Raw genomic sequence first — 41,785 nt, 5'->3', positions numbered from 1 at the left:
GCCGGTTACCGGGTGTTTGTGTTTGATGTGCGGCCCGGGGTGGCGCAGGCTTTTGCCGAGGGCGGCGGTGTCGCCTGCGCCTCGCTGGCCGAGCTGGCGGCGGCTTGCGACGTGGTCGTGTCGGTGGTGGTCAATGCGGCGCAGACCGAGTCGGTGTTGTATGGCCCCGATGGTTGTGCGGCGGCCATGAAGCCCGGCAGCGTGTTTGTGATGTGCTCCACGGTGGACGCGAACTGGTCCATGGCCCAGGAAAAACGCCTGGCCGAACTCGGCCTGCTGTACATCGACGCCCCGATTTCCGGCGGCGCCGCCAAGGCCGCCAGCGGCGAGATGACCATCATGAGCGCCGGTGTGCCGGCCGCGTATGCCAGGGCCGAACCCGTGCTCAACGCGATGGCCGCCAAGGTCTACAAGCTCGGTGACGCGGCCGGTGCCGGCAGCAAGGTCAAGATCATCAACCAGTTGCTGGCGGGTGTGCACATCGCCGCGGCTGCCGAAGCGATGGCGCTGGGTCTGCGCGAAGGGGTGGATCCGGCCGCGCTCTACGAGGTGATCACGCACAGCGCGGGCAACAGCTGGATGTTCGAGAACCGCATGGCCCACGTGTTGGCGGCCGACTACACGCCGCTGTCGGCGGTGGACATCTTCGTGAAAGACCTCGGCATCGTGCTCGACATGGCGCGCGCCAGCAAATTCCCGCTGCCGCTGTCCTCCACCGCGCACCAGATGTTCATGCAGGCCTCGACGGCCGGTTTTGCGAAAGAGGACGACAGCGCGGTGATCAAGATTTTTCCGGGCATTGAACTGCCGAAAAAGCCATGAACAAGATCAGCCTCGGATGTATTGCTGACGATTTCACCGGCGCGACGGATCTGGCCAACAATCTGGTGCGTGCCGGCATGCGGGTGGTCCAAACCATAGGTGTGCCATCCGGACCACTGGGCGCCGAAGTCGATGCCGTGGTGGTCGCACTCAAATCACGCACCGTGCCGCCTGACCAGGCCGTGGCCGAATCGCTGGCTGCCCTGGCCTGGCTGCAGGCCCAGGGCGCGCAGCAGATCTATTTCAAGTACTGCTCGACCTTCGACAGCACGGCCCGCGGCAACATCGGCCCGGTGACCGAGGCGCTGATGGACGCGCTGCAGACGGACTTCACGATCGCCACGCCGGCCTTCCCCGACAACCAGCGCACGGTGTTCAAGGGTTACCTGTTTGTCGGCGATGTGCTGCTTTCCGAAAGCGGCATGCAGAACCACCCGCTGACGCCGATGACGGACGCGAACCTGGTGCGGGTGCTGCAGTCGCAGACGAAGCGGCGTGTCGGCCTGATAGCCCACACGGTGGTGGCGCGCGGCGCGGCGGCGGTGCGCGAGCGCATGGCGCAACTGCAGGCAGAAGGTGTGGGCGTGGCCATCGTGGACGCGGTCTCCAACGAGGACCTGCTGCGCCTGGGCCCGGCACTCCAGGACATGCCCCTGGTCACGGCCGGTTCCGGCGTGGCCATCGGCCTGCCGGCCAACTTCGGCATCACGCCTTCGGATCAGGCCAGCCGCTTGCCGGCCGCCCGCGGCCTGCAGGCAGTGGTGTCGGGCAGCTGCTCGCTGGCAACCAACCGGCAGGTGCTGGACTTCATGAAGCAGGGCCATCCGGCGCTGGCGATCGACCCACTGCGCATCGCCTCGGGTGCGGATGTGGCGGCCGAGGTGCTGGCCTGGGCCCAGCCTTTGCTGGCGCAGGGGCCCGTGCTGGTGTATTCCACCGCCGACAGCGGCGACGTGAAGGCGGTGCAGGGCCGGCTCGGGGTGGCAGAAGCCGGCGCGATGGTCGAAGACACGCTGGCCGCGGTGGCGCGCGGCCTGGTTCAGCTGGGCGTGCGGCAACTGGTGGTGGCCGGCGGCGAAACCTCGGGTGCCTGCGTGCAGGCGCTGGGCATCACGCAGATGCAGATCGGCCCGCAGATCGACCCGGGTGTGCCCTGGTGTCATGCCCTGTGCGACCTTGCTCCTCTGGAAGGCCTGCACCTGACGCTGAAGTCGGGCAACTTCGGCACCGACGATTTCTTTACCAAAGCCTTTACGATGCTCGCATGACCGCACTCACCGAAAACCAGGCCCGGGAAGAGATCTGCCGCGTTGGCAAAAGCCTGTTCGACCGCGGTTATGTGCATGCGACCGCCGGCAACATCAGCGTTCGGCTCGACGCCTCGGTGGGCGGTGGTTTCCTGATCACGCCGACCGATGCCTGCCTGGGTTTTCTGGACCCGGCGCGGCTGGCCCGGCTCGACGCTTATGCGAAGCAGCTCAGCGGCGACACGGCGAGCAAGACCATCGCGCTGCACGCCGGCATTTACGCGGCAGCCTCCGAATTTGACCCGGCGACGCGGTGCGTGATCCACACCCACAGCACCCACTGCGTGGCGCTGAGCCTGCGTGCCACCGGCGAGGAGTTGCTGCCGGCGCTCACGCCTTATTTCGTCATGAAGGTTGGCCATGTGCCGGTCATCAACTACCACCGCCCGGGCGACCCGGCGGCGGCGGCGCTGGTGGCGCAGGCCATCACGCGTTACGGCCGGCAGGGCACGCCGCTACGCGCGGTGATGCTGGCGCGGCTGGGGCCCAATGTCTGGCACCAGAGTCCGGCCGCGGCCATGGCTGTGCTGGAAGAGCTTGAGGAAACCGCCCGGCTGCTGTGCCTGGAAGGCGCCCCGGTCCAGCCTTTGACCACTGCGCAGATCGACGAGCTGCGCCAGACCTTCGGCGCCCGCTGGTAAGCTTTTTTAGAGTCGAATCGGCCTGCAGCCATTTGTTTACAAGCGCTAGCAGCTATCTATTTCATAGTATTTCAAAAACACCACCATGCCTAAATTCGCCGCCAACCTGTCCATGATGTACCCCGAGTTGCCGTTTCTGGACCGCTTCGAGGCGGCCGCGAAAGACGGTTTCAAGGCGGTGGAGTTTCTTTTTCCTTATGCCTTCAGCAAGGATGAACTGGCCGCGCGCCTGAAGGGCAACGGCCTGCAGCAGGTGCTGTTCAACGCGCCGCCGGGCGGAACCGATGCGGCGTCCATTGCCCGGGCCTGGGACCAGGCCGGTGACAAGGGCACGGCCGCCGTGCCGGGCCGCGAGGCGGAGTTCCGCGCCGGTGTGCTGCTGGCCCTGGCCTATGCCGAGGCGCTGGATTGCCCGCGTATTCACCTCATGGCCGGTCTGGTTGACGCGGGGCAGGAGCGCGAGGACGTGCGGCCGGTCTATGTGGCCAACCTGCGCTGGGCGGCGGCCGAGGCGGCGAAACACGGGCGGGATGTCCTGATCGAGCCGATCAACACGCGCGATGTGCCGCGTTTTTTTCTGAACCGGCAGGACCATGCGCACGAGATCGTGACCGAGGTCGGCGCGTCCAACCTCAAGGTGCAGATGGACCTGTACCACTGCCAGATCGTCGAGGGGGATGTGGCGACCAAGATTCGCCACTACCTGCCGACCGGAGCCGTCGGCCATTTTCAGATTGCCGGTGTGCCCGAGCGGCACGAGCCCGACATCGGGGAGCTCAACTACCCGTACCTGTTCAGTGTGATCGACGAGGTGTCCGCGGCCTGCGGCTGGGATGGCTGGATCGGCTGCGAATACAGGCCGAAAAAGGGCGGGCAGCCCGGCGGCACGTCGGCAGGCCTCGGCTGGCTGCCACGCTGACCGTCACCTGCACCCGCTGATTCGTTAAAAACGGATGCCGGCAGGATTGCTCGGCGCGGGTGTCACCGGGGTGGAGGGCGCGGCCGGCGTGCCGGGCCGCGCTGCCGCGGTGGTGGCCGGTGCGGGGGTCGGCGCCACCGTCACCAGGGGGGTGGCCGGGGGCTGGCGGTAGCTGGCCGGCAGCACCGACGATTTCGGGTAACCCGCTGCGTCGAGGAACTGTGTCCATTCCGCATCCGAGAAACCCTTGAGTTGCTGGCTGCCTATGGTCAGAAAAGGCAGGGAGTTGTCGCCGCTCAGGCGCTGCAACGCCTGCGCGTCTTCGTTGGTCGAGACGGTTTTTTCGGTGAAGGGAACACCGCGCGTGGTCAGCAGGGAACGGGCCGAGGCGCAGGGACCGCAGTTCTCGCCCGAATACAGCGTGACCGGGTACTGGCCAGCGACCTTGCGCAGCTCAAAGGGCAGCGAGGCCGTGGCGATGCCGCGGGCACCATCGGCGCCGGCCGCCGTCACTTTGGCATTGCTTGCGGCTGGGGGCGGCTTGTCGGAAAAGGTGACCTTGCCGTCCGGGCCGACGATGCGGTAGACGGGCTGGGCCTGGGTAAGAGAAGAAAATGTGCCCGCAGCCAGCGTCAATACTGCGCTAAATGCTGCAAATTTGATAGCGTTCGAGGTCATGCATCACTCCGTTTGAGGTCACTCACGCCATGCCCTGGTGCCGCAACAACGCGTCGATGGAAGGCTCGCGGCCACGGAAGGCCTTGAACGATTCCATCGCCGGGCGGCTGCCACCGGCCTCCAGAATGGCCTGGCGGTATTTTCTGCCAGTTTCCAGATTAACGGGGCTGGACCCGGCATCGGCGTCAGTGTTTCTACCTGCAGGTGTGGCGCTTTGTGCACTTTCCTCAAAGGCCGCATAGGCGTCTGCCGAGAGGACTTCAGCCCATTTGTAGCTGTAATAGCCAGCCGCATACCCACCGGAAAAAATGTGACTGAATGTATGCGCGGTGCGGCTGTAGGGCGGCGGGGTGATCACCGCGAATTCGTCGCGCACGCCGGCCAGCAGCGCCATCACGTCGCCGCCAGGTTGCCACTCGGTGTGCAGCAACATGTCGAACAGCGAAAACTCGATCTGGCGCAGGGTCTGCATGCCGCTCTGGAAGTTCTTGGCGGCCAGCATCCGGTCGAACAGGGCGCGCGGCAGCGGCTCGCCGGTGTCCACATGGGCGGTCATGTGTTTGAGCACCTCCCACTCCCAGCAGAAGTTTTCCATGAACTGGCTGGGCAGCTCGACCGCGTCCCATTCGACACCGCTGATGCCGGAGACATCGTGCTCGTTGACCTGGGTCAGCATGTGGTGCAGGCCGTGCCCGAACTCGTGGAACAGCGTGGTCACGTCGTCATGCGTCAGCAGGGCCGGCTTGCCGCCCACGCCATCGGCAAAGTTGCAGACCAGGTGCGCCACCGGCGTTTGCAGGGTGCCGGTGTCGGGGCGCAGCCAGCGCGCGCGCACATCGTCCATCCAGGCGCCGCCGCGTTTGCCGGTGCGCGCCGGGCGGTCCAGGTAGAACTGTCCCACCAGTTCGCCGTTGCGCTCGATGCGGTAGAACTCGACGCCGGGCTTCCAGACCGGCGCCGTGTCCGGGCGAATCGCCACTTCAAACAGGGTCTCAACAATCCGGAACAGGCCGGCCAGCACCTTGGGTGCGGTGAAGTACTGCTTGACTTCCTGCTCGCTGAAGGCATAACGCGCCTCCTTGAGCTTTTCGGCGATCCAGGTGAAGTCCCAGGGCTGCGGGTCGTCCAGGCCCAGCTTTTCCGCGGCAAAGGTGCGCAGGTCGGACACGTCCTTGAGGCCATAGGGTTTGGCGCGCTGACCCAGATCGCGCAGGAAGTCGATCACCTGTGCGGGCGAGTCGGCCATCTTGGGAACCACCGACACCTCGCCGAAATTGCGGTAACCGAGCAATTGCGCCTCCTCGAGTCGCAAGGCGAGGATTTCCTGCATCACGGCGCTGTTGTCGAAGCGGCTGAATTCCGCCGGCGACTGGTCGCTGGCGCGGGTGCTGTAGGCCTTGTACAGCGTTTCGCGCAGGGCGGAGCTGTCGGCAAACTGCATGACGGGCAGGTAGCAGGGCATCTTCAGCGTGAGCTTGTAGCCTTCCTTGCCCTCGGCTTCGGCCTGCGCGCGGGCCGTCTGGACCACGTCGGCCGGCACACCGGCGAGTTCGTCTTCGCGTGCGTAGTAGGCATAAGCCTCTGTGGCGTCGAGCGCGTTTTCGCTGAATTTCTGGCTCAGTTCGGCCTGGCGCTCCTGGATGGCGGCAAACCGGTCCTTGGCTGCTCCCAGCAGTTCGGCGCCCGACAGCACGAAGTTGCGCACGGCATTCTTGTGCGCCTGGCGCTGTTCGGGGTTCAGCGACGCCACATCGATGGCCTTGTATTTGGCGTACAGCCGTTCGTCGGCGCCCAGGCGGGTCCAGAACTCGGTGACACGCGGCAGGGCGGCGTTGTAGGCGGCGCGCAGTTCGGGCGTGTCCGCCACGCTGTTGAGGTGGCTGACCGCACCCCAGGCACGGCCCAGGTTTTCGGTGGCCACGTCCAGCACGCTGGCAATGTCACTCCAGCGCGCCGGAAACTCGGGTGCGGTGACGCGTTCGAGCGCGGTTTCGGCCTGTGCCAGCAACACGTCAACCGCCGGGCCCACATGCTCGGGCGCGATGCGGTCAAACAGGGGAAGGCCGGAAAAATCGAGGAGGGGGTTGGAGGCGGTCAATGTGGTCATGTCCATCAGTTGTGGGCGCAGGCACCCGATCTAAAGGGGAAGTGCGGGACAAAAAAGGAAAATGCCGCGCTGGCCAGCCAACTGGCCGACAGCTCACGCCGCCGCCTGCTCAGCCTATTAGCCCTGGGCGCGTTTTTTGGCGCTTTGCTGCTTTTTCGGCTTGGCACGTTTGACGGTGCCGCCCGGCGTCAGGCGCTGGTTGCCCAGCACGCGCAGGGTCTTGACTTCGGGGCGCTGGCCGTAACGCGCGCTGTTCTTCAGCACCTTGACGTCGCGCGGGCCCGGCATGCGGTCCTCGTTGACCTTTTTTTCCTTTTCGGGCATCGGGCGCCACAGCACCAGCAGCTTGCCGATGTGCTGGATGGGGGCCGCGCCGAGTTCGTCGGCCAGGGCCTGGAACATGGCTTCGCGCGCGGGGCGGTCGTCCGACTGCACACGGACCTTGATCAGTCCGTGGGCCTTCAGGGCCAGGTCGATTTCCCTTTTGACAGCGGCTGTCAGGCCGTCCGAGCCGACCATCACGACGGGGTCCAGGTGGTGCGCATCGGCGCGGTGGTCTTTGCGCTGGGCAGGGGTAAGTAGTATTTGAGCCATGCCCCGATTATCCTAGAAGCCGCCGCTGCCGCTGATTTATCGTTGGGGAAACCGCGGCGCCGGAAGGCGGTAAGAGGACAATACGGCCATGAAAGTAAAAACCCAAAGCAAAAAGGTCAACAAAGCGTGGCTGAATGACCACGTCAACGATACCTACGTCAAGCTGGCCAAAAGAGAGGGTTACCGGGCCCGGGCGGCCTACAAGCTCAAGGAAATCGATGACATGCTGGGCCTGATCAAGCCCGGCTACTGTGTGGTGGACCTGGGCAGCGTGCCCGGCGCCTGGAGCCAGTATGCGCGCCGCAAGCTCTCGCCATCGGGCGCGGCGGCCGGGGAACTCAACGGGCGCATCATCGCGCTGGACATCCTGCCGATGGATCCGGTCGAGGGGGTGGTGTTCATCCAGGGGGACTTCCGGGAGCCGGAGGTGCTACAGATTCTGGAGCAGACTTTGGCCGCCGACAAAGGCTTTACCAAGGTGGATGTGGTGATTTCCGACATGGCGCCGAATCTGTCGGGCATTGAATCAGCCGACGCCGCCCGCATCGCCCACTTGGTGGAGCTGGCGGTGGATTTTTCCGTGCAACACCTCAAACCCGAGGGTGCGCTGGTCGTCAAGCTGTTCCATGGCGGGGCCTACAGCCCGCTGGTCAAGCTGTTCAAGGAGACCTTCAAGGTGGTCAAGCCGATCAAGCCCAAGGCCTCGCGCTCGGAGTCGTCGGAAACCTTTCTGGTTGGCATGGGTCTGAAAAACAAGCCGCTTCAGACGGCCTGAGCTTGCTGAAACGCAATAAATACCGCAATCCCGCTTCAAACCAAGGGATGTCCCGGCCTTGTTATGAGGCTTTTGCCCTTGAAACGCCTAAAATCAGGCGCATGTGCCTTGTGTTCCTCTATCGGAGACATCCTTGAACAATCAGTGGTTTTCAAAAATTGCAATCTGGCTGGTGATCGCCATGGTGCTGTTCACCGTTTTCAAGCAATTTGATACACGCGGTGGCGCCGGTACGAATTACCTTGGCTATTCGGAGTTCCTTGACGAGGTCAAGGGCAAACGCATCAAGTCCGCGACCATCGCGGAAGGTCAGGGCGGCACGGAGATCTCGGCCGTCACGACCGATGACCGCCGCATCCGCACCACGGCCACCTACCTGGACCGCGGTCTGGTCGGCGACCTGATCGCCAATGACGTCAAGTTCGACGTCAAGCCGCGTGAGGAAGGTTCGCTCCTGATGACCCTGCTGGTCAGCTGGGGTCCGATGCTGCTGCTGATCGGCGTCTGGATCTATTTCATGCGGCAAATGCAGGGCGGCGGCAAGGGCGGGGCGTTCAGCTTCGGCAAATCCAAGGCCCGCATGCTCGACGAGTCCACCAACACCGTGACCTTTGCCGACGTGGCGGGCTGCGACGAGGCCAAGGAAGAGGTCAAGGAAGTCGTCGACTTTCTGAAAGACCCGCAGAAATTCCAGAAGCTGGGCGGACGCATTCCGCGCGGCCTGTTGCTGGTCGGCCCTCCGGGCACCGGCAAGACCCTGCTCGCCAAAGGCATTGCCGGCGAAGCCAAGGTCCCGTTCTTCTCGATTTCCGGTTCTGACTTCGTCGAGATGTTTGTCGGTGTGGGCGCGGCCCGTGTGCGCGACATGTTCGACAACGCCAAGAAAAACGCACCCTGCATCATCTTCATCGACGAGATCGACGCCGTGGGCCGCCAGCGTGGCGCAGGCCTGGGCGGTGGCAACGACGAGCGTGAACAGACCCTGAACCAGATGCTGGTCGAGATGGACGGCTTTGAGACCAATGTCGGCGTGATTGTGGTGGCTGCGACCAACCGCCCCGACATCCTGGATGCCGCCTTGCTGCGTCCCGGCCGTTTTGACCGCCAGGTCTATGTGACGCTGCCCGACATCCGTGGCCGCGAGCAGATCCTCAATGTGCACATGCGCAAGGTCCCGCTCGGCCAGGACGTCAACGCCAGCGTGATCGCCCGCGGCACTCCCGGCATGTCCGGCGCCGACCTGGCCAACCTCTGCAACGAAGCCGCCCTGATGGCCGCACGCCGCAATGCGCGCACCGTCGAAATGCAGGACTTCGAAAAAGCCAAGGACAAGATCCTGATGGGCCCCGAGCGCAAGAGCATGGTCATGCCCGAGTCGGAGCGCCGCAACACGGCCTACCACGAGTCCGGCCACGCCTTGCTTGGCAAGATGCTGCCCAAGTGCGACCCGGTGCACAAGGTCACCATCATTCCGCGTGGCCGCGCGCTGGGCGTCACCATGAGCCTGCCGGCCCAGGACCGCTACAGCTACGATCGCGAGTACATGCTCAGCCAGATCAGCATGTTGTTCGGCGGGCGTATCGCCGAAGAAGTCTTCATGAACCAGATGACGACCGGCGCCAGCAACGACTTCGAACGCGCCACGGCGCTGGCCAGGGACATGGTCACGCGTTACGGCATGAGCGAGGCGCTGGGCCCCATGGTCTACGCCGAGAACGAGGGCGAAGTGTTCCTCGGACGTTCGGTCACCAAGACCAACAACATGAGCGAATCGACCCTGAAAAAGGTCGACGACGAGGTGCGCCGCATCATCGACCAGCAGTACGCCCAGGCACGCAAGCTGATCGAGGACAACCAGGACAAGATTCACGCGATGGCCAAGGCCCTGCTGGAGTGGGAAACCATCGACGTCGAGCAGCTCGACGACATCATGGCCGGCAAGGAGCCGCGTCCTCCGAAAGACTGGACACCGCGCAACCCGTCGGTGGGCGGCAGCGGCGGTCCCAGCGGTGGCACACCGGCGGTCACGACCGACCCGGCACCCACGGTGGCTTGAGCGCCGCCATCCACATGACAACCGGGGCACGTCCCCGGTTTTTCTTTGGCTCGACAAGACCCCATGATCTGGCAAACCTCGCGCTTTCACATCAACCTTGACCAGCCCCGCGTGATGGGCATCGTCAACGTCACGCCGGATTCGTTCTCGGACGGCGGCAAATACTTCTCGGCGGGCGGTGCACAGCCCGCCGCGTTTGCGCATTGCGAGCAGCTGGTCAAGGACGGCGCCGACATGCTGGACATCGGCGGAGAGTCCACCCGTCCCGGCGCGCCGCCTGTGCCGCTCGACGAAGAGCTGGCTCGTGTGCTGCCAGTCGTGCGCCATGCGGTGACCCTGGGCGTGCCGGTGTCGGTGGACACCTACAAGCCGGAAGTGATGGCCGCCGTGCTGGACCTGGGGGCTGACATCATCAACGACATCTGGGCGCTGCGCCAGCCCGGCGCAGCCGCCGTCGTGGCTGCGCATCCCGCGTGTGGCGTGTGCCTGATGCACATGCACCGTGAGCCGCAGACCATGCAGGCCGCGCCCATGGACGGCGACGTGGTGCCGCAGGTGCTGGCTTTTCTGCAGCAGGCTGCGACTGAGCTGCGCGCGCTGGGCGTCGCTGCCGGGCGCATCGTGCTGGACCCGGGTATCGGTTTCGGCAAGACGGTGGCGCAGAATTTCGCCTTGCTGGCGCGCCAGCGCGAGCTGCTGGCGGCCGGTTATCCGTTGCTGGCCGGCTGGTCGCGCAAGTCCTCGCTGGCCGCTGTGAGTAGCAGCTCGCTGGCCCAGGTGGCCCAGCTCGACATCATCGACCGCATGGTGCCCAGCGTCACCGCCGCCGTGCTGGCCGTGGACCGCGGCGCCCGGGTGGTGCGTGTGCACGATGTACGCGAAACCGTGCAGGCCCTGAAGGTTTGGCTGGCTGCCACGGCGCCGGAGCCTACAAGCGGGCAGGTCGGCGCACCTTAGAATTTCCGCTGGCATTGAAATCGATGCCATCACAACCAGAGACAAACAGCAATGAGCAGAAAATACTTCGGCACCGATGGCATTCGCGGCACCGTGGGCCAGGCGCCCATCACTCCCGATTTTGTGCTGCGCCTGGCGCATGCGGTCGGCCGCGTGCTGAAAAAGACCGAGGCCCGGCCCACCGTGCTGATTGGCAAGGACACCCGCATTTCCGGCTACATGCTCGAGAGTGCGCTGGAGTCGGGCTTCAATTCCGCCGGGGTCGATGTGGTGCTGCTCGGGCCCTTGCCGACGCCGGGCGTGGCCTACCTCACGCGCACGCAGCGTGCCAGCCTGGGCGTGGTCATCAGTGCCAGCCACAACGCCTTTCCCGATAACGGCATCAAGTTTTTCAGCGCCCAGGGCGCCAAGCTGCCGGACGACTGGGAGCAGGAAGTCGAAGCCGTGGTGGAGCAGGCTCCGGTGTGGGCGGACTCGCCCAACCTCGGCAAGACGCGCCGGCTCGACGACGCTGCCGGCCGCTACATCGAGTTCTGCAAAAGCACTTTCGCCCATGACCTGACGCTCAAGGGCATGAAGATCGTCGTGGATGCGGCGCACGGTGCGGCCTACCATATTGCACCGGAAGTTTTTCATGAACTGGGGGCCGAGGTGATTGCCATCGGATGTTCGCCCGACGGAATGAACATCAACCACGAGGTTGGCGCGACCCACCCCGAGGCCCTGATGAAGGCCGTCAAGGCTTATGGGGCGGATTACGGCGTGGCGCTGGACGGCGACGCCGACCGGCTGCAGCTGGTGGACGCCCAGGGCCGCCTTTTCAATGGCGACGAAGTGCTCTACCTGATGGTGGCCGAACGCCTGGCGCGCGGCGAAAAAGTGCCAGGCGCGGTCGGCACCCTGATGACCAACATGGCCGTCGAAGTGGCGCTGAAGGCCCGGGGCGTCGAGTTTGTGCGCGCCAAGGTCGGTGACCGCTACGTGCTGGAAGAACTGGAAAAACACGGCTGGTTGCTCGGCGGCGAAGGCTCCGGCCACCTGCTGGCGCTGGACAAGCACAGCACCGGCGACGGCCTGATCAGCGCGCTGCAGGTCTTGCAGGCCTGTGTGCGCAGCGGCAAAAGCCTGGCGCAACTGCTGACCGACGTCACGCTGTTTCCCCAGACCCTGATCAACGTGCGCTTGCAGCCCGGGCAGGACTGGAAAAGCAGCGCGGCCCTGGCCGACATGAGCCGCAGCGTCGAAGCCGAGCTTGGTGACAGCGGCCGGCTGCTGATCCGTGCCAGCGGCACCGAGCCACTGCTGCGCGTCATGGTGGAGGCGCGCGATGCCGCGCAAGCCCTGGCCTGTGCCGAGCGGGTGGCGGACACGGTCAGGGCCAGCTGAAATAATGGCGGCTGCTGCCGGTATGGCCACGGTGCTTGCAGTTCACCGCAGCCGCAGCCACGATTTCAGCAAGTTTCCAGAAGCCGCCGTCCAACTCCTGGCTGGCTTGGGTGTGGAAGGTGATGCCCATGCGGGTGTGACCGTGCAGCACCGCTCGCGCGTCGCGCGTGACCCGAGCCAGCCCAATTTGCGGCAGGTGCATTTGCTTCACGCCGAACTGTTCGAGGAACTGAGGGCCGTTGGTTTTACCGTGTGCCCCGGCGACCTCGGCGAAAACCTCACCACGCGCGGTGTGGACCTGCTTGCCTTGCCGGCGGGAACGCTGCTTCATCTGGGCCGCGAGGCGTTGGTGGAAATCACCGGGCTGCGCAACCCCTGCAGCCAGATTGACCGCTTTCAGCAGGGCTTGATGGCTGCCGTGCTGGACCGTGACGGCGCCGGCCAACTCATACGCAAGGCCGGGGTGATGGGTGTGGTGCTGGCCGGCGGAGAGGTCCGCGCGGGTGATGCCATCCGCATCGCGCTGCCGCCACCGCCGCATCGGCCACTGGCGCCGGTTTAACCAAAATTCATGATCAAACTGGCCGTCAGCCCAATAACCACGGTTATCGGCAGCTATAAAAAGCGTAGTAAAGCGCCTCGTCTGCAGGCGCAGCAATGGAGGGTGTCCAGCGCATGAATTCATGACCTGGATCAAGTTTTTCCGCAGGGGATTTGCGTAAGCTGGCGCATTACCCTGCCGGAGCCATGAACATGCCGAATCTTGAATGGTCTGACGCGCTTGCACTCGACCTGCCCGCGATGGATGACACCCATCGGGAATTTGTCGATCTGCTGGCGCAGGTGGAAAACGCCGCCGACCACGCGCTGCTGGCCCACTGGCGTGTGCTGGTGGACCACACCGATGAACATTTCAGCCGTGAAGACCGCTGGATGCAGGACACGCGGTTTTCATCGTCCAACTGCCACAGCGTGCAGCACAAGGTTGTTCTGCAGGTCATGCGTGAAGGCCTGACCGGCGGCGAAGCCGGCAACCTCACAATGCTGCGCGACATGGCGCGTGAACTTGCGCTCTGGTTTCCCCAGCACGCCCAGACCATGGATGCTGCGCTGGCCCTGCACCTGCGCGGCATCGGGTACGACCCGGTCACCGGCGCGGTGGCCATGCCCGCGGCCTTGCCCCGGGACGTCATTCACGGTTGCGGCGGCGCCAGCTGCACCGACACCCACGCGCCCGCAGCCACCGCGCAGGCGGCATGAGCACGGCGCCTGCCGCTGCGGCCGGCGCCATGGGCGTGCCGCACCACCGCCTGCATGAGGATGTGCAGGCCCTGACCACCGGCACGCTGTTTGTGGCGCTGGGTGTGGTCATGTTCGGTCATGCCGGCCTGCTCACGGGCGGCACGGCCGGCATCGCTTTCCTGATCCACTACGCGACCGGCCTGAGTTTCAGCCTCGCGTTTTTTGTGGTGAACCTGCCCTTTTATGTTTTTGCCTGGCGGCGCATGGGGCTGGCCTTCACCCTCAAGACCTTTGCGGCCGTGGGCCTGCTGTCGCTGTTCACCTGGGTTCTGCCGCAGGGGCTGGCCTTCGGCTACCTGTCACCCGCACTGGCGGCGGTGCTGGGTGGCCTGCTCTGCGGCGCGGGCATGCTCATCGTGTTCCGCCATGGCGCCAGCCTGGGCGGGCTGAACATCGTGGTGCTTTATCTGCAGGATCGCCTGGGCTGGCGCGCCGGCAAGGTGCAGATGGTCATGGACGGCCTGATCGTGCTGGGTGCGCTGTGGGTGACCGACTGGCAACGGGTGGCGCTGTCGGTACTGGGCGCCGTGGTGCTGAACCTGGCCTTGGCCATCAACCACCGGCCCGGCCGCTACATGGCGATGTAGAGGTTTTTCTTCAGGGCCGAAGCTCGGTTGGGGGGGCCTATTTGCCGGCGCGTTTGGCATCCTCATCCATCTTGCCCATGAACAGCATGAAGAAAAACACGCCCATGCCAATCATGAAGGTGATGCCGATCACGGTCATGATGCCGTAGTCGGTGGAAAACAGGTCAGTCAACAGTTTCATGGTGGTCGCTCCTTGGTAGTGCTGCCACTATGGCCTGTCGGCCTGAAACACATACTGACGCAAGTCAACAATGTGTGCCCGAAGCCGTCCTCCAGGCTGGGGACCCGTGTTGAAATTTACAAGATTCAGGCCTGTAGCCCAATGAATATGTGCGCTGGGTGCTCCTGAAAACGAAGCATGGCCGGATCGCTCAGGGCGACGGCTCCGCCTGCCAGCCACCACCGAGCGACTGGATCAGCGCCACCGCCGTGGTCTGGCGGTCCGCCATGGCCTGCACCAGCGCGCGGCGCGCGCTCAGGGCGGTGGCCTGCGCCGCGATGACTTCGGTGTAGCCGACCTGGCCGCTGCGGTAGCGGTTGAGCACCTGTTGCTCGACCTGGTCGGCCGATGCGGAGGCCTGGCGGCGCAGCTCCTGCTGGGTGAGCAGCACGCGGGTGGCGGCCAGCTGGTCCTCCACATCCTGGAAGGCTGCCAGCACGGTTTGCCGGTAACGCGCCACGGTTTGTGCATGGGCCGCCTCGCTGCCTTCCACGCGGGCGCCGGTGGCCCCGGCATTGAACAGCACCTGCGCGGCCGACAGGCCCAGCGACCAGGCCATGCTGGACGCGCTGAACAGGTCCGCCACGCGGCTGGCGCCCAGGCCATAGGAGGCACTCAGGGACAGCTTGGGGTAATAGGCGCTTTTGGCAATGCCGATCTGCTCGTTGGCGGCCGCCACGCGGCGTTCGGCCGCGGCGATGTCGGGCCGGCGCTGCAGCAGCGTCGATGGCACACCCACCGGAACCTCGGGCACGGAAGGTTTCCACGCCGCACGGGCGAGCGAGAAATTGCCCGGGGCTTCGCCGACCAGCACCGCAATCGCATGCTCGAGCTGCGCGCGCTGGCGCAGCAGGCCGGCATCGTCAGCCTGGGCGTTGGCGAGCTGGGTTTGCGCCTGCAACACATCGGTTTTTCCGACAATGCCAGCGTTGTAGCGGTTCTGCGCAATTTCCAGTGCGCGCCGGTAACCCGCGAGGGTGTCCTCGAGCAGGCCCTTCTGCGCGTCCAGCTGGCGCAGCGAAAAGTAGTTGATGGCCAGTTCGCCTTGCGCCGACAGCTTGGCCGAGGCCAGGTCGGCCGCGCTGGCCTGGGCGCCCGCGCTGGCACCATCGACCGCACGGCCGAGCCGGCCCCAGACGTCGGGCTCCCAGCTGCCGCCTATGCTGAGCTGGTAATTGTTGCCGGTGCGCCCGCCGGAGGTGTTTGTCGTGCCAGTGCTACCGCTACTGTTGCTGCTGTCGCTGCCGGAGCGGGTGGCGCCGCTGCCCAGCGTGACCGCCGGAAAAATGGACGCGCGCTGCTCGCGTACCAGTGCACGGGCCTGCGCGTAGGCGGCGACGGCGGCCGCGACGTTCTGGTTGGACACCTCCACCCGCGCGGCCAACTGGTCGAGCACCGGGTCACCGAACAGCGACCACCAGGGGCCGCGTTCCAGCGCATCGGCCGGTGCGGCGGGCACCCAGCCTTCGGCTTCCCTGTAGCTGCTGACCTCAGGCGTGAGCGGCCGCTGGTAGGTGGGGCCGACGGCACAGCCGCCGAGCAGCACGGCAAGCGCCGCGGCAATGGGGTAAAGAGTGAATCTGGATCGCATGGCGGGCCTCATAACAGTTGCAGCGCAGCACCGGGTGGTGGCGCGCTGGCATCATCGGGATGACGGCTCAGGTGGCGCTCGGACGGGCTGCGGCGGCGCAGCTTGTCGAGCAGGATGTAGACCACCGGCGTGGTCAGCAGCGTGAGCAGCTGGCTGGCGATCAGGCCGCCGATGATGGAGATGCCCAGCGGCCGGCGCAGCTCGGCACCTTCGCCAAAACCGATGGCCAGCGGCAGCGCGCCCAGGATGGCGGCCAGCGTGGTCATCAGGATGGGTCGGAAGCGCAGCAGGCAGGCCTCGCGCACCGCATCGACTGCTGACAGGCCGCGCGAGCGCTCGGCCTCGATCGCGAAATCGATGATCAGGATGGCATTTTTCTTGACGATGCCGATCAGCAGAAAAACCCCGATCAGCGCGATGATGGAAAACTCCATCTTGAACAGCATCAGCGCGAGTACCGCCCCCACGCCGGCCGAGGGCAGGGTGGACAGCACCGTGATCGGGTGCACCAGGCTTTCGTACAGGATGCCCAGCACGATGTAGATCACGATCAGCGCCGCCAGGATCAGCAGGGGCTGCTCGTTCTGCGACTTCTGGGCACTGAGCGCCGTGCCCGAAAAACTGCCGCGCACGTTGATGGGCAGGCGGATTTCGGCCTCGGCCTGTTTGACGGCGTCCTGGGCCTCGCTGAGCGGAATGCCTTCGGCCAGATTGAAGGACACCGTGGTCGACAGCTCGCCGTCTTCGTGGCTGATCGATGCGGCCGTCGGGTTTTCGCTGAAGCTCGCAATGGCTGACAGCGGCACCATGGTGGTCACCGCTGCGCTCAGCGCCTGGCCCGAGGACGGGTCGCGCAGCGCCGGGTTGGCGACGCTGGTGCTGGTGGCCGGGGTGGCCGCGGCCAGGGTTGTGCCGCTGCCGCCGCGTGCGGGAACATAGATGTCCTTCAGTGATTCCGGGCTCTGGATGTAACGCGGCGCCACACCCATGATGACCTTGTACTGGTTCAGGTCGGCATAAATCGTGGCGACTTGGCGCTGGCCGAAGCCGTTGTACAGCGCGTTGTCCACATCGCGCGAACTGACGCCCAGCCGCGCCGCGCTGTCCTTGTCCACGGTGACCATGGTCTCCACGCCGTTTTCCTGCTGGTCGGTGTCCACGTCGGTCAGCGCAGTCTGCAGCTTCATCTGCTCGGCAAGGCGTGTCGCCCAGACCTTCAGGTCGGCGGCGTTGTCGCTCTTGAGGGTGTACTGGTAGGTGGAGTTGCTGGCCCGCCCGCCGCCGCGCAGGTCCTGCACCGGATTCAGGAAGATGCTGATGCCGGTGACCTGCGCCAGTTGCGGACGCAGCCGTGCGATCACCGCCTGGCCCTTGTCCGTGCGCTGGCTCACCGGCTTGAGGTTGATGAACATGAAGCCGCCGCCGGCGCGCGAGCCGCCGGTAAAACCGACCACGGTATCGACCGCCGGGTCGGCCCGGATGATGTCCACGATGGCCTTGAGCTTGGTCTGCATGGCCTGGAAGGAGATGCTGCGATCCGCGCGCAGGCCGCCGCTGATCTGCCCGGTGTCCTGCTGCGGAAAGTAGCCCTTGGGGATGGCCACGAACAGGTAGACGTTGAGCGCAATCACCGCCAGCAGGCTCAGCATCACGATCACGCGGCTGGCCAGCGCCCAGTCGAGGCTGATCTCGTAACCGCGGTGCAGGCGCCTGAACGCGGCCTCGAACCAGCGTGCCATCCGCCCCGGCGGCTTGGTGTGGGCATCGGGCTTGAGCAGCCAGGCGCACATCATCGGGGTGGTGGTCAGCGAGATCACCAGCGAGATCAGCACCGCCGCCGACAGCGTGACCGCAAACTCGCGGAACAGCCGGCCGGTTTGCCCGCCCATGAACAGCAGGGGAATGAACACCGCCACCAGCGACAGGCTGATGGACAGCACGGTGAAGCCGACCTCGCGCGCGCCCAGCAGCGCGGCCTTGAAGCGGTCCATGCCGGCCTCGATGTGGCGGCTGGTGTTTTCCAGCACCACGATGGCGTCGTCCACCACGAAGCCGGTGGCCACGGTGAGCGCCATCAGGCTCAGGTTGTTCAGGCTGAAGCCCAGAAAATACATCACGCCGAAGGTGCCCAGCAGCGAGACCACGGTGGCCACGGCGGGAATGATGGTGGCGCGCGCACTGCGCAAAAAGGCGCTGACCACCAGCACCACCAGCGCGATCGAGATCAGCAGCGTGATCTCGATCTCCTTGAGCGAGGAGCGGATCGAGTTGGTGCTGTCCGAGGCGACCTGCAGCACCACGTCTTGCGGCAATTGCGCCTGCAGCTCGGGCAGCAGGGCGCGCACGCCGTCCACCGTGGCAATCACGTTGGCATCGGGCTGGCGCGTGACCAGCACGATCACCGCCGGTTCGCCATTGAACAGGCCCAGGGTGTTGATGTTCTCCACCCCGTCCACCACCTCGGCGACGTCGCGCAGGCGGATCGCCGCGTTGTTACGCCAGGCCACCACCAGGTCGCGGTAGTCGGCCGCCTTGCGCCCGCCGCTGGCCGTGCTGGCGCCCGAATAGATCTGCAGGCGCTGGCCGTTGCCTTCAATCGCGCCCTTGGGCCGGTTGGCATTGGACGCCTGCAGCGCGGCGCGCACGTCTTCCATGCTGACGCCGTAGCGGTTCAGCGCAAACGGCAGCAGGTCCACCCGCACCGCCGGCAACGAGCCGCCGCCCAGCTCGACGTCGCCGACGCCCGGCACCTGCGCAATTTTCTGCTGCACGAGGTTGGAGACTTCGTCGTAGATCTGGCCGGGTGCGCGGGTTTTGGAGGTCAGCGCCAGGATGATGACGGGCGCCGCGGCCGGGTTCGCCTTGCGGTAGGTCGGGTTGCTGCGCAGCGTGGCGGGCAGGTCCACGCGCGAGGCGTTGATGGCGGCCTGCACCTCGCGCGCCGCGGCGTCGATCTTGCGGTTCAGGTCGAACTGCAGGCTGATGCGCGTCGAGCCCGTGCCGCTGCTGGACGTCATTTCGTTGACTCCGGCTATCGTGCCCAGCCGCCGCTCCAGCGGCGTTGCGACACTGCTGGCCATGGTGGACGGGCTGGCGCCGGGCAGCGAGGCACTGACCGAGATGGTCGGGAAATCAACCTGCGGCAGTGGCGAGACCGGCAGCACGAAAAACGCGCCTATGCCGGCCAGGGCTAGGCCGATGGTCAGGAGGACTGTGGCTACCGGGCGGCGGACGAAGGGCTCGGAGAGGTTCACTTTCTCCTCCTCGCCGAGGGCCTGGAATCATCTTCGACTCGAAGGTCTGCGGACTGCCTGCAAGCCGGGTCTCGCCCCGGCGGGCGAGGCACTTTTCTTTGCGTCGCCAAAGAAAAGTACCCAAAAGAAAGGCGACCCGACAGTCTGGGTCCCTCCGCTTCGCTACGGGCAACCTGCGGTGCTCGGCAAATGCGGGGTCTCGCTCGAACTCGCCTTCGGCTCAGACAATCGCGAGCCCTGATCCGCTTTTGCCTGCGCTCCTCGGCCCAGCCTAACGGGTGGGGGAATAAATTCGGGTGCGGGTGCGGGTGCAGGGAGGCGAGGACGCGCAAAGCGCGTCCTCGCCTCCCTGCACCCGCACCTGAACCCGAATTCATTCCCCCACCCGTTAGGCTGGGCCGAGGAGCGCAGGCAAAAGCGGATCAGGGCTCGCGATTGTCTGAGCCGAAGGCGAGTTCGAGCGAGACCCCGCTTTTGCCAAGCACCGCAGGTTGCCCGCAGCGAAGCGGAGGGACCCAGACTGTCGGGTCGCCTTTCTTTTGGGTACTTTTCTTTGGCGAAGCAAAGAAAAGTGCCTCGCCCGCCGGGGCGAGACCCGGCCTGTGGGCAAACCAGATGATCAGAATCCACCACATAAGCCCGCAAAAAAACACTTCCCTCTAGAATCACAAGGTGACCCCTGCCACCCCCCTCTCCCCCCTGCCAGCCCCACGCCGCCCCATCCGCGAACTGCCCGACGAGCTCGTCAGCCAGATTGCTGCCGGCGAGGTGGTGGAACGCCCGGCGTCGGTGGTGCGTGAACTGGTCGACAACGCGCTGGACGCCGGTGCCACGCAGGTCACGGTGCGGCTGCTGGCCGGCGGCGTGCGGCTGATTTCGGTCGAGGACGACGGCCTGGGCATTCCGCGCGAGGAACTGGCGATTGCGCTGCGTCGCCACGCCACCAGCAAGATCGCTTCGCTGCAGGACCTCGAATCCGTGGGCACCATGGGTTTTCGCGGCGAGGCGCTGGCTGCCATCAATTCGATCGCCGACATGAGCCTGCTGTCGCGCAGTTCCGAAGCCTCGGCCCGCGGCGAAGCGGCACATGCCTGGCAGCTCGACGGCCGTTCCGGCGAACTGACACCGGCCGCGCGCGCGCGCGGCACGACGGTGGAGGTGCGGGAGCTGTTTTATGCCACGCCGGCGCGCCGCAAATTCCTGAAAACCGACGCGACCGAGCTGGCGCACTGCATTGAAGCCGTGCGCCGCCACGCGCTGGTGCGGCCCGATGTGGGTTTTGCAATCTGGCACGAGGGCAAACTCGTCGAACAGTGGCGCGCCTGCAGCGGCGAGGCCGCGCACGACCAGCGCCTGGCCGATGTGCTGGGCAGCGAACTGCTGGACCAGAGCGTGGCGGTGGACTACAGCGTCGGTGTACTGCGCGTGACCGGCCGCGCCGGCATTCCGGACGCCGCGCGTTCGCGGGCCGACCAGCAGTTTGCCTACGTCAACGGCCGTTATGTGCGCGACAAGGTGATGACCCACGCCGCGCGCAGCGCCTACGAAGACGTGTTGCACGGCCACCGCCAGCCGGTCTATGCGCTCTACGTCACCATGGACCCGACACGGGTGGACGTCAATGTGCACCCGACCAAGATCGAGGTACGTTTTCGGGACAGCCGCGAAGTGCACCAGGCGGTGCGGCACGCGGTCGAAAACGCCCTGGCGGCGCCGAGGGCGGCTGCGGCGGCGTTGGCCGCGGCCAGCGGCACGGTATCACCCCATTTTGAATCAAATCATCCTCCAGCCCTTTCCCAATGGGCGCAACCAGCTATCAATTTCGGAGCGCATCAGGCTTACCGCCAGGACCCGCGTGTCTCGGACTTTGAGGCGATGTGGCCTTCGCCCACCGCCGGCCTTTCCACCGTTCGCCCTGAGCCTCTCGAAGGGCCTGATGCAGGCCCGGACAACACCGACCTGCCGCCCGGCGACTGGCCGCTGGGCCGCGCCGTCGCCCAGCTGCAGGGCATCTACATCCTGGCCGAAAACATCCAGGGCCTGGTGATTGTGGACATGCACGCGGCCCACGAACGCATCGTGTACGAGCGGCTGAAAAGCCAGCTCGACAGCGCCAGCATCACCAGCCAGCCGCTGCTGATTCCGGCCACCTTTGCCGCCACGCCGCAGGAAGTCGCCGCCTCCGAGGCGCATGTCGACACCCTGAAAGCACTGGGCCTGGAAATCACGCCCTTTTCGCCGCGCACGTTGGCGGTACGTGCGGTGCCGACCAGCCTGGCCCAGGGCGACGCGGTGGAACTGGCGCGCAGCGTGCTGGCCGAGCTGGCGCAACACGACGCCAGCACGGTGATCCAGCGCGCGCAAAACGAGCTGCTCTCGACCATGGCCTGCCACGGCGCGGTGCGCGCCAACCGCAAACTCACCATCGACGAGATGAACGGCCTGCTGCGCCAGATGGAAGCCACCGAACGCTCCGACCAGTGCAACCACGGCCGCCCAACCTGGCGGCAGATCACGGTCAGGGAACTCGACAACCTGTTCCTGCGCGGGCGCTGAGCAACAACCCATTAAGGTGCGCAAGATCCATAGCGGTGCATCAATGCACCGTTATGTACTATTGTTTATTGCAAAATGCACAATTGGCATTAATAAACGCACCAAAAACAGGATTTTTAATGAAGCATGCAAACGTTCACAGCTTTCTTGACCATGTCGCGCAACGCAATCCCGGCCAGACCGAATACCTTCAGGCCGTCACGGAAGTCATGGAAAGCCTGTGGCCCTACATCGAGCAACACCCCCGATACGCCACCCTGAGCCTGCTGGAACGGCTGGTGGAGCCGGAGCGCATCCTGATCTTTCGCGTGTCCTGGATGGACGACCATGGCACCGTCCAGGTCAATCGCGGCTTTCGCATCCAGCACAGCATGGCTATCGGCCCTTACAAGGGCGGCTTGCGCTTCCATCCCTCGGTCAACCTCTCGGTGCTGAAATTCCTGGCGTTCGAGCAGACGCTGAAAAACGCGCTGACCACGCTGCCCATGGGCGGCGGCAAGGGCGGCTCTGATTTCGACCCCAAGGGCAAAAGTCAGGCTGAAGTCATGCGTTTTTGCCAGGCCTTCATCAGCGAGCTGTACCGCCACCTCGGCGCGGACACCGACGTGCCGGCCGGCGACATTGGCGTGGGCGGGCGCGAAGTCGGCTTCATGGCCGGCATGTACAAAAAGCTCACCAACCGCGCCGACTGCGTGTTCACCGGCAAGGGCCTGGCCTTCGGCGGCTCGCTGATCCGGCCCGAAGCCACCGGCTACGGCACGGTCTACTTCGCGCAGGAAATGCTCAAGACCGCCGGCCGCTCCTTCGATGGCCTGCGCGTCAGCGTGTCGGGCTCGGGCAATGTCGCCCAGTACAGCGTGGAAAAAGCCATGGCGCTGGGCGCCAAAGTGGTCTCCGTGTCCGATTCCAGCGGCACCGTGATCGATGAGGAAGGTTTCACCCCCGAAAAACTCGCCGTGCTGATGGAGGTCAAGAACCACCTGTATGGCCGCGTGGACGAGTACGCCAAACGTGTGGGTGCGACCTTCCAGGCTGGTGTGCGTCCCTGGCATGTGCCGGTGGACGTGGCCCTGCCCTGCGCCACACAGAACGAACTCGACGCCGGCGATGCCGCCACCCTGATCAAAAATGGCGTGGTCTGCGTGGCCGAGGGCGCCAACATGCCCACCACCATGGAGGCTGCCAAGGCCTTTGAGGCGGCCGGCGTGCTCTACGCCCCGGGCAAGGCCAGCAATGCCGGTGGGGTCGCCACCTCCGGCCTCGAAATGAGCCAGAACGCGGCCCGCCTGTCCTGGCCGCGCGAAGAGGTCGATGCGCGGCTGCTGCAGATCATGCAGGGCATTCACGAGGCCTGCCTTCAATATGGACGGCGCGCCGACGGCCGCATCAGTTATGTGGACGGCGCCAACGTGGCCGGCTTCGTCAAGGTGGCCGACGCGATGCTGGCGCAGGGCGTGGTCTGAACCTCGCCTCTCACCGGCCCCGCAGGCCGGTGGGCGCGCAGCGCACCCGCGCCTTCACCGCCGTGTCCGGGAAGTCGCTGAACACGCCGTTCACCCGCATGCAGGTGACGGTTTGATGAAGCGATGACGCAGGGACTGACCCCGCAGTTGCTGGCGGCTTTGCCGCAACTTCACACGCCAGACATGGCCGGAAACCTGTTTGCCGGGGAAAATTCCTGGTAACGCGAACTTTTTGCCTTCCGGCCCACTCAGTCATGCTTATGAAACGCTGGACCCTGCTCGCCGCCACCGCCCTCTCCCTTGGTTTTGCCGTTCTCGCCGGCTGCAGCACGCTCGACGAGCGGCAGCGCGCCTGGATCTTCCAGCCCAGCGACCGCAGCTGGAGCGGTGGCCTGGCCGCTGCCGAAGGCATGGACGACGTCTGGATCGGTTTCAAGGCCAAAGCCACGGGTGACGAGCAGGCCACCCTGCACGGGCTGTGGCTGCCTTCCGACCAGCCCGCAGGGCCCATCCTTCTCTACCTGCACGGCGCGCGTTACAACGTGACCGGCTCGGCGCCGCGCATGCGCCGCATGCAGGAGCTCGGTTTTTCAGTGCTGGGCGTGGACTACCGCGGCTTTGGCAAAAGCACCGCGGCCCTGCCCTCGGAAGAGTCCGCCTATGAGGATGCCCGCGCCGCCTGGGACTGGCTCGCCAGGAAATACCCGGACCGACCCCGTTATGTCTTTGGCCACTCGCTGGGCGGCCCGATCGCCATCCACCTCGCCACCGAGGTCAACGACGAAAGCGGCACGATTGTCGAAGGCACCTTTACCTCCATTGCCGACGTGGTCAGCACCTCCAAATGGGGTTGGGTGCCGGTGTCGCTGCTGATCACCCAGCGCTTCGAGGCCGCCCGCAAGGTCGGCAAGATCGGCTCGCCGCTGCTGGTGGTGCACGGCGGTGAAGACCGGCTGATCGCCCCCGACCTCGGGCGCAAGCTGTTCGAGGCCGCCGCGCAACCCAAGCTGTTCATGCTGGTCGAGGGCGGCTCGCACCACAACACCAACTCCGTCGGCCAGGCGCAGTACCGCCAGGCGCTGGCGCAGCTGTTCAGCCTGAAATAGGCCGGCGCCGGCGCGGCGGCCACCCCATGCAGCCAACCGGCGTGCGGCTATCTGCTACGCTCAGATCAATGTCCGCCACGCCCCCTGCTCCCGCCTCCGCTGCCCCCGCGGCAGCCGCCGAATCGCCAGCCATGTCGCCCGCGCTGATTGTGCTGGTGTTGTCCCTGCTGCTGGGCATCCAGCCCATCACCACCGACCTCTACCTGCCGGCGCTGCCGGCGCTCACCGAGGGTTTCGCCGCACCCATGACGCAGGCCCAGCTCACGCTCACCGGGCTGCTGCTGGCCTTCGGCGTGTCGCAGCTTTTCTGGGGTCCGCTGTCGGACCGCTTCGGACGTCGGCCCATCCTGCTGTGCGGCCTGGGCGCCTACGTGCTGGCGGCCATAGGCGCCGCCCTCGCGCCGTCGATGGCACTGCTGATCACCTGGCGCATCGTGCAAGGCGCGGCCATGGGCGCGGCGGTCATGTGCGCGCGCGCCATCGTGCGCGACCTCTACACGCCGCTGGCCGGTGCACGCGCCATGTCCCGGGGCCTGAGCGGACTCGGCGTGATCGCCTGCCTGAGCGCGCCGCTGGGCGGCCTGCTGTCCGACGTGTTCAACTGGCGCGTGGCGCTGCTGGCGCTGGCCGTGTTCGGTGCAGCGGCGCTTGCCATGATTGCCCTGCGTTTCAAGGAAAGCATCGTCCGCAAGAACCCGCGCGCGCTGGAGCCGGCCACGCTGGTGCGTACCTGGTGGACGATTGTGCGCAACCCGACCTTTGTCGCTTTCTCGGCGCTGTCCACTGCTTCTTACGGCGGGCTGTTCACCTTTCTCGCCGCGTCGTCCTTTGTGTTCATCAAGGTGCTGGGCCTGTCCAAGACCCAGTACGGCCTGGTCATGTTTTCGATGTCCTTCGTGTATGTGCTGGGCACCTTCTGGTGCCGGCGCCTGCTGCCGCGCTTCGGCGTGCGCCGTTCGGTGGCCATGGCCGGCGGCCTCACCCTCAGCGGCGGCCTGCTGATCAGCGCACTGGCCTGGGCCGGCGTCCACAACGTCTGGGCCCTGCTGCTGCCTTACTACCTCTTCATCTTTGCGCACGGCGTGCACCAGCCCTGCAGCCAGAGCGGCGCCGTCGGACCGTTTCCGGGCGCGGCGGGTGCGGCCTCGGCGCTCAACGGCTTTCTGATGATGCTGGCGGCCTTTGCCATGGGCGGCTGGCTCGGCAGCCACCTCGACGGCACGGTGTACCCGCTGGCCTACGGCGTGTTGTTCTGGAGTATCTGCATCGCGTTGATCTCCTGGACGCTGGTGCAGCGCCATGGCGAGCCGGTGGCGCTGGCTGCGCCCGCGCGTTCATGACCACGTCGCGCTGGATCGGACTGGCGGGGCCGACGGCGTCGGGGAAAACCGCCGCGGCTTTTGCCATTGCCGAGCGCCATCCGGTGGAGATCATCAGCGTCGATTCCGCACTGGTTTACCGCGGCATGGACATCGGCACGGCCAAGCCGACACCGGCCGAACTCGCCGCTGTGCCGCACCATCTGATCAACATCCGTGACCCGTTGCAGGCTTACAGCGCCGCCGAGTTTGTGACCGACGCCACGCGGCTGATTGGCGAGATCAGCGCGCGCGGCAAGCTGCCGCTGCTGGTGGGCGGCACCATGCTGTATTTCAAGGCCCTGTTCGACGGCCTCGACGACATGCCCAAGGCCGACCCGGCGATTCGCGCCGCCCTGCTGGCCGAAGCCGGCGAGAAAGGCTGGCCCGCGCTGCACGCCGAGCTGGCCACGGTGGATGCGGTGACCGCCGCGCGGCTGGCGCCCAATGACTCGCAGCGCATCTCGCGCGCGCTCGAGGTGTTCCGCCTGACCGGGTTGCCGCTGTCATCTTTCCAGAAAAAAAATGCTATCGAAAAAGTAGCTGGTGACGCACGTCCCATCAGGGCTGGAACCCTGATTTCCCTTGAACCGCAAGACCGCGCCTGGCTGCACGACCGCATCGCCCAGCGCTTTGACGCCATGCTCGCGGCTGGTTTTCTCGACGAGGTGCGGGCGCTGCGCGCGCGCGGCGACCTGCACCCCGACCTGCCCTCCATGCGCTGTGTCGGTTACCGCCAGGCCTGGGAAGCCCTGGACGGCGCCTTTCCCCTGAGCGAACTGCGCGAGCGGGGCATTGCCGCCACGCGTCAGCTCGCCAAACGCCAGATCACCTGGCTGCGCTCCATGCCCGAGCGGCAGGTGGTCGCCTGTGACGCAGCAGACGCGGTGCAGCGGGTGCAGGCTCTGGTGAACCAAGCCTTATGAGCCTCATCGTCCAGAACCTCGGCAAACACTACGGAGACGTTGCCGTGTTCAGCCACGTCTCGCTGCAGGTCGCACCCGGCGAGTTTGTCGCCATCGTCGGCGAGTCGGGCGTCGGCAAATCGACGCTGCTCAACTGCATGGCCGGACTGGACAGCTGGGACGCGGGTTCGGTGTCGCTCGATGGCGTGGACCTAGGCGCACTCAGTGACGACCAGCGCGCCCTGCTGCGCCGCGAGAAGGTCGGCTTTGTGTTCCAGGCCTTTCACGTGTTGCCGCACCTGGACGTGGCGCAAAACGTCGCCCTGCCCCTGTTGCTGCTCGGCCAGCACGACGATGCACGGGTGCAGGCCATGCTCGCCGCCGTCGGCCTGGAGGGCCTGGGCGAGCGCCTGCCGCAGCAGCTGTCGGGCGGGCAGTTGCAGCGGGTGGCGATCGCACGCGCGCTGATCCACCGCCCCCGCCTGTTGCTGGCCGACGAGCCGACCGGCAACCTCGATCCCACCACCGCCGCCCGGGTCATGGACGCGCTGGTGGCGCAAACCCGTGGCCACGGCGCCGCGCTGGTGCTGGTCACCCACTCGGAAACCGCCGCCGCGCGCGCCGACCGCGTGCTGCACCTGAGCAGCGAAGGCATCACCGGCTGACAGGGCGCGGCCCTGCCGACGGCAGCTTGTCAATCCCGCACCCGGCCCCACCTGCGCATGAACAACCACACGCCCGCTCCATGAACGCCGCCCCGCTCGAAACCCTGGAACTCCTGCCCGCCACCCCGCCGCGCCAGCTGTTTGTGCTGCTGCATGGCGCCGGCGGTTCGGCGGTGGACATGCTGGACCTCGCCACCCTGCTCGGCGAGTCTTTTGCCGAGGCCGCCATCGTGATGCCGGAAGGCGTCGAAACCATCCACCTCGGCAAGACCGAGCGCCACTGGTTTCCGGCCTTCGAGCTGACCGACGCCAACCGGGCCGAACGGGTGGCCCAGGCCGTGCCCGCGCTGGCCCGCTTCATCCGCGAGCAGCAGGAGCGCTTCGGCATCCTGCAGTCCGATACGGCGCTGGCCGGCTTTTCGCAGGGCGCCACCATGGCGCTGGCGCTTTGCGACCAGCACGACGGGCTGGTCGGCCGGGTGCTGGCCTTTTCGGGTCCTTACGCGGCCTGGCCCGACAAGGCCCCTGCGCTCACGACCATTCATTTGCTGCATGGCCAGCTCGACGCCGTGGTGCCGGCCCGCCTGGCCCAGCAGGGCTATGCCGAACTGATGGCGCTGGGCGCCGATGCCACCTGCGACATCGCTTCGAGCATCGGCCACGAGCTGCACCCGGCACTGATGGAGCAAGCCGTGCACCGGTTGCAGACCTGCGTGCCGCTGCGTTTCTGGCGCTCGGCCTGACCGGGGCCTGCTGACCCCGTTTTTTTCGGCTGATTTGAGATTTCTCAAAGACAGGTGGCGCGCCGAACCCTATATTGAAAACGTATCTTGCGGGTTTCGTTCAGCGGAGCCGGCGGGGTACGGAGCTGGGGGGGTCGATTGATCGATCCGAGTTCCGGTGTGCTACACCGGGACGGATGAGGACGTCCCCAGACGAGTCAGCCCGACACACTGACCCGGGGTCCTCACCACAGCCGCCAGCCCCTGAAAAGGCTGGCGGGTCAGTTTCAGGGGTTGTATTGATGCCGGACCTCGCGGACAAGCTGACCTTCCTGCAACGGTCCGAGGCCTACGGCAATGCCGCGCAGCGTCCGCAATGCATCGAAACCCACATGTCCTGGGTGTTCCTGGTCGGCGACCGGGTCTACAAGCTCAAGAAACCGGTGCGTTTTCCCTTTCTCGACTTCACCACCCTGGTGGCGCGCGAGTTTTATTGCCGCGAGGAAGTCCGGCTGAACCGGCGCCTGGCCCCCGGCGTTTACCTGGGACTGATGGCGCTGCAGTGGCATGACGGCGTCTTCGAACTGCGGCCGGAGGCGCTGGCCCACAGTCCTGAAAACACCGTGGACTGGCTGGTCTGCATGCGGCGCCTGCCCAGCGAACGCATGCTGGACCAGCTGATCGCGCAAGGGCGTGTGGCGCCTGAGGAAATCGATGCGCTGGTCGCCGTGCTGGGCGCGTTTTACCGCAGCGCACCGGCCGTGGCATTGAGCCCGGACGACTACCTGGCCCGCTTCCAGTACGAACAGGCTGCCAACCGGGAGGTGCTGCTGCGCCCGCAGTTCCACCTGCCCCATGCCGCGCTGGCGTTGGACCGGCTCGACCTGGCCCTGGCGCGGCATGCCGGCCTGCTGCGCGAGCGCGCGTGCAGCCAGCGCGTGCTCGACGGGCACGGCGACCTGCGCCCCGAACACGTGTGCCTGCTCCAGCCCCCGGTGGTCATCGACTGCCTGGAGTTCAACCCGCAGTTGCGCCAGGCCGATCCTTTTGATGAACTGGCCTACCTCGGCATGGAATGCGACCTGGCGGGTGCGCCGTGGATCGGGCCGCACCTCGTGTCAGGCTGCGCCGCTGCGCTGGGAGACAGCCCACCCGCAGCGCTGGTGCAGCTGTACACCGCCTACCGCGCCCTGGTGCGCGCCCGCCTGGCGATGGCGCATCTGCTCGACCCGGTGCCACGCCTGCCCGAGCAGTGGCCGCCGCGCGCCAGCCGGTACATCACCTGCGCCATGGCCGCGCTGGACACGCTCGCCGGGCTGGCCGGCCGCGCGCCCGTCATCGCTGCCATGCCGCATGGGCCGCGCTGATCGCCCGCGCAAACAGCGGCGCGGCAGACACCACCAGCAGCTTGCTGCGTGCCCCGGCCGTGGCCGGCAGGCGAAAGGCCGGGACGCTGTCGGTCACGACGATGCTGGCGAGGCTGTCATCGCCCAGCACCTCGCCTGCCGCGCCGGTGAACAGGCCGTGCGCTGCAAACGCCAGCACCTCACGCGCGCCCGCAAGGCGCAAGGCCACGGCCGCACGCCGCATGGTTTCGCCGCTAGCCACCAGGTCATCGAGCAGCAGCACCGTGTGGCCGTTCACATCACCGGCCACCAGGTTGTCACTGCTGACCACGCCGGCGCTGCGGCGCTTGTCGACCATCGCAAAACCGACATGCCGCTGCAGCGCATGCTCCAGTGACTCACGCCACAGCTGCGCCCGCTTCACGCCGCCGGGATCCGGCGAGGCCACGGCCAGCGGCCCTTCACCGACCAGTTTGGGACCAGGGCATCAAACACCCGGTGCGCTTCCAGATGCTGGGTGGTGCAGCGAAAGGCGTTCTGGAAGGCCGCGACGTTGTGCGCCTCGAGCACGATCAGCTGCGCCGTGCCGACCGCCTCGAACAGCTGCGCGACATAACGCAGCGTGACCGGGTCAAAGGGTTTGGTCTGCCGGTCCTTGCGGGCATAGGCGAGGTAGGGCACCACCGCCGTCACCCGCGCCGCGCCATGCTCGCGCAGGGTGGCCATGAACAGCAGCAGATGGCAGAGCTTGTCATGCGGGCTGTCCTCCGGTCCGCCATGCAGGCTGTGGACCACATAGGCATCCCGGCCGCGCGGGTCCACCAGGGGCCGGAGCTTGTGTTCGCCGTCCTCGAAGCTCCGGTCTTCATGAGGCGCCAGCGGCACGGCCAGGGCGGCCGCCAGGGCATGCGCAAAGGTGGCGTCGGAATCCAGCGAAAAAAGCAGCATGGCCCAGTTCCCTCCCCGGGTGCCGGCGCGCCAGAGGCGGCCACAGGTTGTACGGATCAAACCAGCCATTGTTTGAAGACGCTGCCCGGCCTGCGTTGACAAAGGTCAAGCCGGCAGTTTTTTGCCTAGCGCCATGGACAGGACGGGCAACATCGCGCTGCGGATCGCACCCCGTTTGCGCATGGTCAAACCCGCCCTCGACGCCCAGGCGCATAAATGAAGGCCAGAGCACACCCCGCCTCCCTTCGACACCGCCACCATGGACAACCATTGGGAACACTTCGAACACGGCGCCGACATCGGCGTACGCGGCCTGGGCGCGACCAAGGCCGCGGCTTTCGAACAGGCGGCGCTGGCGCTGACGGCCGTCATCACCGACCCGCAGCATGTTGCCCCCGTGGCAAGCGTGCACATCCGCTGCCAGGCACCCGACGACGAGCTGCTGCTGGCCGAGTGGCTCAATGCCCTCATTTACGAAATGGCCGTGCGCCGCATGCTGTTTGGCCGCTTCCATGTGACGCTGGACGGCACCCGCCTGGAAGCACAAGCCACCGGCGAGCCGACGTCGGTGCAGCGCCACCAGCCGGCGGTCGAGATCAAGGGTGCGACCTACACCGCCTTGCGTGTAGCCCCTGCTGACGGTGGCTGGCTGGCGCAAACCGTGGTCGATGTCTGAGCATTTTCAAAGCCATGGACCTGAAACTTTTGAAACAACACGCGCCCTGTGCCTGGGAAATCCCGGCGCAGGGAAAGATGCGTGTGCCGGCCATGAGCTACGCGAGCGAAGAACTGGTGCGTGCGATGGATCACAAGGTATGGGAGCAGGCGGTCAACGTGGCCATGCTGCCGGGCATCGTGGGCGCCTCGTACGTGATGCCCGACGCCCACTGGGGCTACGGCTTCCCGATAGGCGGCGTCGCGGCGTTTGACGCCGATGCCGGCGGCGTGGTGTCGGCCGGCGGCGTGGGATTTGACGTCTCCTGCGGCGTGCGCTGCCTGCACACCGGGCTGCATCGCGAACACATCCTGGCCGTGCAGAACAAGCTCGCCGACACGCTGTTCGAGCGCATCCCGGCCGGTGTCGGCAGCACCGGGGCAATCCGGCTGGGCAGTGCGCAGATGGATGCCATGCTCAGCGGCGGCGCGAAATGGGCGGTCGGGCGCGGCTGGGGCACCAGCGCCGACCTGGAACGCATCGAGGAGCACGGCCAGATGCTTCACGCCAAACCCAAATTTGTCTCGGAACAGGCCAAGAAGCGCCAGCGTGAGGAAATGGGTACGCTGGGGAGCGGCAACCACTACCTCGAAGTGCAGGAGGTGACCGCGGTGTACGACGAGTCCATTGCAACGGCCTACGGCCTGGCGACCGGCGACGTGGTGCTGATGATCCACTGCGGCTCGCGCGGGCTCGGTCACCAGATCGGCACCGAGTTCCTGCGCCGCATGGTCATTGCGGCCCCCAGCCACGGCCTGCTGCTGCCCGACCGCGAACTGGCCTGCGCGCCCCTGCATTCCGACCTGGGCCAGGAATACCTGGGCGCGATGCGCGCCGCCATCAACTGCGCGCTGGCCAACCGGCAGATCCTGACCCAGCTGGTGCGCGACGTGTTCGCCGACCTGTTGCCTTCGGCCCGCCTGCCGGTGTTGTACGACGTGTCGCACAACACCTGCAAGCTGGAGACGCACCAGGTCGATGGCCGCCAGCGCGAACTGTATGTGCACCGCAAGGGCGCGACGCGGGCCTGGGGACCCGGCCACCCCGAACTGCCGCAGGCCTTGCGTGCCTCGGGCCAGCCGGTGCTGATTGGCGGCTCGATGGGCACGGGCTCCTACGTGCTGGCGGGCACCACGGCCTCGGAGTCCCTGGCGTTTTCGTCCGCCTGCCATGGCGCCGGGCGGGCCATGAGCCGGAACCAGGCGCTCAGGAACTGGGACGGCCGCAGCGTGGTCGACGACCTCGCCCGCCGCGGCATCCTGGTGCGCAGCCCCTCCATGCGCGGCGTGGCCGAAGAGGCACCCGACGCCTACAAGGACGTGCGCGCGGTCGTCGATGCAGCCGACGCGGCCGGCCTGGCGCGCAAGGTGGCGCGGCTGGAGCCGCTGGTGTGTGTCAAGGGTTGAGGCATGGCTGCCAGCCAGGACCTGCTCACCCTCTGGCTCGCCGGCGACGTGATGACCGGGCGCGGCATCGACCAGATCCAGGCGCACGCCGTTGCGCCGGTGCTGTACGAGAGCTGGGTGCACGATGCACGCGACTACGTGCGGCTGGCCGAACGTGCCAACGGGGCGGTGCCGGCCCCGGTCGCGCCGGACTACATCTGGGGCGACGCCCTGGCCGAGATCGAACGGCGCCCGCCCGCGCTGCGCATCATCAATCTGGAGACGGCGATCACCACGGCCAGCGAGCCCTGGCCCGGCAAGGGCATTCACTACCGCATGCATCCGGCCAACATCGGCTGCCTCACCACCGCACACATCGACGGCTGCGTGCTGGCCAACAACCATGTGCTGGACTGGGGGCGGGCCGGACTGGCCCAGACCCTGCAGACCCTGCAGCAGGCCGGCATCCAGACGGCGGGCGCCGGCAGCCACCTGGACGCGGCCTGCACACCCGCCGCCTGGTCCATTGGTGATAACGCGCGCCTGCTGGTGTTTGCCTGGGCGGCACCCGACAGCGGCGTGCCGTCGGACTGGGCCGCCAAACCCGGCTGCGCCGCAGGCATGGCTACGGAAAACGCCGGCGTGGCCCTGCTGCCCACATGGGACGAGGCCAGCGCGCAACGGGTCGCTGCACAGGTGGCGCAGCAGCGCCGGGCCGGGGACCGGGTGGTGGTCTCGCTGCACTGGGGCGGCAACTGGGGCGCCGAGGTGCCCCGGCTGCACCGCCGCTTTGCGCGGCGCCTGATCGAGCTGGGCGCGGCCGATGTGGTGCACGGCCACTCGTCGCACCATCCACGGCCAGCCGAGGTTTACCGCGGGCGGCTCATCCTGTATGGCTGCGGCGACCTCATCAACGACTATGAAGGCATCTCGTTCGAAGAGGGTTGTGACGCCAGTGCGGTGTGCCTGTATTTTGTGCAGCTGTCACGCGCGAGTGGTGCGCTGCAGCGGTTGGACATCGTGCCCATGCAATTGCGCCGGCTGCAGCTCAGGCATGCCGACGCCGCGGCGCGGCATCACCTGCAATCGCTGCTGGAGTCCGGCGGCCGGGAAGCCGGCACCGGGCTGGAACTACAGGCTGACGGTAGCTGGCAACTCAGGTGGTGACGGGTCTGGGCCTGTTGCCTATTGCCGCATCTTGCGTTCGCGTTTGCCTTCGCTGTCGACGGTGCCCACCAGCAGGCTCAGTTCCTCGGACAGCACGCCGAGCACATCGTCGAGTGTCACCACGCCTATCAGTTCGTCCTGGCCGCCCACCACCGGAACGCGGCGCACTCCCTTGCGGCGCATGCTGCGCATCAGGTCGATCAGTGAGTCGTCCTCGCGCGCGGTGACCAGATCGGTGGTCATCACATCGTCAACGGTCAAGGTCGTGGCATCGAGTCCCGGCGCGACCACGGCAGTCACGATGTCACGGTCGGTGAGCACACCCACCACGATGCGCCGGCCGTCCACCTCATCGACCACCACGAGGCAGCCGACATGGTTGTCCCGCATCAGGCGTGCCGCACCGTCCACGGACGTCGTCCGGAAAGCGATGGTCACACTGCGTGTGCAGATTTCTCCTGTCGTCAGACGTTCACCCATGTTGTTCTCCCGTTGTCCCAGACGTGTCGCATCCTGTCAATTTCCGGCAATCCGTGTCCATGCACCTTGGCCGCTCAACCCATGCCATGTTTGCCCAGGCTCACGCGCCTGGCCTGCAAACCCTGGCTGCCGGCCTCGGGAAGAAACTGCACGGCGCTGCCGGCCTGCATGTGTTCAAAAGGCATGCCGGCCACGTTGTTGCGGCTGAAGTAATACTCGTTGCCATCGGGGGTGCGGATGAAGCCGAAGCCGCCTTCATCATCGAGGCGCACCACCTCGCCGTGCAAGGGCACGGCATGCTGCTTTTCATCACCCCGGCGCTGGCGCACCACGTCTTCGACCTGGCGCTTCATGTTGTCGAAGGCATCCCGCAAGGCGACATACACATCCCCATCCTGGACCCGGTTCGCCACGAGTTCATGGCCGGGCAGTGTGAGGTCGATGTGCACGCTGTAAGGCCGCCCCTGGTGCTGGTGTTTTTGCGACAGCTCGATGGCCACCCGGCAGCTCATGATGTCTGGCGCAAACGTCTCCAGCTTGTGCGCATGTTCGCGGGCACTGGCCTCCAGCGCATCGGAAGGCGCCATGCCGCGAAACTGGATATGAACCGGAACCTGCATCGTCGTCCCCCATGAATGGCAGATGTTTCCATTGTGGGCAGGCGGCGAAAAAGAAACTTGCGATTTGTCAATGCAGACCCACAAACCCGCCCTGTCCCTGGGGCCGGGCGGGGGGTCGATGCCTCAGCGCACGGCCAGCAGATCGGCGTAACGCGCCAGATCCACATTGCCGCCGCTGACAATCACGCCGACCCGCGCGCCCTTGATCGCCGCCGCATCCGCGCAGGCGCCGGCAAACGCCAGGCAGCCGGTCGGCTCCACCACCATCTTCATGCGCTCTGCAAAAAAGCGCATCGCCTCGACCAGCTGCGCATCACTGACGGTGAGGATGTCGTCCACATCGCGGCGAATGATGCCGAAGGTGTACTCGCCCAGGTGCTGGGTCTGCGCACCGTCGGCAATGGTCTGGGGCACGGGAATGTGCACGATGCGGCCGGCACGCAGCGACTGCTGCCCGTCGTTGCCGGCTTCGGGCTCGACGCCGTAGACCTTGCACTGCGGCGCCAGCGCGCGGGCGGCCAGCGCCGAGCCGCTGGTCAACCCGCCGCCGCCGGTGCACACGTACAGGCGGTCCAGCGGTCCGGTTTCCTCGAACAGTTCCTTCGCGGCCGTGCCCTGGCCGGCGATTACATCAGGGTGGTCGTAGGGCGGGATCAAGGTCATGCCGCGCTCCGCCGCCAGCCGCAGGGTCAGCGCCTCACGGTCTTCGGTGAAGCGGTCGTACAGCACCACCTCGGCGCCGTAGCCGCGCGTGGCCGCCAGCTTGGCGGCGGGGGCGTCCTGCGGCATCACGATCAGTGCCGGCATGCCCAGCAGCCGTGCCGACAGGGCCACCGCCTGCGCATGGTTGCCCGAGGAAAACGCGATGGCGCCGGCTTGCCGCTGCGTCGCATCAAACTTCGACAGCGCATTGAAGGCGCCGCGGAACTTGAAGGCGCCCATGCGCTGGAAGTTCTCGCACTTGAAGAAAAACTGCGCACCCCAGCGCGCATCGGCAGTGGCGGACCGCAGCACCGGTGTGTGGTGCGCATGGCCTGCTATCCGCGCGTCGGCGGCAACAACATCGTCGTAGGTGGGGAGTTGCATGGCGAGGGGCTTTCATTCAATGGCTGGGAAAGACCATAGCTTAATCACCGCCGACCCCTGAAAGGCACAATCCACCGCATGCTCGCCCTTCTTTCCACCTTTTCCTGGCAGGAGCTGCTGCACCACAAGTGGCGCAACGCGGCGGCCGTGGTGGCCGTCATGCTCGGTGTGGCGCTGGCGTTTTCGGTGCAGCTGATCAATGCGTCGGCGCTCAGCGAATTTTCGCAGGCCGTGCGTTCGGTCAACGGCCAGCCCGACCTGGAGCTGCGCGCGGTGCGCGGCGGGTTTGACGAAGCGGTTTACGCGCGAGTGGCCAACCACCCGCAGGTGGCGCTGGCCAGCCCGGTGCTGGAGTTCAGCACCTACGCCGTCGCCCCCGCCGGCCAACGGGTGGCCCTGCGCGTGGTCGGTGTCGATGCGCTGGTGGTCGCCACACTGGCACCGGCCCTGATGCCGGTTCCCTCGGCCGGGGCCGAACGGCTGGCCCTGCTCGCTCCCGGCGCGGTTTTTCTCAATGCGGCAGCGCGGCAAAACCTGCCCGGCGAACGGCTGCAGCTGCAAAGCGGCCTGCAACTGCTGGACGTGCGGGTGGCCGGCAGCGTCAGCGCCGAGGGTGCCGCGCTGGCAGTGATGGACATCGGCGCCGCGCAGGAACTGTTCGGCCGGCTCGGCCAGCTCTCGCGCATCGACATCCGCCTGCAGGCCGGCGCCGACCGTGCCGCCTTCATCAGCTCGCTGCAACTGCCGGCCGCCATCACTGCCACCGAGCCGGGTGACGACGCGCAGCGCGTCAGCAACCTCTCGCGCGCCTACCGGGTCAACCTGACGGTGCTGGCGCTGGTGGCGCTGTTCACCGGCGCCTTCCTGGTGTTTTCGGTGCTGTCGCTGAGCGTGGCCAAACGCGCGCAGCAATTTGCCCTGCTCGGCGTGCTGGGCCTGACCGGCCGCGAGCGCCTGCGCCTGGTGCTCTGGGAGTCGGCGCTGCTGGGCACGGTCGGCAGCGTCGCCGGCATCGCGCTGGGCACGGCGCTGGCCGCGCTGGCGCTGCGGGTGCTGGGCGGCGACCTGGGTGGCGGCTACTTTTCCGGCGTGGCCCCGGCCCTGCAGTGGAATGCCGGCGCGGCCGCGGTGTACGGCCTGCTCGGTGTGGCCGCGGCGCTGGTGGGCGGCTGGTGGCCGGCGCGCGCCGCGCAAAAGCTGCCGCCGGCGCAAACCCTCAAGGGCCTGGGCGCACCACCGGCGGGCGGCACGCCCTACCGGCTCAGCCTGCTGCTGATGGCCGCCGCCGGCTTGCTGGCCTTGACGCCCCCGGTCTTTGGCATCGCCCTCGGCGCCTACCTGTCGGTCGGGCTGCTGCTGGTCGGCGGCATCAGCGCGCTGCCCTGGCTGATCGCCCTGCTGTATGACCGCATCGCCCCGCATGTGTCGCGTCGCCTGCTGCCGCTGCTGGCGGTGGAACGGGCGCGCCGTGTGCGCGGCAGCGCAGCGGTGGCCGTCAGCGGCGTGGTTGCCTCGCTGAGCCTGGCCGTGGCGCTGACGGTGATGGTGGCGAGTTTTCGCGACTCGGTCACCCACTGGCTGGACGTGGTGCTGCCGGCCGACCTGTACGTGCGCACCGCCAGCACCAGCGCCGCCAGCGACACGGTGTTTTTTTCGCCGGCGTTTGTGCAGGCGCTCGCGCAACTGCCCGTCGTGGCGCGCCTGGGCACGCTGCGCGTGACCTCCGTGCTGCTGGACCCCGACCAGCCCGCGGTGGCGCTGATAGCGCGCGACCTGCAGGACCCGGCCGGAAGCCTGCCGCTGGTGGGCAGCGCGCTGCCGGTGCCGGCCGGGCATGTGGCGATTTATGTGAGCGAACCCATGGTGGATCTGTACGGCGCCCGCCCGGGCACCATGTTCACCCGACTTTCAGGGTCTTTTGAGGCACTGGCCCTTGATGGACGTGCGCAAGCAGCTATGAATTCAGGAGCAAATCAGGCAAGCCCCAAGTTCTACGTGGCCGGTGTCTGGCGTGACTACGCGCGTCAGTTCGGCGCCATCGCCATGGACAGGCGCGACTTTGAAGCCCTCACCGGCGACCGGCGCGTGAACGACCTGGCCCTGTGGCGCGCGCCCGGCGCAGGTGACGCGCAGCTGCAGCAGGCCGTGCGCGCGCTGGCACAGGCGCAGACGGGTTCGGGCGAGCTGATCGAGTTTGCGTCCAGCGGCCAGATCCGCGCCACCTCGCTGCGCATTTTTGATCGCAGCTTTGCCGTGACCTACTGGCTGCAGGCCGTGGCCATTGCGATCGGCCTGTTCGGCGTGGCGGCCAGCTTCAGCGCGCAGGTGCTGGCGCGGCGCAAGGAGTTTGGCCTGCTGGCACACCTGGGGCTGACGCGCCGGCAAATCCTCACGCTGGTCGCCGGCGAAGGCGCCGCCTGGACGCTGGCCGGCGCGCTGGCCGGGCTGGGCCTGGGGCTGGCCGTGTCGCTGGTGCTGGTGCATGTGGTCAATCCGCAAAGTTTTCACTGGACCATGGACCTGGCCCTGCCCTGGGCGCGGCTCTTGGGCCTGTGTGCGGCGGTCATCCTGGCCGGCACCGTCACCGCCTGGCTGGCCGGGCGCGCAGCGGCCGGCAGGGACGCGGTGCTGGCCGTCAAGGAAGACTGGTAGCGCCTGAACCTCTCACCTGCCATCACAGGCCAACACAAGCGGCATGGACTTTGCAGGGCTGGCCGCAAGAATGGTGGCAAGGCTATCTGCCGAAATGGCGCGATACCCCCTTTCATTTGCTTACCAACTGCCCCTGACCGTGACGTGGAATTTTGCGCATTGTCATGACTTCGTCGCACGACCTGCCTACGATGAACACAGCACTTCAACAAGGCATTCATCATGGCGCCCGCTCAATACCGCATTGAAAGCAGGAACACGCTAAGAGGCGGCCTGCTCCCGCCCAACGCCCTCAGGCAACTCTACGCCGACCGCTCGCTGGCTGTGGCCGTGGCGGTGAAAAGCCTGGCCGACCCGACCTGCCAGGAGATCCGCGTGGTGCACATTCCCAGCGGCGAAATTGTTTTCCAGACGGCGCCGACGCACTAATCCCTCTCAAACCTGGCGGAACTGCGCCAGCGTCAGCAGCAGGTTGCGAGTGGCGCCGTCCACCGCTTCCAGCGGCCTGTGCGCCACCGCCGTGGGGCGCGTCAAGGCGGGCTTGAGCGGTACTACCTGCACCCCTTGGTGCAACTGCTCGCCGGCATGCTCCAGCGGCAACACCGCCGCGCCATAACCCGCGGCCACCAGGCTTTTCATGGCCTCGTTGTAGTTGAGCTCGATGCGGGTGCGCGGGCTCAGGCCCGCGTCAGCAAACCACTCCATGGTCAGGCGGTACATCTGTGTGGTCGAGTCGTTGAAGATCAGCGGCCGCGCGGCCAGCCATTGCGGTGTGATGCGTTTGGGCACGGTCCATGCCCGGGGCACAAAGGCCATCATCGGGTCGGTGCGCCAGTGCGTCATGACAATGCCGGGGCGGTCCGGCTGCGGCAGCGCCACCAGCCCCACATCCAGCGTGCCCTGGCCCAGCCGCTCCATGGCCTCCGCCGAGCCCAGGATGCTGACCTCGACATCGATGTCCGGGTGGGCGCGCTCCATGGCCTTGAGCACCTCGGGCAGCAGGTAGACCAGCACGCCGGTCGAGCTGCCCAGCCGCACGCGGCCGATGCGGCCCTCGACATGACGCTGCACGGCGTCCACCGCATCGTCGGCGTCGCGCAGCAGGCGCCTGGCGCGCTCGACCAGCACCACGCCCGCCGCGGTGGGCTCCACCTTTCTGCCGCCACGCAGCACCAGCGTGGCTCCGAGACGGCTTTCCAGCTCGCTGATGTGCAGGCTCACCGTCGGCTGGGCCAGGTGCAGCGCACGCGCCGCCGCCGAAAAGGTGCCGAGGTCGGTGATCGCCACCAGGGTACGGAGTTGGTCAAGGTTCAGTTCACGCATCAGAAATCCTGATAGTTTTGATCAGAAAACTCAACTTCCACAATACCACGATCCACCGCACCATCGGTGACTTCCACCTCAGGAGTACCGCCATGTTGCACAAGACCCTCGTCCTCCCCTTCGCCGCGCTGGCGCGCGGACTTGCACAGCGGCTGCAGCCGAAGCCACGCGGACCGGTGCAGGAAAAGGGGTTGCGGCAAAGCCGCGCCGAGCTGGCGCAGATGAGTACGCGGGAGCTGAACGACCTGGGCATAGGCCGCGGCGACATTCCCGCCCTGCTCGACGACCCGGCGGGCTGGCGCAGGGACAGGCATTGTTGATGGCCGGCGTCGGCCCGGCGGCCGGTCAGTGCGTGATGGCCACCAGCACGCTGCAGGGCGCGTGTTCGATCAGCGACTTGGACACCGAACCGCGCCACCAGCGCGCCGCCCAGCCATCCAGATGTTTGTGACCCACGACGATCAGGTCGGCGTTGATCTTTTTCGCGTACTTGGTGATTTCGTCGACGGTCTCACCCACCACCACCTCCCCCTTGGCCTGGTGGCCCGCACCGGCCAGCTGGCGCAAGCCCTCGTCCAGAATGGCGGTGTATTTTTCCTTCTCGTGTTCGGCCAGGCTTCGGTCGTACACGCCGCCTTCCACACCGATCAGGTCCATGTAGAGCGGCGTCACGGCAATCAGGGTCAGCGAGGCCTGGCTCCACTGCGCAATCTCCTGGCAGTCCAGCAGCGCCTTCTGCCCCGCCTTGGAGCCGTCATACGCCAACAAAATTTGCTTGTACATGGGTGCATCTCCTGCAGAGTGTCAAAGGAAAAGGTGTCATCAACGATTCAAGGATAGACCTTACACCCGGCCCTCGCAACCCGGTGTTGTCCCGCACACCGGCCGTGCTTGCTGCGAGAATGTTTTGATGCGCCCCCCCGCCCCGCCCGCCCCTCTTGCGCCCAGCCCGGTGCGCCGCCGCCTGTTGCAAGCCCTGGCCGCGGGCATGGCTGCCGGCGCCGGCCCGGCCTTCGCGCTGCCCGCCAGGGTGCTGCAGTTTCCGCGCGACTTTGGTGCACACCCTGACTTTCGCACCGAGTGGTGGTACATCACCGGCCATGCCAGCTCGGGTACACGCGAGTTTGGCTTCCAGCTCACGTTTTTCCGCTCGCGCGTGGACGGCACGCAGGGCATGGTGTCAAAGTTTGCCGCCAAACAGCTGATCTTCGCGCATGCCGCCGTCACCGACGTGGCAGGCAACAAGCTCTGGCACGACCAGCGCATAGCGCGCGAAGGGTTTGACATTGCCAGCGCCAGCACGCAGGGCATGGCCCTGAAGCTGCGCGACTGGTCGCTGCAAAGCCAGGGCCGCACCCACGGCGCCCGCCTGCCTGCTGCCGACTTTGCGCTAAACCTGCAGTTCACCGAAACCCAGCCCGTGCTGCTGCAAGGCAAACAGGGCCTGTCGCGCAAGGGGCCGGAAGAAAAACAGGCCAGCTACTACTACAGCCTGCCGCAACTGGCCACCAGCGGCAGCCTGCAGATCAAGGGCCAAAGCTTCAACGTGAGCGGCAAGGCCTGGCTGGACCACGAGTGGAGCGAGGAGATCCTGCACCCCGACGCCACCGGCTGGGACTGGATAGGCATGAACCTCGACGACGGCAGCGCCCTCACCGCCTTTCGGCTGCGCGACAAGGCCGGCAACACCTTGTGGGACGGCGGCTCCTTCCGCTCCGCCAAAGGCGATGTTTACCCCTTCAGCCGCGGCGAAGTGATCTTCAAACCCGTGCGCCGCTGGAAAAGCCCGCTGAGCCAGGCCAGCTACCCGGTCGAGTGGCTGGTGCGCACCCCGGCCGACATCTACACCGTGCGCGCCGTTATCGACAACCAGGAGCTCGATAGCCGCCAGTCCACCGGCGCGATTTACTGGGAAGGCCTGAGCGAGTTGATTGACAGCAATGTGTTGATTTCCACTAAATCCTGACCCCGGTTTTCCATTTAATTTTGACCCCACCTTTGGTGGAGTAGCCGGGCTACTCGATTGTGGATAAGTCTAACGTCGACGGTATTGTTTCTCCTTTCGTCTGTGCCTTCTTGCCCCGTGGCTTGG

39 protein-coding genes are annotated in these 41,785 nt (G+C 66.4%); 26 read left to right on the top strand and 13 right to left on the bottom strand.

Features of this window, described 5'->3' with window-relative positions:
• From ltnD to otnI, 4 genes are all read left to right on the top strand, one after another.
• The coding region (gene ltnD, locus AAG813_RS18025) for an L-threonate dehydrogenase (protein ID WP_341917268.1) at nucleotides 1–822 on the top strand (822 nt) is incomplete at its 5' end.
• Nucleotides 819–2,090: a 3-oxo-tetronate kinase gene (gene otnK / locus AAG813_RS18020; RefSeq protein WP_341917267.1), complete on the top strand. Its 1,272-nt coding sequence runs from the start codon at nucleotides 819–821 to the stop codon at nucleotides 2,088–2,090. The genes ltnD and otnK, both read left to right, overlap by 4 nt.
• Nucleotides 2,087–2,770, top strand: a complete 684-nt coding sequence (locus tag AAG813_RS18015; RefSeq protein ID WP_341917266.1) for an aldolase — start codon at nucleotides 2,087–2,089, stop codon at nucleotides 2,768–2,770. Before otnK ends, AAG813_RS18015 begins: the two co-directional genes overlap by 4 nt.
• A gap of 85 nt (nucleotides 2,771–2,855) precedes the next feature.
• A complete protein-coding gene (otnI, locus tag AAG813_RS18010) occupies nucleotides 2,856–3,689 on the top strand; it encodes a 2-oxo-tetronate isomerase (RefSeq protein WP_341917265.1) in 834 nt (277 codons plus the stop codon).
• Between the two features lie 24 nt (nucleotides 3,690–3,713).
• Here the strand turns inward: otnI and AAG813_RS18005 are convergent, their stop codons facing one another.
• From AAG813_RS18005 to AAG813_RS17995, 3 genes are all read right to left on the bottom strand, one after another.
• A complete protein-coding gene (locus AAG813_RS18005) occupies nucleotides 3,714–4,367 on the bottom strand; it encodes a glutaredoxin domain-containing protein (protein ID WP_341917264.1) in 654 nt (217 codons plus the stop codon).
• A gap of 22 nt (nucleotides 4,368–4,389) precedes the next feature.
• A complete protein-coding gene (locus AAG813_RS18000) occupies nucleotides 4,390–6,474 on the bottom strand; it encodes a M3 family metallopeptidase (RefSeq protein ID WP_341917262.1) in 2,085 nt (694 codons plus the stop codon).
• 117 nt (nucleotides 6,475–6,591) lie between these two features.
• The gene (locus AAG813_RS17995; protein ID WP_293595209.1) at nucleotides 6,592–7,068 is read right to left on the bottom strand and encodes a YhbY family RNA-binding protein; all 477 of its coding nucleotides are present in this window, start codon (nucleotides 7,066–7,068) and stop codon (nucleotides 6,592–6,594) included.
• Between the two features lie 88 nt (nucleotides 7,069–7,156).
• Here AAG813_RS17995 and AAG813_RS17990 point away from each other — a divergent pair, with 88 nt between their 5' ends.
• From AAG813_RS17990 to AAG813_RS17960, 7 genes are all read left to right on the top strand, one after another.
• The gene (locus tag AAG813_RS17990) at nucleotides 7,157–7,843 is read left to right on the top strand and encodes an RlmE family RNA methyltransferase (protein ID WP_341917259.1); all 687 of its coding nucleotides are present in this window, start codon (nucleotides 7,157–7,159) and stop codon (nucleotides 7,841–7,843) included.
• 133 nt (nucleotides 7,844–7,976) lie between these two features.
• On the top strand, nucleotides 7,977–9,899 hold the full coding sequence (gene ftsH, locus AAG813_RS17985; RefSeq protein ID WP_341917258.1) for an ATP-dependent zinc metalloprotease FtsH: 1,923 nt from the start codon (nucleotides 7,977–7,979) through the stop codon (nucleotides 9,897–9,899).
• A 63-nt stretch (nucleotides 9,900–9,962) separates the two neighbouring features.
• Nucleotides 9,963–10,856, top strand: a complete 894-nt coding sequence (gene folP / locus AAG813_RS17980; RefSeq protein ID WP_341917256.1) for a dihydropteroate synthase — start codon at nucleotides 9,963–9,965, stop codon at nucleotides 10,854–10,856.
• Between the two features lie 51 nt (nucleotides 10,857–10,907).
• Entirely contained in the window at nucleotides 10,908–12,242 is a 1,335-nt protein-coding gene (gene glmM / locus AAG813_RS17975) for a phosphoglucosamine mutase (protein WP_341917254.1), read from the top strand.
• A 4-nt stretch (nucleotides 12,243–12,246) separates the two neighbouring features.
• Nucleotides 12,247–12,804 (top strand): MOSC domain-containing protein, encoded by a 558-nt coding sequence (locus AAG813_RS17970; protein WP_341917253.1) that lies wholly within the window; start codon nucleotides 12,247–12,249, stop codon nucleotides 12,802–12,804.
• Nucleotides 12,805–12,995: 191 nt separating this feature from the next.
• Entirely contained in the window at nucleotides 12,996–13,502 is a 507-nt protein-coding gene (locus tag AAG813_RS17965) for a hemerythrin domain-containing protein (RefSeq protein WP_341917252.1), read from the top strand.
• Nucleotides 13,499–14,131: a YitT family protein gene (locus AAG813_RS17960; RefSeq protein WP_341917251.1), complete on the top strand. Its 633-nt coding sequence runs from the start codon at nucleotides 13,499–13,501 to the stop codon at nucleotides 14,129–14,131. Before AAG813_RS17965 ends, AAG813_RS17960 begins: the two co-directional genes overlap by 4 nt.
• A 37-nt stretch (nucleotides 14,132–14,168) precedes the next feature.
• Here the strand turns inward: AAG813_RS17960 and AAG813_RS17955 are convergent, their stop codons facing one another.
• The 3 genes from AAG813_RS17955 to AAG813_RS17945 all read right to left on the bottom strand — a co-directional run bounded on the left by AAG813_RS17955 (nucleotide 14,169) and on the right by AAG813_RS17945 (nucleotide 19,196).
• On the bottom strand, nucleotides 14,169–14,312 hold the full coding sequence (locus AAG813_RS17955; protein WP_341917250.1) for a DUF3149 domain-containing protein: 144 nt from the start codon (nucleotides 14,310–14,312) through the stop codon (nucleotides 14,169–14,171).
• A 190-nt stretch (nucleotides 14,313–14,502) separates the two neighbouring features.
• Entirely contained in the window at nucleotides 14,503–15,942 is a 1,440-nt protein-coding gene (locus AAG813_RS17950; RefSeq protein ID WP_341917248.1) for an efflux transporter outer membrane subunit, read from the bottom strand.
• Between the two features lie 8 nt (nucleotides 15,943–15,950).
• Entirely contained in the window at nucleotides 15,951–19,196 is a 3,246-nt protein-coding gene (locus AAG813_RS17945; RefSeq protein ID WP_341917247.1) for an efflux RND transporter permease subunit, read from the bottom strand.
• Between the two features lie 672 nt (nucleotides 19,197–19,868).
• Here AAG813_RS17945 and mutL point away from each other — a divergent pair.
• From mutL to AAG813_RS17905, 8 genes are all read left to right on the top strand, one after another.
• The gene (gene mutL, locus AAG813_RS17940) at nucleotides 19,869–21,752 is read left to right on the top strand and encodes a DNA mismatch repair endonuclease MutL (protein WP_341917244.1); all 1,884 of its coding nucleotides are present in this window, start codon (nucleotides 19,869–19,871) and stop codon (nucleotides 21,750–21,752) included.
• Between the two features lie 119 nt (nucleotides 21,753–21,871).
• Nucleotides 21,872–23,215 (top strand): NADP-specific glutamate dehydrogenase, encoded by a 1,344-nt coding sequence (gene gdhA, locus AAG813_RS17935; protein ID WP_341917243.1) that lies wholly within the window; start codon nucleotides 21,872–21,874, stop codon nucleotides 23,213–23,215.
• Nucleotides 23,216–23,475: 260 nt separating this feature from the next.
• A complete protein-coding gene (locus AAG813_RS17930) occupies nucleotides 23,476–24,321 on the top strand; it encodes an alpha/beta fold hydrolase (protein WP_341917242.1) in 846 nt (281 codons plus the stop codon).
• 68 nt (nucleotides 24,322–24,389) lie between these two features.
• On the top strand, nucleotides 24,390–25,661 hold the full coding sequence (locus AAG813_RS17925) for a multidrug effflux MFS transporter (protein WP_341917241.1): 1,272 nt from the start codon (nucleotides 24,390–24,392) through the stop codon (nucleotides 25,659–25,661).
• The gene (miaA, locus tag AAG813_RS17920; RefSeq protein WP_341917238.1) at nucleotides 25,658–26,605 is read left to right on the top strand and encodes a tRNA (adenosine(37)-N6)-dimethylallyltransferase MiaA; all 948 of its coding nucleotides are present in this window, start codon (nucleotides 25,658–25,660) and stop codon (nucleotides 26,603–26,605) included. Before AAG813_RS17925 ends, miaA begins: the two co-directional genes overlap by 4 nt.
• Complete coding sequence (locus AAG813_RS17915; protein WP_341917236.1) at nucleotides 26,602–27,249, top strand: ABC transporter ATP-binding protein; 648 nt, start codon at nucleotides 26,602–26,604, stop codon at nucleotides 27,247–27,249. Before miaA ends, AAG813_RS17915 begins: the two co-directional genes overlap by 4 nt.
• An 80-nt stretch (nucleotides 27,250–27,329) precedes the next feature.
• Nucleotides 27,330–27,992: an esterase gene (gene ypfH / locus AAG813_RS17910; protein WP_341917235.1), complete on the top strand. Its 663-nt coding sequence runs from the start codon at nucleotides 27,330–27,332 to the stop codon at nucleotides 27,990–27,992.
• A 281-nt stretch (nucleotides 27,993–28,273) separates the two neighbouring features.
• Entirely contained in the window at nucleotides 28,274–29,338 is a 1,065-nt protein-coding gene (locus tag AAG813_RS17905; protein WP_341917233.1) for a hypothetical protein, read from the top strand.
• On the opposite strand, the gene AAG813_RS17900 is transcribed toward AAG813_RS17905, so the two are convergent.
• Nucleotides 29,307–29,765, bottom strand: a complete 459-nt coding sequence (locus tag AAG813_RS17900) for a phosphoribosyltransferase family protein (protein WP_341917231.1) — start codon at nucleotides 29,763–29,765, stop codon at nucleotides 29,307–29,309. The two genes, AAG813_RS17905 and AAG813_RS17900, sit on opposite strands and share 32 nt — an antisense overlap.
• Nucleotides 29,738–30,265 carry a ribose-phosphate pyrophosphokinase-like domain-containing protein gene (locus tag AAG813_RS17895; RefSeq protein ID WP_341917229.1) on the bottom strand — a complete coding sequence of 176 codons (528 nt, stop codon included), beginning with the start codon at nucleotides 30,263–30,265 and terminating at the stop codon, nucleotides 29,738–29,740. Before AAG813_RS17895 ends, AAG813_RS17900 begins: the two co-directional genes overlap by 28 nt.
• A gap of 259 nt (nucleotides 30,266–30,524) precedes the next feature.
• Here AAG813_RS17895 and AAG813_RS17890 point away from each other — a divergent pair, with 259 nt between their 5' ends.
• From AAG813_RS17890 to AAG813_RS17880, 3 genes are read left to right on the top strand one after another with little or no spacing between them, the layout of a single operon-like run.
• Entirely contained in the window at nucleotides 30,525–30,941 is a 417-nt protein-coding gene (locus AAG813_RS17890; RefSeq protein WP_341917228.1) for an archease, read from the top strand.
• A 14-nt stretch (nucleotides 30,942–30,955) separates the two neighbouring features.
• A complete protein-coding gene (locus tag AAG813_RS17885; RefSeq protein ID WP_341917227.1) occupies nucleotides 30,956–32,386 on the top strand; it encodes an RtcB family protein in 1,431 nt (476 codons plus the stop codon).
• 3 nt (nucleotides 32,387–32,389) lie between these two features.
• Nucleotides 32,390–33,532 (top strand): CapA family protein, encoded by a 1,143-nt coding sequence (locus tag AAG813_RS17880; RefSeq protein ID WP_341917226.1) that lies wholly within the window; start codon nucleotides 32,390–32,392, stop codon nucleotides 33,530–33,532.
• 18 nt (nucleotides 33,533–33,550) lie between these two features.
• Here AAG813_RS17880 and AAG813_RS17875 read toward each other — a convergent pair whose 3' ends face one another.
• From AAG813_RS17875 to AAG813_RS17865, 3 genes are all read right to left on the bottom strand, one after another.
• The gene (locus AAG813_RS17875) at nucleotides 33,551–34,012 is read right to left on the bottom strand and encodes a CBS domain-containing protein (RefSeq protein ID WP_341917225.1); all 462 of its coding nucleotides are present in this window, start codon (nucleotides 34,010–34,012) and stop codon (nucleotides 33,551–33,553) included.
• A 74-nt stretch (nucleotides 34,013–34,086) separates the two neighbouring features.
• Complete coding sequence (locus AAG813_RS17870) at nucleotides 34,087–34,632, bottom strand: HPF/RaiA family ribosome-associated protein (RefSeq protein ID WP_341917223.1); 546 nt, start codon at nucleotides 34,630–34,632, stop codon at nucleotides 34,087–34,089.
• Nucleotides 34,633–34,755: 123 nt separating this feature from the next.
• On the bottom strand, nucleotides 34,756–35,718 hold the full coding sequence (locus tag AAG813_RS17865) for a threo-3-hydroxy-L-aspartate ammonia-lyase (RefSeq protein WP_341917220.1): 963 nt from the start codon (nucleotides 35,716–35,718) through the stop codon (nucleotides 34,756–34,758).
• A gap of 78 nt (nucleotides 35,719–35,796) precedes the next feature.
• Between AAG813_RS17865 and AAG813_RS17860 the strand changes: the two genes are divergently transcribed.
• Together AAG813_RS17860 and AAG813_RS17855 are read left to right on the top strand one after the other, a co-directional pair.
• Nucleotides 35,797–38,370, top strand: coding sequence for an FtsX-like permease family protein (locus AAG813_RS17860; protein WP_341917219.1), 2,574 nt, complete (start codon nucleotides 35,797–35,799; stop codon nucleotides 38,368–38,370).
• A gap of 222 nt (nucleotides 38,371–38,592) precedes the next feature.
• Nucleotides 38,593–38,799 carry a hypothetical protein gene (locus tag AAG813_RS17855; RefSeq protein ID WP_341917217.1) on the top strand — a complete coding sequence of 69 codons (207 nt, stop codon included), beginning with the start codon at nucleotides 38,593–38,595 and terminating at the stop codon, nucleotides 38,797–38,799.
• A 6-nt stretch (nucleotides 38,800–38,805) separates the two neighbouring features.
• Here the strand turns inward: AAG813_RS17855 and AAG813_RS17850 are convergent, their stop codons facing one another.
• Complete coding sequence (locus AAG813_RS17850) at nucleotides 38,806–39,693, bottom strand: LysR family transcriptional regulator (RefSeq protein WP_341917216.1); 888 nt, start codon at nucleotides 39,691–39,693, stop codon at nucleotides 38,806–38,808.
• Between the two features lie 92 nt (nucleotides 39,694–39,785).
• Between AAG813_RS17850 and AAG813_RS17845 the strand changes: the two genes are divergently transcribed.
• Complete coding sequence (locus tag AAG813_RS17845; RefSeq protein WP_341917214.1) at nucleotides 39,786–40,013, top strand: DUF1127 domain-containing protein; 228 nt, start codon at nucleotides 39,786–39,788, stop codon at nucleotides 40,011–40,013.
• Nucleotides 40,014–40,038: 25 nt separating this feature from the next.
• On the opposite strand, the gene AAG813_RS17840 is transcribed toward AAG813_RS17845, so the two are convergent.
• Nucleotides 40,039–40,476, bottom strand: a complete 438-nt coding sequence (locus AAG813_RS17840; protein WP_341917213.1) for a universal stress protein — start codon at nucleotides 40,474–40,476, stop codon at nucleotides 40,039–40,041.
• 205 nt (nucleotides 40,477–40,681) lie between these two features.
• On the opposite strand from AAG813_RS17840, the gene AAG813_RS17835 reads away from it, so the two are divergent.
• The gene (locus AAG813_RS17835) at nucleotides 40,682–41,659 is read left to right on the top strand and encodes a carotenoid 1,2-hydratase (RefSeq protein ID WP_341917270.1); all 978 of its coding nucleotides are present in this window, start codon (nucleotides 40,682–40,684) and stop codon (nucleotides 41,657–41,659) included.
• The last annotated feature ends 126 nt before the right edge of the window (nucleotides 41,660–41,785 follow it).

Origin of the sequence: Polaromonas sp. YR568 (genome assembly GCF_943371715.1) — a bacterium.
Lineage (GTDB): Bacteria > Pseudomonadota > Gammaproteobacteria > Burkholderiales > Burkholderiaceae_C > Polaromonas.
The sequence above is the reverse complement of the archived record's forward strand: the minus strand, read 5'-3'. Positions and strand labels throughout refer to the sequence as shown.

Coding starts and splice junctions, on each gene's coding strand:
- otnK (WP_341917267.1), top strand. CDS start 819: ATGAACAAGATCAGCCTCGGATGTATTGCTGACGATTTCACCGGCGCG.
- AAG813_RS18015 (WP_341917266.1), top strand. CDS start 2,087: ATGACCGCACTCACCGAAAACCAGGCCCGGGAAGAGATCTGCCGCGTT.
- otnI (WP_341917265.1), top strand. CDS start 2,856: ATGCCTAAATTCGCCGCCAACCTGTCCATGATGTACCCCGAGTTGCCG.
- AAG813_RS18005 (WP_341917264.1), bottom strand. CDS start 4,367: ATGACCTCGAACGCTATCAAATTTGCAGCATTTAGCGCAGTATTGACG.
- AAG813_RS18000 (WP_341917262.1), bottom strand. CDS start 6,474: ATGACCACATTGACCGCCTCCAACCCCCTCCTCGATTTTTCCGGCCTT.
- AAG813_RS17995 (WP_293595209.1), bottom strand. CDS start 7,068: ATGGCTCAAATACTACTTACCCCTGCCCAGCGCAAAGACCACCGCGCC.
- AAG813_RS17990 (WP_341917259.1), top strand. CDS start 7,157: ATGAAAGTAAAAACCCAAAGCAAAAAGGTCAACAAAGCGTGGCTGAAT.
- folP (WP_341917256.1), top strand. CDS start 9,963: ATGATCTGGCAAACCTCGCGCTTTCACATCAACCTTGACCAGCCCCGC.
- glmM (WP_341917254.1), top strand. CDS start 10,908: ATGAGCAGAAAATACTTCGGCACCGATGGCATTCGCGGCACCGTGGGC.
- AAG813_RS17970 (WP_341917253.1), top strand. CDS start 12,247: ATGGCGGCTGCTGCCGGTATGGCCACGGTGCTTGCAGTTCACCGCAGC.
- AAG813_RS17965 (WP_341917252.1), top strand. CDS start 12,996: ATGCCGAATCTTGAATGGTCTGACGCGCTTGCACTCGACCTGCCCGCG.
- AAG813_RS17960 (WP_341917251.1), top strand. CDS start 13,499: ATGAGCACGGCGCCTGCCGCTGCGGCCGGCGCCATGGGCGTGCCGCAC.
- AAG813_RS17955 (WP_341917250.1), bottom strand. CDS start 14,312: ATGAAACTGTTGACTGACCTGTTTTCCACCGACTACGGCATCATGACC.
- AAG813_RS17950 (WP_341917248.1), bottom strand. CDS start 15,942: ATGCGATCCAGATTCACTCTTTACCCCATTGCCGCGGCGCTTGCCGTG.
- gdhA (WP_341917243.1), top strand. CDS start 21,872: ATGAAGCATGCAAACGTTCACAGCTTTCTTGACCATGTCGCGCAACGC.
- AAG813_RS17930 (WP_341917242.1), top strand. CDS start 23,476: ATGAAACGCTGGACCCTGCTCGCCGCCACCGCCCTCTCCCTTGGTTTT.
- AAG813_RS17925 (WP_341917241.1), top strand. CDS start 24,390: ATGTCCGCCACGCCCCCTGCTCCCGCCTCCGCTGCCCCCGCGGCAGCC.
- miaA (WP_341917238.1), top strand. CDS start 25,658: ATGACCACGTCGCGCTGGATCGGACTGGCGGGGCCGACGGCGTCGGGG.
- AAG813_RS17915 (WP_341917236.1), top strand. CDS start 26,602: ATGAGCCTCATCGTCCAGAACCTCGGCAAACACTACGGAGACGTTGCC.
- ypfH (WP_341917235.1), top strand. CDS start 27,330: ATGAACGCCGCCCCGCTCGAAACCCTGGAACTCCTGCCCGCCACCCCG.
- AAG813_RS17905 (WP_341917233.1), top strand. CDS start 28,274: ATGCCGGACCTCGCGGACAAGCTGACCTTCCTGCAACGGTCCGAGGCC.
- AAG813_RS17895 (WP_341917229.1), bottom strand. CDS start 30,265: ATGCTGCTTTTTTCGCTGGATTCCGACGCCACCTTTGCGCATGCCCTG.
- AAG813_RS17890 (WP_341917228.1), top strand. CDS start 30,525: ATGGACAACCATTGGGAACACTTCGAACACGGCGCCGACATCGGCGTA.
- AAG813_RS17885 (WP_341917227.1), top strand. CDS start 30,956: ATGGACCTGAAACTTTTGAAACAACACGCGCCCTGTGCCTGGGAAATC.
- AAG813_RS17880 (WP_341917226.1), top strand. CDS start 32,390: ATGGCTGCCAGCCAGGACCTGCTCACCCTCTGGCTCGCCGGCGACGTG.
- AAG813_RS17875 (WP_341917225.1), bottom strand. CDS start 34,012: ATGGGTGAACGTCTGACGACAGGAGAAATCTGCACACGCAGTGTGACC.
- AAG813_RS17870 (WP_341917223.1), bottom strand. CDS start 34,632: ATGCAGGTTCCGGTTCATATCCAGTTTCGCGGCATGGCGCCTTCCGAT.
- AAG813_RS17865 (WP_341917220.1), bottom strand. CDS start 35,718: ATGCAACTCCCCACCTACGACGATGTTGTTGCCGCCGACGCGCGGATA.
- AAG813_RS17860 (WP_341917219.1), top strand. CDS start 35,797: ATGCTCGCCCTTCTTTCCACCTTTTCCTGGCAGGAGCTGCTGCACCAC.
- AAG813_RS17855 (WP_341917217.1), top strand. CDS start 38,593: ATGGCGCCCGCTCAATACCGCATTGAAAGCAGGAACACGCTAAGAGGC.
- AAG813_RS17850 (WP_341917216.1), bottom strand. CDS start 39,693: ATGCGTGAACTGAACCTTGACCAACTCCGTACCCTGGTGGCGATCACC.
- AAG813_RS17845 (WP_341917214.1), top strand. CDS start 39,786: ATGTTGCACAAGACCCTCGTCCTCCCCTTCGCCGCGCTGGCGCGCGGA.
- AAG813_RS17840 (WP_341917213.1), bottom strand. CDS start 40,476: ATGTACAAGCAAATTTTGTTGGCGTATGACGGCTCCAAGGCGGGGCAG.
- AAG813_RS17835 (WP_341917270.1), top strand. CDS start 40,682: ATGGCTGCCGGCGCCGGCCCGGCCTTCGCGCTGCCCGCCAGGGTGCTG.